This window comes from Porphyromonas catoniae ATCC 51270, from assembly GCF_000565015.1.
GTDB classification, from domain to species: domain Bacteria; phylum Bacteroidota; class Bacteroidia; order Bacteroidales; family Porphyromonadaceae; genus Porphyromonas; species Porphyromonas catoniae.
Genome location: NZ_JDFF01000018.1, coordinates 1 through 57671, shown reverse-complemented (window position 1 = coordinate 57671; position 57671 = coordinate 1). Strand labels below are relative to the sequence as shown.

Annotated in this window: 47 protein-coding genes, 1 tRNA gene, 1 pseudogene and 1 CRISPR repeat array (1 of these 50 running past the window's edge); of the genes and pseudogenes, 32 read left to right on the top strand and 17 right to left on the bottom strand. The window is 51.0% G+C overall.

The features are described from left to right. The 14 genes from cas9 to HMPREF0636_RS04940 form a co-directional block, all read left to right on the top strand. Positions 1–924: the final stretch of a type II CRISPR RNA-guided endonuclease Cas9 gene (gene cas9 / locus HMPREF0636_RS08340; protein WP_081748405.1), read on the top strand. Its footprint begins 2637 nt before the window's first position; the window shows 924 of its 3561 coding nt (coding positions 2638–3561); its start codon lies off the left edge, out of view; its stop codon occupies positions 922–924. 17 nt (positions 925–941) lie between these two features. Continuing rightward, a complete protein-coding gene (gene cas1 / locus HMPREF0636_RS05000) occupies positions 942–1850 on the top strand; it encodes a type II CRISPR-associated endonuclease Cas1 (protein WP_044168920.1) in 909 nt (302 codons plus the stop codon). After that, the gene (gene cas2 / locus HMPREF0636_RS04995) at positions 1847–2191 is read left to right on the top strand and encodes a CRISPR-associated endonuclease Cas2 (protein ID WP_044168919.1); all 345 of its coding nucleotides are present in this window, start codon (positions 1847–1849) and stop codon (positions 2189–2191) included. Before cas1 ends, cas2 begins: the two co-directional genes overlap by 4 nt. 106 nt (positions 2192–2297) lie before the next feature. Next, positions 2298–3036: a CRISPR direct-repeat array (repeat unit 48 nt; unit sequence AGTTGTACTAGCTATTACGAAGGTACTGAATTGAAAGCCAATCACAAC). Between the two features lie 264 nt (positions 3037–3300). Next, positions 3301–5838, top strand: a complete 2538-nt coding sequence (locus HMPREF0636_RS04990) for an alpha/beta hydrolase family protein (protein ID WP_044168917.1) — start codon at positions 3301–3303, stop codon at positions 5836–5838. Positions 5839–6053: 215 nt separating this feature from the next. Continuing rightward, the gene (locus HMPREF0636_RS04985; RefSeq protein ID WP_044168916.1) at positions 6054–6986 is read left to right on the top strand and encodes a dimethylarginine dimethylaminohydrolase family protein; all 933 of its coding nucleotides are present in this window, start codon (positions 6054–6056) and stop codon (positions 6984–6986) included. 129 nt (positions 6987–7115) lie between these two features. Further along, the gene (locus HMPREF0636_RS04980; RefSeq protein WP_044168914.1) at positions 7116–7709 is read left to right on the top strand and encodes a 7-carboxy-7-deazaguanine synthase QueE; all 594 of its coding nucleotides are present in this window, start codon (positions 7116–7118) and stop codon (positions 7707–7709) included. A gap of 6 nt (positions 7710–7715) precedes the next feature. Then, a complete protein-coding gene (locus tag HMPREF0636_RS04975) occupies positions 7716–9734 on the top strand; it encodes an OmpA family protein (protein ID WP_044168913.1) in 2019 nt (672 codons plus the stop codon). A gap of 319 nt (positions 9735–10053) precedes the next feature. After that, on the top strand, positions 10054–11880 hold the full coding sequence (gene sppA, locus HMPREF0636_RS04970; protein WP_044168935.1) for a signal peptide peptidase SppA: 1827 nt from the start codon (positions 10054–10056) through the stop codon (positions 11878–11880). 35 nt (positions 11881–11915) lie between these two features. Then, on the top strand, positions 11916–13049 hold the full coding sequence (lpxK, locus tag HMPREF0636_RS04965; RefSeq protein WP_044168912.1) for a tetraacyldisaccharide 4'-kinase: 1134 nt from the start codon (positions 11916–11918) through the stop codon (positions 13047–13049). A gap of 28 nt (positions 13050–13077) precedes the next feature. Beyond that, positions 13078–14121, top strand: a complete 1044-nt coding sequence (thiL, locus tag HMPREF0636_RS04960; RefSeq protein ID WP_044168911.1) for a thiamine-phosphate kinase — start codon at positions 13078–13080, stop codon at positions 14119–14121. Positions 14122–14330: 209 nt separating this feature from the next. Next, a complete protein-coding gene (locus HMPREF0636_RS04955; protein WP_044168909.1) occupies positions 14331–14930 on the top strand; it encodes an L-threonylcarbamoyladenylate synthase in 600 nt (199 codons plus the stop codon). 25 nt (positions 14931–14955) lie between these two features. Beyond that, a complete protein-coding gene (locus HMPREF0636_RS04950) occupies positions 14956–16755 on the top strand; it encodes a chloride channel protein (protein WP_155807294.1) in 1800 nt (599 codons plus the stop codon). Positions 16756–16779: 24 nt separating this feature from the next. After that, positions 16780–17574 (top strand): DNA alkylation repair protein, encoded by a 795-nt coding sequence (locus HMPREF0636_RS04945; protein ID WP_044168908.1) that lies wholly within the window; start codon positions 16780–16782, stop codon positions 17572–17574. Between the two features lie 9 nt (positions 17575–17583). Beyond that, on the top strand, positions 17584–18285 hold the full coding sequence (locus tag HMPREF0636_RS04940; protein ID WP_044168907.1) for an RluA family pseudouridine synthase: 702 nt from the start codon (positions 17584–17586) through the stop codon (positions 18283–18285). 93 nt (positions 18286–18378) lie between these two features. On the opposite strand, the gene HMPREF0636_RS04935 is transcribed toward HMPREF0636_RS04940, so the two are convergent. Continuing rightward, a complete protein-coding gene (locus tag HMPREF0636_RS04935; protein WP_155807293.1) occupies positions 18379–18894 on the bottom strand; it encodes a hypothetical protein in 516 nt (171 codons plus the stop codon). 462 nt (positions 18895–19356) lie between these two features. Here HMPREF0636_RS04935 and HMPREF0636_RS04930 point away from each other — a divergent pair, with 462 nt between their 5' ends. From HMPREF0636_RS04930 to HMPREF0636_RS04910, 5 genes are all read left to right on the top strand, one after another. Continuing rightward, positions 19357–19815 (top strand): peroxiredoxin, encoded by a 459-nt coding sequence (locus tag HMPREF0636_RS04930; RefSeq protein WP_005469016.1) that lies wholly within the window; start codon positions 19357–19359, stop codon positions 19813–19815. Positions 19816–19835: 20 nt separating this feature from the next. Then, positions 19836–20948, top strand: coding sequence for a recombinase RecA (gene recA, locus HMPREF0636_RS04925; RefSeq protein WP_044168904.1), 1113 nt, complete (start codon positions 19836–19838; stop codon positions 20946–20948). A gap of 22 nt (positions 20949–20970) precedes the next feature. Beyond that, complete coding sequence (gene gmk, locus HMPREF0636_RS04920) at positions 20971–21543, top strand: guanylate kinase (protein WP_044168903.1); 573 nt, start codon at positions 20971–20973, stop codon at positions 21541–21543. A gap of 531 nt (positions 21544–22074) precedes the next feature. Next, positions 22075–23352 carry a serine hydroxymethyltransferase gene (gene glyA / locus HMPREF0636_RS04915; protein WP_044168901.1) on the top strand — a complete coding sequence of 426 codons (1278 nt, stop codon included), beginning with the start codon at positions 22075–22077 and terminating at the stop codon, positions 23350–23352. Between the two features lie 144 nt (positions 23353–23496). Next, positions 23497–25848: a family 20 glycosylhydrolase gene (locus HMPREF0636_RS04910; RefSeq protein ID WP_052328757.1), complete on the top strand. Its 2352-nt coding sequence runs from the start codon at positions 23497–23499 to the stop codon at positions 25846–25848. Between the two features lie 625 nt (positions 25849–26473). On the opposite strand, the gene HMPREF0636_RS04905 is transcribed toward HMPREF0636_RS04910, so the two are convergent. From HMPREF0636_RS04905 to HMPREF0636_RS04890, 4 genes are read right to left on the bottom strand one after another with little or no spacing between them, the layout of a single operon-like run. Continuing rightward, positions 26474–26998 (bottom strand): NAD(P)H-dependent oxidoreductase, encoded by a 525-nt coding sequence (locus HMPREF0636_RS04905; RefSeq protein WP_044168899.1) that lies wholly within the window; start codon positions 26996–26998, stop codon positions 26474–26476. 58 nt (positions 26999–27056) lie between these two features. Further along, positions 27057–27620: a 16S rRNA (guanine(966)-N(2))-methyltransferase RsmD gene (gene rsmD, locus HMPREF0636_RS04900; RefSeq protein WP_044168897.1), complete on the bottom strand. Its 564-nt coding sequence runs from the start codon at positions 27618–27620 to the stop codon at positions 27057–27059. Between the two features lie 4 nt (positions 27621–27624). Next, a complete protein-coding gene (locus HMPREF0636_RS04895) occupies positions 27625–28482 on the bottom strand; it encodes a DUF3822 family protein (protein WP_044168896.1) in 858 nt (285 codons plus the stop codon). After that, a complete protein-coding gene (locus HMPREF0636_RS04890; RefSeq protein ID WP_052328756.1) occupies positions 28482–29120 on the bottom strand; it encodes a hypothetical protein in 639 nt (212 codons plus the stop codon). The genes HMPREF0636_RS04895 and HMPREF0636_RS04890 overlap by 1 nt, the downstream gene beginning before the upstream one ends. A 116-nt stretch (positions 29121–29236) precedes the next feature. Between HMPREF0636_RS04890 and HMPREF0636_RS04885 the strand changes: the two genes are divergently transcribed. The 7 genes from HMPREF0636_RS04885 to HMPREF0636_RS04855 all read left to right on the top strand — a co-directional run bounded on the left by HMPREF0636_RS04885 (position 29237) and on the right by HMPREF0636_RS04855 (position 35104). Next, on the top strand, positions 29237–30673 hold the full coding sequence (locus HMPREF0636_RS04885) for an ATP-dependent DNA helicase (protein ID WP_044168894.1): 1437 nt from the start codon (positions 29237–29239) through the stop codon (positions 30671–30673). Positions 30674–31109: 436 nt separating this feature from the next. Further along, positions 31110–31184, top strand: a tRNA-Val gene (locus HMPREF0636_RS04880). A gap of 175 nt (positions 31185–31359) precedes the next feature. Continuing rightward, complete coding sequence (gene proS, locus HMPREF0636_RS04875; protein WP_044168893.1) at positions 31360–32838, top strand: proline--tRNA ligase; 1479 nt, start codon at positions 31360–31362, stop codon at positions 32836–32838. Between the two features lie 28 nt (positions 32839–32866). Next, positions 32867–33337 carry a preQ(1) synthase gene (gene queF / locus HMPREF0636_RS04870; protein WP_044168892.1) on the top strand — a complete coding sequence of 157 codons (471 nt, stop codon included), beginning with the start codon at positions 32867–32869 and terminating at the stop codon, positions 33335–33337. Then, positions 33334–34218 (top strand): diacylglycerol/lipid kinase family protein, encoded by an 885-nt coding sequence (locus tag HMPREF0636_RS04865; protein WP_044168890.1) that lies wholly within the window; start codon positions 33334–33336, stop codon positions 34216–34218. The genes queF and HMPREF0636_RS04865 overlap by 4 nt, the downstream gene beginning before the upstream one ends. Positions 34219–34240: 22 nt before the next feature. Then, positions 34241–34468 carry a hypothetical protein gene (locus HMPREF0636_RS04860; RefSeq protein WP_005468994.1) on the top strand — a complete coding sequence of 76 codons (228 nt, stop codon included), beginning with the start codon at positions 34241–34243 and terminating at the stop codon, positions 34466–34468. Between the two features lie 183 nt (positions 34469–34651). Then, positions 34652–35104, top strand: a complete 453-nt coding sequence (locus tag HMPREF0636_RS04855; protein WP_044168889.1) for a nucleoside deaminase — start codon at positions 34652–34654, stop codon at positions 35102–35104. 186 nt (positions 35105–35290) lie between these two features. Here HMPREF0636_RS04855 and HMPREF0636_RS04850 read toward each other — a convergent pair whose 3' ends face one another. From HMPREF0636_RS04850 to pta, 10 genes and pseudogenes are all read right to left on the bottom strand, one after another. Next, positions 35291–36799 carry a bifunctional ADP-dependent NAD(P)H-hydrate dehydratase/NAD(P)H-hydrate epimerase gene (locus HMPREF0636_RS04850; protein WP_044168887.1) on the bottom strand — a complete coding sequence of 503 codons (1509 nt, stop codon included), beginning with the start codon at positions 36797–36799 and terminating at the stop codon, positions 35291–35293. A 314-nt stretch (positions 36800–37113) separates the two neighbouring features. Continuing rightward, on the bottom strand, positions 37114–37905 hold the full coding sequence (lpxA, locus tag HMPREF0636_RS04845; protein WP_005468990.1) for an acyl-ACP--UDP-N-acetylglucosamine O-acyltransferase: 792 nt from the start codon (positions 37903–37905) through the stop codon (positions 37114–37116). Positions 37906–37925: 20 nt separating this feature from the next. Beyond that, positions 37926–39311 carry a bifunctional UDP-3-O-[3-hydroxymyristoyl] N-acetylglucosamine deacetylase/3-hydroxyacyl-ACP dehydratase gene (locus HMPREF0636_RS04840; RefSeq protein ID WP_044168885.1) on the bottom strand — a complete coding sequence of 462 codons (1386 nt, stop codon included), beginning with the start codon at positions 39309–39311 and terminating at the stop codon, positions 37926–37928. 18 nt (positions 39312–39329) lie between these two features. Next, entirely contained in the window at positions 39330–40373 is a 1044-nt protein-coding gene (gene lpxD, locus HMPREF0636_RS04835) for a UDP-3-O-(3-hydroxymyristoyl)glucosamine N-acyltransferase (RefSeq protein ID WP_044168883.1), read from the bottom strand. A gap of 31 nt (positions 40374–40404) precedes the next feature. After that, a complete protein-coding gene (gene pyrF, locus HMPREF0636_RS04830) occupies positions 40405–41241 on the bottom strand; it encodes an orotidine-5'-phosphate decarboxylase (RefSeq protein ID WP_044168881.1) in 837 nt (278 codons plus the stop codon). A 161-nt stretch (positions 41242–41402) separates the two neighbouring features. Then, positions 41403–42491: a peptide chain release factor 1 gene (prfA, locus tag HMPREF0636_RS04825; RefSeq protein ID WP_044168880.1), complete on the bottom strand. Its 1089-nt coding sequence runs from the start codon at positions 42489–42491 to the stop codon at positions 41403–41405. A 52-nt stretch (positions 42492–42543) separates the two neighbouring features. Continuing rightward, entirely contained in the window at positions 42544–43710 is a 1167-nt protein-coding gene (locus tag HMPREF0636_RS04820) for an AIR synthase-related protein (RefSeq protein WP_044168879.1), read from the bottom strand. A gap of 15 nt (positions 43711–43725) precedes the next feature. Further along, on the bottom strand, positions 43726–44694 hold the full coding sequence (locus HMPREF0636_RS04815; protein WP_044168878.1) for a glucosaminidase domain-containing protein: 969 nt from the start codon (positions 44692–44694) through the stop codon (positions 43726–43728). 295 nt (positions 44695–44989) lie between these two features. After that, on the bottom strand, positions 44990–46243 hold the full coding sequence (locus tag HMPREF0636_RS04810) for an acetate/propionate family kinase (protein WP_044168877.1): 1254 nt from the start codon (positions 46241–46243) through the stop codon (positions 44990–44992). 32 nt (positions 46244–46275) lie between these two features. Then, positions 46276–47297: pseudogene (pta, locus tag HMPREF0636_RS04805) on the bottom strand (phosphate acetyltransferase). A gap of 34 nt (positions 47298–47331) precedes the next feature. On the opposite strand from pta, the gene HMPREF0636_RS08455 reads away from it, so the two are divergent. Then, positions 47332–47484, top strand: coding sequence for a hypothetical protein (locus HMPREF0636_RS08455; RefSeq protein ID WP_155807291.1), 153 nt, complete (start codon positions 47332–47334; stop codon positions 47482–47484). Between the two features lie 387 nt (positions 47485–47871). Here the strand turns inward: HMPREF0636_RS08455 and fumC are convergent, their stop codons facing one another. Further along, positions 47872–49269, bottom strand: coding sequence for a class II fumarate hydratase (gene fumC / locus HMPREF0636_RS04800; protein ID WP_005468979.1), 1398 nt, complete (start codon positions 49267–49269; stop codon positions 47872–47874). A 205-nt stretch (positions 49270–49474) separates the two neighbouring features. Continuing rightward, positions 49475–51160: an AMP-binding protein gene (locus HMPREF0636_RS04795; RefSeq protein WP_005468978.1), complete on the bottom strand. Its 1686-nt coding sequence runs from the start codon at positions 51158–51160 to the stop codon at positions 49475–49477. A gap of 935 nt (positions 51161–52095) precedes the next feature. On the opposite strand from HMPREF0636_RS04795, the gene HMPREF0636_RS04790 reads away from it, so the two are divergent. From HMPREF0636_RS04790 to HMPREF0636_RS04770, 5 genes are all read left to right on the top strand, one after another. Then, positions 52096–52860, top strand: a complete 765-nt coding sequence (locus tag HMPREF0636_RS04790) for a ParA family protein (protein WP_044168875.1) — start codon at positions 52096–52098, stop codon at positions 52858–52860. A gap of 3 nt (positions 52861–52863) precedes the next feature. Continuing rightward, positions 52864–53766 carry a ParB/RepB/Spo0J family partition protein gene (locus HMPREF0636_RS04785; protein WP_044168873.1) on the top strand — a complete coding sequence of 301 codons (903 nt, stop codon included), beginning with the start codon at positions 52864–52866 and terminating at the stop codon, positions 53764–53766. Positions 53767–53993: 227 nt separating this feature from the next. Beyond that, on the top strand, positions 53994–54584 hold the full coding sequence (locus tag HMPREF0636_RS04780) for a DUF5683 domain-containing protein (protein WP_248616877.1): 591 nt from the start codon (positions 53994–53996) through the stop codon (positions 54582–54584). An 11-nt stretch (positions 54585–54595) separates the two neighbouring features. Beyond that, entirely contained in the window at positions 54596–55990 is a 1395-nt protein-coding gene (locus HMPREF0636_RS04775) for a lytic transglycosylase domain-containing protein (protein WP_044168869.1), read from the top strand. Positions 55991–56017: 27 nt separating this feature from the next. Then, positions 56018–56926 (top strand): nucleotidyltransferase family protein, encoded by a 909-nt coding sequence (locus HMPREF0636_RS04770; protein WP_044168868.1) that lies wholly within the window; start codon positions 56018–56020, stop codon positions 56924–56926. Positions 56927–57671 lie beyond the last annotated feature (745 nt).

Below are 57671 nucleotides of genomic sequence, written 5' to 3'. Positions count from 1 at the left end.
GTTGAAGGTATCCTTGTCTCACTCCGCCCAGGTAAGCGTACCATATCCCGAGGTCGTAATATCTACAAGCGTTCGGGTAAGACCGATGTGCAGAGGGGGGTACTTATCCCACGAGGTGCACTCTCCGAGGAGACTATCTATGGGGTAATCAGTGTCGATGGGGTAGATAAGGTCGTATGCAAATATCCACTCCAGAGCCTGAAGCCAAAGGACGTTGGCTACATTGTAGACGAAGTACTACGCGAAAAGGTCAGAGAGCGTATCTCACAATATGGAGAGAAGCAAGCCTTTGCAGAGCCTCTTTATCTAGATGAGGCAAAGACGCAAGAGGTACGCAGTGTTCGGTGTTTTACGGGTAAGGATCAGTCTAAGCTCGTACCACTTAGATACAATATTGAGGGTGAAGCCGTGGGCTTTGTTGCGCCAGGGAACAATCATCACCTAGCCCTATATAAGGATGATGATGGAAATGTGGTTGAGTCGATTGTTACCTTCTGGCAGGCAGTCGAGCGAGCCCGTTACGGCCTACCTATTGTAGTTGTCAATCCACGAGAGGTGATGGAGAAAGCTCTTGCCATCCCAGAGCTCCCAGAATCGGTTCTTAGGGCTCTCCCAGCCTCTAATCTACGTCTGATGGAGGTGCTACGTATGAATGATATGTTCCTGATCGGGATGAAGGATGGGGAAATCCAAGCTGCGATAGAAGGAGAGGACTATCCTACGCTGAGTCGCCACCTGTATCGGGTACAGAAACTAGCGACACATGACTACGTATTTAGGTATCACTTGGAGACAACACTTGATGGTAAAGATAACGTGGGGGAAATCCCAAAATCTTATAGGGCTCAAAGCTTGAAAGCATATGTGAAGCTTAACCCTCGCAAGGTGAAGATAGACCTCCTAGGGAGAATATCACTTGTCTGAGTCAATAGGCTAGTATCATGATGAAGCATACCCTTTACTTCGGGAGCCCTGCCTACCTCGCCCTTAGGAATAAGCAGATAGAGGTGCGTCAGCCCTGTGAGGGGGAAGCTAAGCGTCTTGTACGGACGATCCCAATAGAAGATATTGGGGTCGTCCTACTCGACCATCAGCAGATCACCATCACCCATGGGCTCCTGCATGCACTCTTAGAGAATAACTGCGCCGTAGTAACGTGTTCTCCTAGTCACCTGCCTGCAGGACTTCTACTTCCCCTCGATGGGCACACGCTCCAGAATGAGCGCTTCCGTACGCAGCTGGAGGCCTCCCTTCCCCTACGGAAGCAACTCTGGCAACAAACCGTGCAGGCTAAGATCCTCAATCAAGCCACGCTCCTCGGGCAAGTCCTTGGGGAACCTGCGAAGAACCTACTTGCCTGGGCCAAGCAGGTGAAGAGTGGCGACTCGGAGAACCTAGAGGCTCGAGCGGCGGCCTTCTATTGGCGCAACCTCTTCATCTCTCTGCCTGGCTTCGTCCGAGAGCGTGAGGAGGCGGCTCCCAATGCCCTTCTCAACTACGGCTACGCAATCCTGAGGGCCATCGTCGCCCGTGCACTCGTCAGCTGCGGTCTACTCCCGACGCTGGGTATCCACCATCATAACAAGTACAATGCCTACTGCCTAGCGGATGATATCATGGAGCCCTACCGCCCCTATGTGGATCAGTTGGTCGTCGAGATCTGTGAGGAGGAGATTCCCATGGCACTTACAAAGGAGCTGAAGGTACAGCTCCTCTCCATCCCTACCCTAGATGTCGAGATAGATGGACAGCGCCATCCTTTGATGGTAGCTGTTTCTCTGACTGCTAGCTCTTTGCTCCGCTGCTTCCAAGGAGAAATTCGTAAGATATCTTATCCCCTACTTCGATGAAAGCAAGTCGACTAAGTGAATATCGTGTTATGTGGGTCTTCGTCTTCTTTGATCTTCCTACTTATACTGCACTAGAGCGTAAAGCTGCCTCAGGCTTTCGCCAAAGTCTTCTCAAGGATGGCTTTTCGATGTTTCAATACTCTATCTACATGCGCCATTGTGCGAGTGCGGAGAATGCAGCTGTGCATGTACGACGAGTGAAGAATATGCTCCCCGAAGAGGGAGATGTAGTGATTATGACAATCACGGACAAGCAGTTTGGGATGATGGAGCACTTCTCTTCGCATATTCCAACTAAGCCGCCAGTAGCTCCTCCCCCTCTTGATCTATTCGGATTTTAAGTAATTCTTTTCTCTGATATATACAAAAAGCCGATGGAACACCATCGGCTTTTTCTTTTCTATAAATCCTCGTAAGGAGCTAGTGCATAGCTGAATATCTATGGTCAGTTGTACTAGCTATTACGAAGGTACTGAATTGAAAGCCAATCACAACGGTAGTCCGTTCCCGTTTCTCCGTCGTGGAGTTGTACTAGCTATTACGAAGGTACTGAATTGAAAGCCAATCACAACTCAGCGCCCATCATATACCACCCGCAGGCAGTTGTACTAGCTATTACGAAGGTACTGAATTGAAAGCCAATCACAACAAGCTATAATCAATGACGTTATTGCTAAGAGTTGTACTAGCTATTACGAAGGTACTGAATTGAAAGCCAATCACAACGTGCTTGGCGCACTGCCTCCTTGTCTCGCTGTTGTACTAGCTATTACGAAGGTACTGAATTGAAAGCCAATCACAACCAGCTATGCGTAAGCGTATTACTCTCCAGCGTTGTACTAGCTATTACGAAGGTACTGAATTGAAAGCCAATCACAACCTTGCTGCTGCTTATTTACCTTGCCTTCAGGTTGTACTAGCTATTACGAAGGTACTGAATTGAAAGCCAATCACAACTCAAGTATCGTAACACCACACGCCTTGCTAGTTGTACTAGCTATTACGAAGGTACTGAATTGAAAGCTAATCACAACGGAGACAATATGCTCCACGCTGATGTTTAGTTGTACTAGCTATTACGAAGGTTCTGAATTGAAAGCTAATCACAACAGGGGAACAAAACGTTGTAATACGTGCCAGTTGTACTAGCTATTACGAAGGTACTGAGTTGAAGGTTAGTTATTAATGTTTAGTCTTGGGAATAGGGCTAGCGGGGAATATGGATTGGGGTAGGGTTGGTGAAGGTCTGTAAGAGAGAAGGGAATATCCCAGTTGGGAGGTGGATAGCAATGCGAGGCTTATGCTACTTTGTAGTGGGATAAAGTGTCCCTTACGCTATGGTTTTCACGGTAGGTCTTTGTACCTTTGCCTTGGGGGTACACTGGGGGTAGAGTGATTTGCCCTCTAGACTGCCCGGCAAAGTGATAACATATTACACTTCATTATCAGGATGAAAAGAACTACTATCTGCTTCACTCTCGCAGCCTTGTTTATGGGGAGCTTGTGTACCCAAGCACAAGTACTGACCCGAGGTAAAAGCTATGGAACGCACCCGCTTACTACTCCAGTCCTCATTGATTCCGTCAATCTAAGTAAGACGAGCTTTGACCTGACGAGCTTCATCAAACGTCCTTATGAGATTGAAGGAAGGCGCTCTACCTCCATTGCTGCTTCGTCAAAGGGGATATTTGCCGTACCTCAGGGAGCTAACCCCGGTGTAGCTTCACTCTCGGTGTACTCATTTAGTGCTGTTTCTCCTACATACACAAAGGGAAATCTGCGTCTCTATGGACGAGGTCGCTATGCGATCTATGCCGATGGTGCACTCCTTAGCTCGAATGAGAAGGCACCTGTGTCTAGCGATACTGTTCCGGCTGTTACAGCACCTCTTACGCTAGAGGCTACGTATAAGGAGCTGGTTGTAAAGGTGCTTCGTATGCCCAAGGATAGCGTGCAGGCGGACTTCAAACTTGTTTTTGTGCCAGAGGAGAAGTTTGCTTCGCTAGACTCAGTTGCCTCGATGAATGGTACTCACTTCATCGACTGGAAGTATATTACACATGGCAAGCGTATTTACTCAGTATCGGTATCTCCCTCTGGTAAGTATGCGTTCGTGGTATGGGCAGATCGTGTGCCGAAGAAGGGTGCGACCTATGTGGATATTCGTGATGCATCAGGCAAGGTACTTCGCTCGACACAAGGGCTATATGGTGCTCGCTGGATGCCAAAGCAGGATTATCTCATCCTAGAGCGAGGGAATGGGAACAAGCGTCAGCTTTTAAAGATCCATCCCGTGACGGGAGAGCAGAGTGTGTGGGTCGATAATCTGCCTGGCTCTAGCTATACGATTAGCCCTGATGAGAAGATGATTTACTTCTATGAGCAAGGTAAGGGTCCTGGGAAAAATCCACTTGCTATACGCCGTATTTCTCCTGATGATAGGCAGCCCGGCTGGCGTGATCGCACAGAGATTTATCAGTATGACATTGCCTCGGGGATATATACGCCTTTGACCTATGGTGTACGAAGCAATAATATCTATGATATTTCTGAGGATGGTTCGAAGCTCCTACTCGGTGTACACGGGATGGACTGGACCAAGACGCCCTATGGACACACCACCATCCTACTCTATAACCCTGCTACGTCTCGGGTAGACACGCTGATTAAGGATGAAATAGAGATAGCTGACGTTTCCTTTATCCCGGGGACGAAGGAGTTACTCATCACTGCTTCACCCAATAGCTTTAATTCCGCAGGTAGTACCTTGCCAGAAGGGGAGTGGGGAAATGGATATGAGCGAGAGCTTCTCCGCTTCAACATGGAGACCAAGCAAGTAGTACCTCTGACCAAGGACTTCGCCCCTAGCATTGCAGATGTGAAGGGATATGTCGCCAAGCAGAAGGCGTTCTACTTCTCTGCGGATAATGGGAGTCGTAAATCCCTTTATCGATTAGATATCGCTACGAATAAGATTACTCCGCTCAATGCTAGCGAAGAGGTTGTGCGAAGCTTTAGCCTCTCGAGTACTGGGAATGCACTCTGGTATGTAGGGCAGAGCCTCAACAATGCCGATCGTCTCTATCGACTAGAGGCTCCTGGTAAGAGTCGCCTTGTCTGGGATCTCTCTAGCGAGAAGCTCCGTGATGTACGTTTTACTCCAGCTAAGAGCTTTGTCTACCGTACTCCCGACGAAGTTAGTATCGATGGCTGGTACTACCTCCCCCCGAACTTTGATCCGAAGAAGAAGTATCCCATGATTGTCTATTACTATGGCGGTACGATTCCTCTGACTCGTGAGCTGGAGACAACCTACGATTTAGCGATGTTTGCCTCTCAGGGCTATGTGGCACTCTCTCTGAACCCAAGAGGCTGTACTGGCTATGGGCAGGCATTCGCCGCTGACCACCTGAATGCCTGGGGCACAAAGACTGCAGATGATATCATTGGAGCTGTGAAAGCCTTCACTGAGGAGCATGGCTTCGTTGATGAAAAGAAAATCGGGTGCTGTGGCGCAAGCTACGGGGGCTTCATGACGCAGTATCTGCAGACGAAGACCGATATTTTTGCTGCAGCCATCAGTCACGCTGGCATTAGTTCCATCTCGAGCTACTGGGCAGGAGGCTACTGGGGTATTGCATACAGCTCGGTAGCATCTGCTGGGAGCTATCCGTGGAATAACCCAGAGCTCTATACGAAGCATAGCCCGCTTTTCAATGCAGATAAGATCCACACACCTCTCCTGCTCTTGCATGGTACCTCCGATGTGAATGTACCGCCTAGTGAGAGTACGGCGCTCTATAACTCGCTGAAGATCCTCGGTCGTACCGTAGAGCTGGTCGAGTTTACAGGTGAAGACCACCATATCCTAGAGCCTGAGCGGAAAGACATTTGGATGAAGACCATGTTTGCGTGGTTCGCTAAGTACCTTCAGGATAAGCCCCAGTGGTGGGATGCCCTGTATCCCAAGACGGTGTACGAGCAGTAAATAGTCACTCGTTCCCCTAAATAAGCGGTGATAAGATGTCTAGTCCATCCGCCACAGGTGATGTGGCGGATGGACTAGACTCTTTTTCGTCTCTTATGGATATGTACTAGGTGCACTATCTCGCTGTTTGATAGTAGGCTACAAAGAACTTTACGTATATTTGTCGTACACTGTTCCCTTGACCTACCGAGGGGATAAGCAAAACAACAGACATTATGGAACCGATCATCCCACACGTCACCAACGAGACCGACCCTCTGAAGGTCGTGGTACTCGGTCTGCCTCACAGCCTCGGAGGAGTGCCCAAGCTCACCGAGACCTACGACGCCAAGAGCTACGAGGCAGTTAATAAAGGTTTTTATCCGAGAGAGAGCGACGTCATACATGAGATGAATGAGGTGCTTGCTATTCTCCAGCGCTATGGGGTAGAGGTGCTTCGCCCTGCACCCCTAGAGAACTATAACCAGATTTTTGCCCGTGATGTGGGCTTCACGATTGATAATACCTTCTTCATCTCTAACCTCATTCCCGACCGAGCCTTAGAGACGGATGCCTTTGCTACTTCGATCTTGCCTCGCATAGCACAAGACCATATAGAGCGTTTGCCCGAAGAGGTGCATACTGAGGGTGGGGATATCCTACTCTATGATGATGTGCTCTTCGTGGGGACCTATTTGGGGCCGGATTATCCTGACTTCAAGACTGCCCGCACCAATCGCTATGCTATTGACTACCTGCGTGAGCGGTTCCCCCGTAAGCATATTGTCCCACTAGAGCTGAGGAAACATGACCAAGATCCTCGTAAGTCGGTCTTGCATCTTGATTGTGCCTTCCAGCCTATATCGAAGGGAAGGGCTCTTATCTATAAGGAGGGATTCTTACACAAGAAGGATGTAGGTCTCTTGGAGGAAGTCTTTGGGCGTGATAACCTCTTTGCTGTTACCCCAGAGGAGGCCTATTACATGAATACGAATATCTTCTCTCTAGGCCCTGATGCGATTATTAGTGACCAACACTTCATCCGTCTGAACCAGTTCCTGCGCTCAGCCTGGGGAATGACCGTCGAGGAAGCTCCCTATCAAGAAATCTCAAAGATGGGGGGACTCCTACGCTGCTCTACTATGCCACTTGTGCGTGGGGCAAAGTAAGAGACTGTTCAGCTATTTGTGCGTAGCCCCTGCATCCTTCCCTAGCGAGTCTAGGGGGAGGTGTGGGGGCTTCTCCGTCTGTCCTTCTACGCTCTGCTGTATCTTTGTAGCCATATAAAGCGGAAAGAGATGCTAGTAAATGAGATATTCTATAGTCTACAGGGAGAGGGACTGAATATGGGGCGAGCCTCGATATTCATTCGCCTGAGTAAATGCAACTTGAGCTGTAGCTTCTGCGATACAGAGTTTGAGAGCGGCGTAGAGATGACGCTGGAGGAGGTGAGGGATCGGATAGCCCAGTGGCCCGGTAAGCGCATTATCTGGACGGGGGGAGAGCCTACCCTGCAGCTGACGGAGGAGATTGTGGCTTACTTCAAGGCTCTTGGCTACCATCAGTCCATTGAGACCAATGGCACACGTCGTCCCCCTCGTGGGCTAGACTATATCACGTGTAGCCCGAAGAGGGAAGCGATGCGCCTGCTCTCCCATAATTTCCCTGATGGTGTGAATGAGTTCCGCTTTCCTATAGGGAAGGATATTGACTTACCCCCAAACATTAGTGACCTTCCGCCTGCGGAGGCCTATCTGCTTAGCCCCATCTTCGTAGGGGAGACTCAGGGAGATGTAGATAGCTCTGCCGTAGAGCTCTGTGTGGATTATATCCTCAAGCATCCCGAATGGAGGCTCAGCATCCAGATGCACAAACTCATTCATATCCCCTAGGACCTCATGCGCTTCCCCCTGTCCCTTTACCTTGCTATCCTTACCCTGTCTTTCCTTCTCCCTGCCTGTACGTCTCGTCTCTTGAGGGAGGCAGAGACTGCGGAGGCTCGTGGGGAATATCACCAAGCTATGGGGCTGTATAAACAGCTCTACCAGCGTACACCTAGGGAGCAAAGGGCAGAGAAGGCACGCCTAGCGTTTCGCTCGGGGGAGAATGCTCGGTGTCTCAGGGCTTTTGCCTCTGCCCGCACGAGCTATCACTCAGCTCTAAAGTATCAATATCCCGATAGCCTGCTCCTCATTCGTCTTGCGGAGGTCGCTTTGGCTACGGGGGCATATCAGGAGGCTTTGACCTTCGCTCGGCGTTATCTTAGCTATGATTCTGCGAGCCGAGAGGCTCGTTTGCTAGAGGAGAGTGCTGACTTTGCCCTCCGTATGGCTCATCCCAGTTCCCCGTCTGCATTACGCTATAAGGTCACACGATCGGACCACCTGTCCTCCTCCCGAAGTGACTATGGTGTAGCCTATTCGCCTAAGGGGAAAACGATTTATTTCACTAGTCATAGGCGCCCCTCGGCAGGGGCTAGTACCCAGAGTCCGATCACGGGTGAAGGTCTAGGACGTATCTATGCCCTGCATCAGGGAGCGAATGCCTCTTGGTCGGGTAAGGTAGATACACTGGTAGGGCTGACTTCGCCCCAGAGTGACATAGGCACCCCTACCTTTACCCCCGATGGGCGAACGATGTACTATACACGCTCGGAGCAGGGGAAAGAGGGGATGCACACTGCTCAGATTTATATGGCATCACAGGGGGAAGATGGGGCTTGGAGCGAAGGAAAACCTTTTCCCATCTTTGAGGATAGTACGGTACTGGTTGCCCATCCTTCGTTGAGCCCCTCAGGGAAGATCCTTTTTTTTGTCTCTGATGTAGCGGGGGGTAGGGGAGGCAAGGATCTCTACCGCATGAGCCTAGAGCATGGAGAGAAAGGGGCCGTCTATAACCTCGGTGAGCAAGTGAATAGTCCACGGGATGAGCTTTTCCCTTATGCTATCTCCGATAGCGTGGTCTACTTCGCTTCAGAGGGCTGGATGGGCTATGGGGGGCTAGATGTCTACCGTGCTACGCTCCTGCCTGATGGAGGCTATGAACTCCACCATCTACCTTATCCCATCAACACCCATGCGGACGACTATGGCTTTGCCCCAGCTCCCATCGTGGACGAGCTGTCTGGAGGGAAGAGCCTCCGAGAGGTAGGTTTCCTAGCCTCCTCCCGTGATGACCTAAGGGGGGTACCGCATCTCTATCGCTTTGAGTTGGAGAAGGTCGAGACCATTATTGAGGGAATTGTCTCTGACCGAGAGGGGTACCCTCTCTCAGGGGTAACCCTAAGCCTCGTAGGCAATCGCCGTGAGGGGCAGATGCAAGTAGTGACAACAGACCAACAAGGGAGCTACCGCCTCCCAGCCTCCGCTGATACCGACTATGTGATGCTGGCCTCGGCGCAGGGTTACCTCAATCAGTATGTACGCCTACATACCGATCCCTCAGATAGCTCCGAGGTCTATACGGTGGACTTTTATCTAGCTCAGGAGGGAAGGCTTGAGCCTCTTCGCGAGGTGTATTATGCCTTTGACTCAGCAGAAATCCTACCTGAGAGTACTCCGAGTCTTGACAGCCTGCTCCAGCTCATGAGGGACAACCCTCAGGTGCAGCTTACGCTCTTGGCTCACGCAGACCGCCATGGTACAGATGCGTATAATGTAGCTCTATCACAGAGGCGTGCACATGCCCTCCTGCAGTGGCTTGTCTCCCGAGGTGTCGCAGAGAGTCGTCTGCGCTCTGAGGGCTACGGTAAGGCTCGTCCCTTCGTAGTAACCCGTCGAGTGGCAGAGGAACATCCCTTCCTCACAGAGGGGCAGGTGTTGGATGAAGCCTTTATTGCCACACTAACCGAAGACCAGCAAAGGCAATGCGATGCTTTGAATAGACGCACGGAGTTTCGTGCTGTCTCCTCGTGGTAATACATAGGCTCGCTATATAGCAGGCTAAATAAGCCCCACCTCATACCTATCGTCATCCCTATAAAAAGGTTCTCCCCGATAGCTCTCCGCAGGTATCGGGGATAACTGTACGGAGGTTACGGGGATACCCCTCTTGGGTTTACGGGGATACCTTCAGAGGGTTTTCCTCAATACCTATTTTACCCTCTGCGGTGTACTCCAGCTGGTTAGGTAGTATAAACTATTTAGTATATTTGTGGATAGCCTCAGGCAAGGAAGCCCGAGGCTGTCTACCCACTAATTGTCGAAGCTACAGCACAACTTTCAGTACATCATCCTCATGGAGAATAATTTACCCCCTAAGCAGCCTCTAGGCTTTTGGAAGACGGTTCTTGCTTCTTTCCTTGGTTTCCTTGGTGCGCATATCTTTTTCTTCTTAATCAGTATCTTCTTCTTCATTAGCCTCGTTATATCGGCGGTCTTCTCCTCTAATCGTGCGACGACTATCCGGGACAATACCATCCTGCGTATCGATGTGACGAGCCTTCAGGAGATCGTGACAACGGATGACTGGCAGAGTCTCTTCTCCTTTGGTAATCAGTCTGATCGTCCTGTTTCGCTGACCCAAGCACTGCAGGGTATACGTAAGGCGAAGGTGAATCCCAATATCAAAGGAATCTACCTCAATGTCGAAGGGCTCTCCGCAGGGCTGGCTTCGACGGAGGAGCTACGGGATGCACTGAGGGATTTCAAGAAAAGTGGTAAGTTCATCATTGCCTATGCCGACAGCTATTCACAAAAGGCGTATTACCTAGCCTCCGTGGCCGATCGCGTGGTACTTAACCCCGAGGGTACGATACCCCTTGTAGGGCTTGCCAGTGGAAGTCTCATGATGCATGAGGCGCTGGAGAAGCTCGGGATTAAGGCAGAGGTCTTTAAGGTCGGTACCTACAAGGGGGCTGTGGAGCCGTACATCCTCGACCGACTTAGTGAGCCGAATAGGGAGCAGATACAGGCTTACCTTGATGGGACTTGGCAGTATATTCTCGAGGGGATAGCAGGCGCACGTAAGGTGTCTGTGGATAGTCTCCGCCAGTTCGCCTCTGAGGGGCGTGCTTTCGGAGAGGCTAAGGTCTTCCTCGCTAGTGGCCTCGTAGATACCCTGGCCTATCGCCTGGATATGGAGGAAGTGATTGCTCGGAAGATGGGGCTAAGTTCTGCTCGAGATATTCGACAAGTGACGCTAGCAGACCTCGTAGATGTCCCCGATGATACAGCTGAGCCACAAGGGGAGAATAAGATCACAGTACTCTATGCAGAGGGCGAGATCATGGATAGTCCCTATGCGCAGGAGGGGATACAGAGTGCTCTGGCACGTGAACTGAAGCAGATCGGTGAGGATGAGGATACCAAGGCCGTAGTGCTACGTATCAATTCGCCTGGGGGTAGTGCTTTCCTCTCAGAGCAAATATGGCATCAGGTACGACAGCTGAAGGCAAAGGTCCCTGTCGTTGTCTCCATGGGTGATCTCGCAGCTTCGGGAGGATATTATATTGCTTCTGCCGCAGATGCAATCGTGGCTAGCCCCGTGACGCTGACGGGGTCGATTGGGATCTTTGGGATTGTTCCCGAGGCTTCCGCTCTGGCTAAGCGACTAGGCCTCAGTATGGATGTCGTCAAGACCTCTCCCTATGCAGACCTAGAGCTTGGGGGCATTTTAGGGATAGGCATCAACGGACTTTCCCCAGAGGAGAAGGCGGTCATCCAGGGGATGGTTGAGCGAGGCTACCGTACCTTCCTCTCTCGTGTCGCAGAGGGACGTAAGCTCTCAGTAGACTCGGTAGATCACATCGGGCAGGGACGTGTCTGGCTCGGAGCTAAGGCTAAAGAGCTTGGGCTAGTAGACGAGCTAGGTGGTCTAGAGACTGCTGTGAGGCTCGCAGCTAAACTGGCAGGAGTGTCAAACAATTACTACGTAAGCTATGGTGAGACTTCGCATAGCTTCTGGCAGCAGCTATTGAGCTCCTCTAGCTCAGGAGGCTTCGTAGCCCGCATGAAGGATCGCCTGATGACAGATCAGGAGCGTAAGCTCCAGCAGTTCCTACGTCAGAGCTTTACCTACACGGGCATTCAAGCACGCCTGCCCTACGGCCTCACTGCTTACTAGAGCCTAGTCTTCCCAAGAAAACGAAACACAGCACGATGCAGAAGCGAACAAACAATCCCCTGCTTCATCTCCTCTCGTGGCTGTATGGCTGTGGGGTAGGCTTCCGAAACTTCCTTTTCAACCAAGGCGTGCTGAAGGGGGAGACCTACCCCGTGCCCCTCATTTGTGTAGGTAATATCACCGTGGGGGGAACGGGCAAGACGCCTCACATAGAGCTCATCGTAAGCCTGCTAAGCCCTAGCTATAGGATCGCTATCATCTCACGAGGGTATAAGCGCAAGAGCCATGGGCAGAGAGTCGTCACCCGCACCTCTACCGTCTCTGAGGTGGGAGACGAGCCAAGGCAACTGGGGCTGAAGTACCCCCATGTACGTATTATCGTCGATGGCGATAGGAGACGTGCGATGAGACATTTGATGAGTTTGCCTGAGGGAGAGCGTCCAGATGTCGTGCTACTTGATGATGGGTTCCAGCATCGCTACGTGCATCCCTCCTTCTCTATCCTTCTGGTGGATGCTCAGAGGGAGCTTCATGAAGACACGCTCCTCCCAGTCGGGACACTGAGGGAGCCTGCATCGGCTCGCTACCGTGCAGATTGTATTGTCTTAACTAAATGTCCCTCAAACCTACAGCCCATCAACCTGCGTATCATGCAGCGTAACCTAGCGCTGTATCCCCATCAACGTATCTTCTTCTCTCGGGTTATCTACCGAGATCCTGCCCCTCTTGCGTCCCTTGTGAGAGACTCGAAGCATACGGCACATGACCCCCAGCACCAGACGCTACCCTCTGGGACATCTGTCATCGCATTAGCTGGGATTGCTTCTCCGAATCCCTTCTATGACTACCTCGAGCGACACTATAAGGTGGTCTCTAGGATTACCTTTCAGGATCACCATAACTTCCGTACCAAGGATTTGGAGCACATCCGCTCTGTGTGGCAGCGGGAGCAGGCTATTGTGGGGGTAGATGAGCCTGTCTACATCATCTCGACAGAGAAGGATGCGGTACGGCTTTTTGACCTCAAGCAGCAGCTAGGAGACGAGCTTATAACACGTATTTTCTACCTGCCGATTGCGACGGAGATCCTTTATAACCCCGAGGACTTTAAGAAGATGATCTTCCAAGCAGCTAAGGCGCTACCTTCTGGCCTTCGCCCTCATTTATAGTACAGAGGGAGGCTCTTCCATTTGATATATGCAACGAACAGAACTAGCAGAACTCGGCGAGTTTGCCCTAATTAAACATCTTACGCAGGCGCTGCCCAAGCACAACGATACAACCATCCTCGGCGTCGGTGATGATGCCGCCGTGGTAGCCTATCCACCCGAGATGCAGACCCTCCTCACCACAGACTTGCTTCTCGAGGGGATTCACTTTGACCTAACCTATACTCCCCTCAAGCACTTGGGCTACAAGGCTGCCATAGGCAGTTTCTCTGACATCTATGCTATGGGCGGGCATCCTCAGCAGCTGACCGCCTCTATCGGTGTCTCTGCTCGCTTCGCTCTCGAGGATCTGGAGGAGCTGTATGCTGGTCTCAGACTCGCCTGCGACCGCTACGGAGTAGACCTCGTAGGTGGCGATACCTCTGCGAGCCTAACGGGGCTGTGCATCAGCATCACCTGCCTAGGGATGGTGGAGAAGGGTCAAGCCATCCTACGCAGTGGTGCTAAGCCGACAGACCTGATTTGTGTTAGTGGGAGCCTAGGGGCGGCCTATATGGGTCTCCAGCTACTCGAGAGGGAGAAGCGCGTGTTCGCTGGGGAGAAGGAGGGGTTCAACCCCGACTTCGCCGAGCGTGAATACATCCTAGAGCGACAACTCAAGCCCGAGGCTAGGCAGGACATCCTCCTCGCACTACGCGGCGCAGGCATCCGCCCGACCTCAATGATAGATAGTTCGGACGGGCTTGCCTCAGAGCTCTTACACATCGCTACGGAGAGTGGTGTAGGGGTACGCATATATGAGGATCGCCTTCCCATAGACCACGAGACGGCACTTATGGCCGAAGAGCTTCACATGTCTACGACGACAGTGGCACTGAATGGAGGGGAGGACTTCGAACTTATTTTCACCGTCCCCCTAGCACAGCTAGACGAGCTACGTACGCTCGAGGGTATTCGCATCATCGGGCATATCACCGAGGCTAGTGCGGGCTGCTTCCTAGTCGCACCTGATGGTACTGAACTACGGCTCATCGCCCAGGGTTGGCCCCAAGAGCAGGCAGAGCAAGCCTAGCCTCCTAAGGATCCCCTTCCCCAAAGAGCCATTACCCCTCTCCCGCCATCCTCAAAATAGGTATCCCCATAACCCCTTCGGAGGTTACGAGGGAACCTCACGAGAGGTTACGGGCATACCTCCTGAGAGGTTACGAGGCTACCTCACGAGGGGTCACAAGCATACTGCTATGGAGGGCATAAAGAAACCTCCACCTAAGGAACGAAAGAATGAAGATAAAAGAGACCATACAGCCCTCCTACGATAAGGCCGACCTCGATGAGGCCGTCGCTACGCTACGTCAAGGGGGGATCATCCTCTATCCTACAGATACGGTCTGGGGGATAGGCTGTGACGCTACCAACGAAGAGGCCGTACAACGTATCTATGCACTCAAGCGTAGGCAGGACAGCAAGAGCATGCTCGTACTCGTCGCAGAGACCCATGAGGTAGAGCGTCTCATCAGTGACGTCCCCGAGATAGCCTATGACCTCATGGAGCTAGCAGTGCGACCGATCACCATCGTCTACACCTCGGGAGCTTCGGGGGTTGCCCCTAGCCTAATAGGCGAAGGAGGTAGCCTAGGGATACGTCAGACACAGGAGGCCTTCTCCTCCGCTCTGTGCCGACAGCTTCGCCGTCCGATCGTCTCCACCTCTGCCAACATCAGTGGCGAGCCTACCCCGCTCTTCTTCTCCGGCATTAGCGAGGAGATCCGCTCGGGGGTAGACTATATCGTCCGCTATCTTCAGGAGGATAATACCCCGAGGGAGCCTTCGCAGATTATCCAGCTGGGTACGGGGGGCGAAGTGAAGGTTTTACGTCCTTAGTCACCGACACCGCTACAACATATAGATGATGAATGCACGGCTCTTCGATAGGCGGAAGCTACAGGATCAGGTGATCCTCTGGCGAGAGAAACATATCAGCGAGCGTTACTTTATCCTCCTGCTCAGTCTCTCTATAGGGGTGACGATGGCTCTCTTGGCAGCTCTGCTGAAGTTCATCATACACCACATAGAGGGCTTCGTGCTCATGCATATTGAGCAGCGAAGCTACCTCTACCTAGTCTTCCCTGCACTGGGGATCTTGCTCTCCCTGCTCTTTGTGCGCTACATCGTGCGTGACGATATCAGCCATGGTGTCACTAAGGTCTTGAGCTCGATCTCGCAACGTAAGAGCAGGATCAAGCCCCACAATACTTGGTCTTCCCTGCTTGCCAGCGCGCTGACTATTAGCTTTGGTGGATCGGTGGGAGCGGAGTCACCTATTGTACTTACTGGGGCTGCCATTGGGTCGAACTTTGGGCGTCTCTTCCGCCTCGAGCAGCGTAACCTCATGCTCCTCATCGGTTGTGGTGTGGCGGGGGCTCTAGGGGGAATCTTCAAGGCTCCTATCACAGGCCTAGTCTTTGTTATCGAGGTACTCCTACTGGATCTTACGATGGCTTCTGTCCTGCCCCTGCTGGTGAGCTCCGTCTCGGCTGCTGCCGTAGCCTATGTGCTCTCAGGCAAGGAAAACCTCTTCCTCTTCATACAGACAGATCCCTACTATATCGAGCGTATCCCACTGATGATCCTACTTGGGATTGTGTGTGGGCTTATCTCGCTCTATTTCTCTAAGACTATGTTTCGTATCGAGGGGGAATTTAGGAAGCTCAAGAGCCAGCGCACCCGCTACCTCATCTCAGCAGCTATCCTATCCCTACTGATCTTCCTCTTCCCACCACTCTATGGGGAAGGGTACGACTCGGTCAATATCCTCCTTGATGGGCAGTACACGCAGCTACTGGATGGTAGTATCTTTGAGGCCTTCTCCTCCTCTTATTGGGTCGTCTTTGCCTTCTTCCTATTAACGGTACTATTTAAGGTCTTTGCCTCCGTAGCCACCAACTCAGGTGGTGGGTGTGGTGGTCTCTTCGCTCCTACGCTCTTTGTCGGGGGGCTAACGGGTTTCCTCTTCTCCTATCTCGTCAATTACTTCTCCTCAATGCGCGTCTTCATCTCCCCGAAGAACTATATCCTCCTCGGGATGGCTGGCCTCATGGCTGGTGTGATGCATGCCCCGCTAACAGGAGTATTCCTCATAGCAGAGCTCTCCGGAGGATACAATCTCTTCCTCCCGCTGATGCTGGTCTCCCTCACCTCCTTTGCTACCATACGTATCTTCATGCCTCACAGCATATATTCGCTACGTCTAGCGGAGCAGGGCAAGCTACTGACCCACAAAAAGGATACTGCCGTACTGACGCTAATGAATCTGGAGAATGTCCTAGAGCATGACTTCGAAGTAGTTCATCCTGAGATGACGCTTGGGGAGATGGTCAAGGTAATCTCCGTGAGCCACCGCAACTCCTTCCCTGTGGTAAATGCCTCGGGGATCCTAGTGGGCATCGTAGAGCTTGACAACGTACGCAACATCATGTTCCGCCCAGAGCTCTATGAGCGCTATCAGGTGCGCCGGATTATGGTTGCCCCCGAAGTGAAGATTCAGTCTTCAATGCCCATGACGGAGGTGATGCGCCTGTTTGATGAGACGAAGGAGTGGAAGATGCCCGTCGTAGATGACGAGGGACGTTACCTAGGGTTTATCAGCAAGAGTGCCATCTTCAACAACTACCGAGAGGTACTCAATGCTACCTTCATCGGGGACTAAGTGCCCATTATCCAAGTAAGATATATGACCCAAGAAAAGCGTGTAGGCGCACGTTCTATATCCCAGATCCCACCCGAGGTTCTTGAGCGAATTAACCGAGGGGAGCTCGAAACAGCAAACCTCACAGAGTGGCTAGCAGTAGACCAAGTAGCACTACTACAGCATCAGTTCCACCTCCTAGGACGTGACGAGTATCTTCCTACGCTCTTAGCTCAGATACGTGACCAAAAGAAACCCTCTACCAACAGCACGTGTAGAGTGATAGGTCGTACCCTCGGACAACTCATCCTCCAGCATGATGACGAAGCTCTGCTCCAGCAGTTGGGCTCACATAGGTCTGATATGCTCCGGTGCTGGGCTGCCTATGCTCATCCCTATACTAGCCTAGAGGATGAGCTGAGGTACATATACCCTTTCGCTCAAGACGCACACTTCGGCGTACGGGAGGTTGCTTGGTTTTCCCTTCGTCAGCATATCATAGATGAGCTAGATGAGGCGCTGCAGTCTCTAGCACATTGGGCTATGGATCAGAACGAATATATTCGTCGCTTTGCCTGCGAAGCTACCCGCCCCTGTGGGGTATGGTGTGAGCATATCACTCGGCTCAAGGATACCCCAGAGCTGGGGTTACCTATCCTGACTCCCCTCAGTAGAGACACCTCACGATACGTACAGAATAGTGTGGGGAACTGGCTCAACGATGCCTCCAAGACCCAGCCGAAGTTTGTCAAGACGCTATGCGAGACTTGGCTTAGGGAGCATGACTGCCCTGAGACAAGATACATCACCAAGCGTGCCCTACGTAGCCTAAATAAATAACTCACTCCTATGGCTCATCCATATACGCCTAATATCATCTACGAGGACAACCATCTGCTCTGTGTCGCTAAGCGGCCTGGGGAGATCGTCCAGGGTGATAAGACGGGAGACATACCTATGAGTGAGACGCTGAAGCTATGGCTGAAGGAGAAGTACCAGAAGCCCGGTAACGTCTTCCTCGGTGTGATCCATCGCCTAGATCGTCCTGTCGGGGGGCTGGTGGTCTTCGCCAAGACCAGCAAGGCACTGACGAGGATGAATGACCTCTTTCGTCACGGAGAGGTGCAGAAGAAGTATTGGGCAATCGTCACTGCTGCCCCACCTCAACCTGCCGGGACATTAGAGGACTACCTCATCCGCAACGAGCAACAAAATAAGAGCTATGTCACCCGAGACCCGATGAGGGAGGGTGCCAAGCTCGCACGCCTCTCCTATCGGCTACTTGCCTCGGGAGAGCGTTACCACCTAGTGGAGGTAGAGCTCCATACGGGACGCCACCACCAGATACGCTGTCAGTTGGCGCATCTCGGCTGTCCTATCCGTGGTGATCTGAAGTACGGAGCACCGAGAAGTAATCCCGATGGCAGTATCAGCCTGCTCTCACGAAGCATCGCCTTCACTCATCCGGTGAGCAAGCTACCAGTATCCCTTATTGCCCCACTGCCCAGCGATCGTCTCTGGCAGGAGCTCGCAGCACAGGTCGAGGCATAAATAACTAGCCTCAAGGGTGAGATAAAAAGAGAGCATCGGGTGGACTCGACCCGATGCTCTCTTTATTGTTTAGACTTGTTGGTGGGGGAGGGGCTATTTGCCCTTCTTCATGGTGAAGATTAGAGGTGCGTTGCTAGCCTTGTTGATGGTGATGGTGTTCTTCGTTTCATCTACCTCGGCTGGCTTTTTCAGCAATGCTTCGATTTCTTTAATCTGATCTGCTGGGAAAGCCTCCCCTTGTCCATTCTGATACTTCAGGTCGGTGAGAGTGAGGACAGGCTTCTTGTAGCTATACTTGAGGGTATAGGGCATGGTGCCTACCTTCTTAGCATCTTTCGTAGAGGTCTGGGTGATGATGAACGTCACGGTACCGTCCTTGGCGAAAGTTGCAGCGGCGGAGTATTTCAGTTCCTTAGCTGATGTGGGTAGGGTCTCTGCTGTCCAGCTCGTACCTTCGAGGGTGAAGGTCTTTGGGTCTGGCTTGCCTGGCTTCTTAGGGTCAGGCTTCTGTGGGTTAGGCCTGGGCTTAGGTTCATTCTTGTCTTTCTTGCATGATGCTACTCCGAGGGTTAGCCCTGCAATGAGTAGCATGGGAAGGAATTTCTTCATGTTCTTATTCGTGTTAAATTAGACTTGGTGTGAGTCCTTTCACTCAAAATAACGGCCTCTGGTCCGAGTCTTGTATATGGGGTAGTCAATTTTCTATCGAAAGAAGGGGCGGAGATGCCGAGAGGAAGAGGAAATCAACAGGGTAGAGGGGATGATTATATTTATGGGTAGGGTGGGGCATCCCTCGGTGTAGGGAGGATAAAGCTAATAGGGTTATCGTTGAGGAGGTACCCTCGTAACCTCAAAATAGTTATCCCCGTAACCTCCTCTGAGGTTACGGGGATAACTATTTTGAGGTTACGAGGGAAACCCTAGGGCCTTGCTGAAAGAGCCTTCATGGCGGGGATGGGGAAGGGGGAGAGGTGGTAGATCGGAGAGCGTGCAGGGGCAGGGCAGAGTGTAGTCCTTGTCTTATTGATTATATTTGTAGATAACTAGAGACTGTAAGTAAACAAGAGATACATGGCATTGCAAATAGGAGATAGCGTACCCGACCTTCTGGGGCTTGACCAAGATGGTCGGGAGGTGCGCCTCAGTGATTATCCCGAGCGTCGGGTAGTGCTTTATTTTTATCCCAAGGACAATACGTCAGGTTGCACTGCTGAGGCTTGTAGCCTCAGAGATGGGTATGCTGAGCTCAGGAAGGCAGGCTACGAGATTATCGGCGTTAGCAGAGATTCGGCTAAGAGTCATCAGGGATTTCGGGAGAAGTATCAGTTGCCCTTCCGCCTGATTGCAGATACGGATGTTCGTCTAAACGAACTGTTTGGTACCTGGATCGAGAAGAGTATGTACGGACGGAAGTACATGGGTACGGAGCGTACGACCTTCGTGATTAGTGCCTCGGGGAAGATTGAGCACATCATCCGTGGCAAGGAGGTCAATACCAAGGAGCATGCCCGCCAAATATTGGAGCAATAACACCATATACAATAAGAAGAATGAGCGAAGAAGTAAAGGAAAAGGCCCTCAAGGCTAAGGACAAGGATAAAGCATCAGTCGTAGACGAGGCTAGGCGTAAGTCGCTGAGCATCGCACTGGCAAACATCGAGAAGGTACACGGCAAGGGCTCGGTGCTCAACATGGCAGAGCGCCCTACCATCGATGTGGCTGCCATCCCCACGGGATCGATAGGCCTTGATGCTGCTCTCGGAGTGGGAGGGTATCCACGTGGCCGTATCGTCGAGATCTACGGACCAGAGTCTTCGGGTAAGACGACACTAGCTATCCATGCCATAGCTGAGGTGCAGAAGCAGGATGGTTTCGCCGCCATCATCGACGCCGAGCATGCCTTTGACCCTGTGTATGCAGAGGCGCTAGGGGTAGATATGTCTCACCTCTACATCTCCCAGCCTGACAATGGGGAGCAGGCGCTGGATATAGCGGAGCAACTTATCCGCTCTGGGGCTATGGATCTAGTCATTATCGACTCTGTCGCCGCACTCGTACCGAAGAGTGAGATCGAGGGTGATATGGGAGAGGCCAAGGTCGGTCTTCAGGCACGTCTGATGTCTCAAGCTCTGCGTAAGATCACGGGTGCTATCAGTAAGTCCAACACGACCTGCATCTTCATTAACCAGCTTCGCGAGAAGATCGGGGGGAACTCCTACGGGCCATCTGAGACTACGACTGGGGGAAACGCTCTGAAGTATTACTCGTCTGTCCGACTAGACATACGTCGTATCGGTCAGCTCAAGGACGGGGATGAAGTCTTTGGGAATGCTACGAGGGTTAAGGTGGTGAAGAACAAGGTCGCTCCTCCCTTCCGTATGGCACTTTTCGACATCCTCTACGGGGAAGGTATCTCACGTACAGGCGAAATCATTGATCTGGCTGAGGCTGCAGATATCATCAAGAAGAGCGGCTCCTGGTTTAGCTACGGTGATACGAAACTTGGGCAAGGAAAGGAAAACGCCAAGAAGACCATCGAGGATAACCCTGAGCTGATGGAGGAGCTAACCCAACGTCTCTTCGCCCTGATGAAGGAGGGGCCGATTACCAAGGATAAGAAGCGCAAGAAGCTAGGTAAAGATGAGGATGAAGATGATGAATAGTCCTCTAAATCTTCACTGATATATGGGGAAACTTGTCATCATCTCTGCCCCTTCGGGCACGGGGAAAAGTACCCTCATCAATCGCCTAAGAGCGGAGCATCCCGACCTGCGTCTACGCTTCTCGGTGTCGGCGACAAGTCGCCCCCCTCGTGGGGAGGAGCGTGATGGGGTGGAGTACTACTTCTTCTCTCAAGCAGACTTTGAGGCTAAGATCAAGCAGGGCGAGTTCCTCGAGTACGAAGAAGTGTATAGCGGTAGATACTATGGTACACTACGCTCAGAGGTGGAGCGATGCTTCCAGGCTGGGGATAACGTCATCTTTGATGTGGACTATGTCGGGGCGCAGAATATCAAGCGTGCCTATGGCCCTTCCGCCCTCAGCATCTTCATCAAGCCCCCGAGTATAGAGGAGCTTCGTCGCCGCCTACTCGGACGATCGACCGATAGCCCAGAGGTAATCGAGGAGCGCGTGGCTAAGGCAGCAGAGGAACTCCTCCATGCAGATCGCTTCGATCGTGTCCTCATCAACGATGACCTCGAGACCTGCTATCAGGATTTGTATCAGCTCGTCAGCTCCTTCCTATCTGGTTCGTAGATCTCCCACCACTTAGTCTTTGTGCCTTGCCTAGGGGAGGCTCATTGCTTCCTATGTAAGCTTGAGCCTACCCATTATTAGGTAGAGTGGGGGATTTGGTGTACCTTTGCACTACGAAACAATACCTCCAACCCTAGAGATTAGGGAAGGAGAGACACAAATCTCTTGCTCCTGTCCCTCGTGCAGATCGTTATGCCCTAAGTGTGTAACACGGCACAATCTTCGGGATGCCAAGCAAGCTCTTAAACGGTAGAGGCCTGATCGGATATGTAGCAATACACCGATCAGGCTTCCTTTATTTTATCTTCGTCTCATCGATGGCTTCTTCTACACCTTCTCCCCTCTTTTGCCTTGTTCTTGCCCTCCCTTTTTGTACGCTCATGGCGATGGTGATGTTCCTTACCATACCTCTAGAGTATCCTCTTGCTTAGACTGCTAGTAAATTCACGATACTATTACTATCTTTGCCTTGGTGGTCTCAGCAAAGCAAGCGGAGCTACCCCACAACAAACAAATAACATCACACAAACTATGAACGATTCCGCGATCTTTAACCTCATCGAGGAAGAACGCCAACGTCAGCTCAAGGGCATCGAACTCATCGCCTCTGAGAACTTCGTTAGCGAAGAGGTCATGAAGGCTATGGGTAGCTGTATGACCAACAAGTACGCCGAAGGCTATCCGGGTAAGAGATACTACGGCGGTTGCGAGGTCGTCGATCAGTCCGAGCAACTGGCAATCGACCGTATCAAGCAGCTATTCGGCGCTGAATGGGCTAACGTACAGCCACACTCAGGTGCACAGGCAAACATGGCTGTGCTCCTAGCATGCCTTAATCCAGGTGATACCTTCATGGGGCTAAACCTTGCCCACGGAGGTCACCTCTCCCATGGGTCGCCCGTCAACAGCTCTGGCCTGCTATACCACCCCGTGGAGTACAATGTACGTGAGGACAACGGTCGTGTAGACTACGATCAGATGGAGCAGCGTGCGCTCGAGCACAAGCCCAAGCTCATCATCGCTGGGGGATCAGCATACTCTCGTGAATGGGACTATGCACGTATCCGTGCGATTGCCGATAAAATTGGGGCAATCTTCCTCGTGGATATGGCACACCCTGCTGGGCTTATCGCTGCTGGGCTGCTAGAGAACCCCGTGAAATACGCCCACATCGTTACCTCAACGACACACAAGACACTCCGTGGCCCACGTGGAGGAATCATCCTCATGGGGAAAGACTTCGATAACCCATGGGGGAAGACAACTCCAAAGGGTGAAATCAAGAAGATGTCAGCCCTCCTTGACTCTGCTGTATTCCCAGGGGTGCAGGGTGGTCCACTAGAGCATGTCATCGCAGCAAAGGCTGTAGCTTTCTACGAAGCCCTTCAGCCTTCCTTTAAGGAATATGGGAAGCAGGTCAAGCAGAACGCTCAAGCAATGGCTGAGGCTTTCTTACGCAGGGGCTATGGTGTCGTTTCCGGTGGGACAGACAACCACTGTATGCTCATTGACCTGAGAAGTAAGTTCCCAGAGCTAACAGGGAAGGTAGCAGAGAAGGCACTCGTCTCTGCCGATATCACGGTCAATAAGAATATGGTACCTTTCGATAGTCGCTCTGCCTTCCAGACCTCGGGGATCCGTGTGGGTACACCTGCCATCACTACTCGTGGTGTGAAGGAAGATAAGATGGAGTACATCGTCTCGCTCATCGATCGTGTGCTCTCTGCGCCTGAAGACGAGGCTGTGATAGCAGCTGTGCGTAAGGAGGTCAACGAGCTGATGCTTCAGTACCCTATCTTCGCCTACTAGATCCTAATGGCTATTCCTGAGATTGCCAGTCTTCATCTACTGACCTACTCAGACAATACCTAGTAATAATCTGTCCGAAGCGTCCGATCGCTCAACGTGAGGATGCTTCGGACTTTTTCATATAGATTTATCCCAACGAACAGCATGAGAAAGTCCTTATTTCGTCTGATGTGCCTCATGGGGTTGGCTTGTAGCTCAATGGCATCTGCCCTTGCTTTAACTATACGCCCGACCTCATCCATCTCTATTATTCCCCAGCCTAAGGAGCTAGTAGAGGGGCAGGGAAGTTTTACCCTTACAGCTCGCACCCCACTGCTCGCACAAGGGGATTCAGCCCTTACGATTGCTCGCTTCTTCGCCGATAAGCTCAACGCTTCTACGGGCTTTAATCTGCGGGCAATAGCTAGTAAGGCTCCTCGTCGTGGTGCAATCACCCTACGAATAGACCCTAAGCTCCCTCTGGGTGTAGAAGGCTATACGCTGAGTGCAAGTTCTCAGGGGATCACTGTCACAGGTCGTACGGGGCAAGGATTGTACTATGGGATGCAGACGCTCCTGCAGCTCCTCCCTCCTACGATTGAGTCTTCGACTAAGATATCAGGGGTGACGTGGCGTATCCCTGCGGTGAGCATTAAGGATGAGCCCACCTTTGAATATAGAGGGGCTCTAGTCGATGTATGCCGTCACTTCCTCACTGTAGATGAGGTTAAGAAGCACATTGACCTGCTCTCCATGTTCAAGATCAATCGCATGCACTGGCACCTCACTGAGGATCAAGGTTGGCGTATAGAGATAAAGAAGTACCCACGGCTAACGATCGTAGGCTCGAAGCGTATCGAAGGTGATGGCTCGGTCTATGGTGGCTTCTACACTCAGGAGCAAGTACGAGACATTGTGAAATATGCCTCTGATCGCTTCGTCACTGTTATCCCTGAGATCGAGCTACCGGGTCACGCAATGGGGGCAATAGCTTCCTATCCCGAACTCACATGCTTCCCCCAACGACGTGTGTATGAGGTACGTAACCTGTGGGGGATAGAACAAGATGTTTATTGCCCGGGGAAGGAAACAACCTTCAAGTTCATCCAAGACGTCCTAGACGAAGTCCTTCCGCTCTTCCCCAGCGAATATGTGCACATCGGTGGTGATGAATGCCCCAAGATACGATGGAAAGAATGCCCAGATTGCCAGCGTCGTATCAAGGAAGAGGGACTAAAGAACGAGGAAGAGCTACAGAGCTACACCATTCGCCGTGCGCAGAAGATGCTCGCCAAGCATGGTAAGAAACTCATCGGTTGGGACGAAATCCTAGAGGGTGGACTTGCTCCTTCTGCAACCGTCATGAGCTGGCGAGGTGAAGATGGAGGAATCAAGGCGGCTAACATGGGACATGATGTTATTATGACCCCAGGTAGTGGAGGTCTCTATATTGATCATTATCAAGGAGACTCGAAGATAGAGCCTGTGGCTATTTGCTGTTATGCCTCCCTAGAGAAGGTGTATTCCTATAACCCAATTCCAGCTGCTATCGCTCCAGACAAGCGTCATCATATCAAGGGAGCTCAAGCTAACCTGTGGGCTGAGTATCTCTATACGACGGACATCATGCAGTATCGTGCCTTCCCCCGAGTGATTGCGCTTGCGGAGGCAACTTGGACACCACAGGATCGTAAGGACTACAAGAGCTTTGAGCGTCGTCTGAACGGTGCTTATATCCGTCTGGATCAGCATAAGGTAAATTACCACATCCCGCTACCAGAGCAGCCTCTACCAGGGAGCAAGGCGAGTGCCTCACTGAACTTCGTGGCCTTCACTGACACTACATCGCTTACTCTGCAGACCTCACGCCCCATCACAATTGTCTATACAACCGATGGGAGTGAACCAACGGCAGAGTCTAGTCGCTACACTGCGCCTATCAAGGTGAGCGAAAGTCAGGTCATTAAGGTGGCGTCTGTGCTTCCCTCTGGTCGCCTCAGCCGTGTACGTGCCATTACCTTCGACAAGCAGAGTTATAGCCCAGCTGTTTCACTCTCTAGTCCTACTCCAGGGCTGTGTACGCAGACCTCTATCGGTGACTACTACCGAGCATCAGAGCTCTCTGCTGTGACCAATTGGGTAGAGGGTGTCGCTAAGACTACGCAAGAGTTGCGCCCCGATCGTGTGACAAACCACATGGATGAGATTAAGCGCAAGGCGGTCATTGGTGAAGGCTACATTAAGATCCCCGAAGATGGATGCTACGTCTTCTCTACTAATCTAGATCAGATGTACCTTGATGGCGAGCTCTTCATCGACAATACAGATGAGGTGCCGAAGTTTAGCCGTCATGACAAGAGCCGTGCTCTCAGTGCAGGCTGGCACAAGGTGAAGTTCATCTTCATCGGTGCTGTGCGTGGTGGATTCCCTACCTACTGGGATGATGCCAAGGTCGAATACCGCAATCTCAAGGATGGTAAGTTTACTGAAGTGACCGCAGAGATGCTAGCTCACTAAACGAAAGAGACCAAGCTCGTCCCCTAACAGCAGAGGGGGATAATGGTATCAAATTATTCCAGCATTAGATCAAGGGTGGCCTTAGGGCTTGATAGTTCCTTGATCTAATGCTGGAATAGTTTTTAGCGTATTGTACAATTATCTAGATTAGGTCTATACTGATGCCTTGGCTGTGTAGATCATCCTTGCGGTTGTGGGCCTAGTCCGTAGGGATAGCAGGATGCTCCTCTCTGTAGAGTGGAGAAAGGATGCTTCTGATATATCATTCTCCATGTGCTTAAATTCCCCTACGGATAATGAGCACTTAGGATATACAAGCACCGTATGCTGGGGCACAAACTCCCATGCTTATTTAGAGGGAGCTTACTACCAAGTTTACGCTGAATAAAACAACGAGGGATACAACAAGGGGTGACGAGTTGCCATAAGTCGTTATCCAAGAGTTGTGGTAACTCGTTCCTACGAGTTATGGTAAGTCGTTGAAGAGAGTTATAGTAACTCTTTATAAGGAGTTATGGTAAGTCTTTGTGACCCTTTCACAAGCCCTGTATTATTGATAAATAACAAAGGCGTTATGCTGAGTTGTGACTCAGCGCAACGCCTTTTGTTGTACCAGAGAATGAAACTACAGGGACTGAACGAAGGCAACGAGTTTCTCAGCGTGTGCCTTAGCTTCCTGTGCTACATTGGGTTTTGTCAAGGCAAGCTGTCCGTAGAGAGGGAAGGTCTTGACATACTCCATGCCACAGCAATTAGCAGTGGCAAGTATAGGAGCAGAGAGAACCTGACCTAATTCGCCTGCATAAGTGTCTTCCTCAAAGCCTGTGGTAAAGGAATGAATGAACTTCTTGCCACGAAGCTTATTCCCTTCAGCACCCCCGTAGGCAAATCCATACTGAAGGACCTCATCCATCCATCGCTTGAGGCTGTGAGGGACATTGAACCAGAAGATGGGGTGCTGGAAGATAATGACATCGGCCTCTATGAGTGCCTTCTGCTCGGCTGCAACATCGATTTTGTTTAGGTCGGGGTAGAGTGCATCGATGTTGCGGACTTCGAAGTTTGGTGTAGCCTTAAGCACTTCGAGGATGGCATTACCTGCTTTGCTTGTCTCGGGGTAGGTGTGAGAGTAAATTACGAGAGCTTTCATCAGCTTACAAATATGTTTAGGTTTATCAGTACGAGGCTCTGAGGGGAAGAATGGTTATCTATTCAGATGATTCCTCGCCTAGGAAGAAGAGCGAGAAGTTCACAGAGCCATATACACGACGCTCAGCAAAGTGAGGGAGCGAAGAGAAGTCATACTGCTGTGGATGCTCTACAACAAGTAACCCATCAGGCTTCAGTAGGCCTGAACTGAGGATTAGCTCTGGGAGTACAGCTATTTCACTGAGCTTGTATGGTGGATCAGCGAAGATAAAGTCATAAAGCGATGACTGAGACTTCGCCCCACGAATGAAGCGGAAGACATCAGCTTGTAGTACTTGGAGGTGCTTCTCTTCTCCTAATTCCTTGGCAACAGAGTGAATAAATGTAGCATGCTCCCTTCTCTGCTCTAAGGCTACCACACGAGAGGCACCACGAGAGAGAAGCTCTACGGAAATGCTTCCTGTGCCACTGAAGAGATCGAGAGCCGTGATGCCCTCAAGATCGATGTAGTGCTGGAGTACGTTGAAGAGATTTTCCTTGGCAAAGTCTGTCGTTGGGCGAGCGTTGAAGCTCTTGGGGACATCGAAGCGACGACGCTTATACTTCCCTCCGATGATGCGCATAGGGCTACTGGTGCGTTAGAGTTTGGTATGGCTCGACTTGGACGGAGATGACATGCTCCTCAAGTAGATCATGTAAGCATTCGGCACTGGCTTTAAGTAGTGAGGTAACTTGCTCTGCCCCCTCGCATGGATAACTTACATGGATATGATCCGTGTCGGGTGATAAAGAGAAGTGCCGCCAGAGTGCTACGATATAGTACATTACCTCGCCTGCAATCTCCCTAGCCTCTAGGCTCCGTACAATAGCGTAGGTATTGAAGGCAACGAGCTCTCCCTCACGAAGGAGAAAGCAATCTACGTGCTTCTCTCTCAGCTGGACAAGGAGTTCGTAGCCTCGTGTCCGTCGCGTATAGGCTCTACGAGTCTCTAGTGTAGGAGCAAAATAAGGGCGAGGCTCGAGTAGGAGGAGTGTACGCCTAAGGAAATGATAAGCCTCTTGATCCCATGCAAGGACGAAGCTTTTCGTCTCATCTGGGAGGCGGTAGCTTAGTGCAAGAGTGGATGTAGTTTTTCGTTGTACGCTCTCCGCTTCCTCTGTTTCTCTCTGAGGAGTGAGCCAAAGGGCTTCTTGTCCTGAGACTAGTAATTCTTCGGGGACGAGTGTGGCCTGACTAGGCTCATAGTAAAGGTAGGTCGCTGCGTAGGGCAGACTAAGGAGTTCGTCTTGATAATAGAGCTCCTCAATCATTTTGTATAGTGGAGCTTCAGACGAAGAGTAGGGTAGGAACGTAGAGAAGTTCTCCCCATCCCGTGTGATGGGACAGATACAAAAAGCAAGTCCACCCGACGTAGGTCGGATGGACAGACTATATGAAGCGGCTTCCTCAGCCGTGAGGGTAGGGCGTAGTGCCTGATCAGCCATTACTCCCAGTTCCCATTTGTCTTCACCTCAGAGAGGGAGCCAACACGTAGACCAGCGAAGGCATTGGTCTTTGCATTAGCGGCTTCTACCTTCTCCTTGATGCGGCGTTCGTTGCCTAGAGGAAGGAGGTAGCTGTAGTAAGAAGCGGAAGCTTGGAAAACAGGGACTTCAATCTCTGTATCTCCTACCTCTTGCTTGATGAAGCTAGCTACGACCTGGATGGATGAGTCTGGGTTGTTGGGGATGGTGAAGAGCTTTGCGATGTCCGTGCCATCCTTCAGGAGTGAATCTTTAGCAGACACCCAGATGGTATCACGACGGATGAGTCCTTGGCGAGCTGCATCCTCTTCGCTTAGTCCCTTGTCTCGCATGTCGCTGGTGTAGTCCCCTTCTGCTCGGATGTAGAAGATGCGACCATTGGTAAGGAAAGCGGTGAGCTCTTCCTTGTTTGCATACTTGTTATAGACACTCTTGTAAGCATCTTCGTAGGTAGCGATCTTCTTAAGTTGCTTCTGTAGCACTGCCTCGATCTCTTTTTGCTTCTTGTCGAAGCTAACAGGTGCCAGCACGCTTTGTATCGTGACATAGGCTAGTGCAACCACAGCGAGCGCTACCACGAGGAGAATAACTTTCTTCATTGCTATTATGTAGTATTTTAATTAGTCGTCTTCATTAAGTCCGCCAGCCCTCCCGTGAGACATATATGCCACGAAAACACTAACTTCACAGCAACAAAGATAGAAATTATTATTACATGCCGTACAACGAGCTTACTCGTGTTCTCCTTGAGACTCGGTCAGAGACGCTTACAGAAGATCAAACCTTAGCTATACATACCCTTGTCGACTATCTTGAGGAGCCCTCTCCCTATGCTCTTTTTTTGCTTCGTGGCTATGCGGGGACGGGGAAGACCTATCTCCTTCGTTCCATTACCGAGGCAGCTCTTCGTACAGGGCTTCGGGTAGAGCTGATGGCCTCTACGGGAAGGGCGGCCAAGGTACTGACGGCAACGGTAGGCTATCAAGCTACGACGATCCACCGAACAATCTATCGTGCAACGCGTGCAATGCAAGAGGAGGGAGGGAACTTCCAGCTGGCTACATCGTCCTCTAAATCCCCCACACTCTTTATCGTGGATGAAGCCTCTATGATTACGGGGGAGAGTGGTGAGATGACTCCGTTTGGGTCGGGGAATCTCCTCGATGACCTCCTAGCCTATGTCTGGTCTACTGAGGAGCCAAAACTCATCCTCGTAGGGGATACAGCTCAGCTCCCCCCTGTGGGCTCGCCCCTAAGTGATGCGCTCAATCCCGAAGTCCTCTCCTCTAGCTACGGTATGACCATTTATGAGACTACCCTAAAACAGATTGTACGACAGAGGAAGGGGGGTATCTTGCACAACGCTACGGCTCTACGCGAACTCATCGATGAAACCGATGAGGAGGATAGTGACGAAGAGCTCCCAATACACCTCGAGGTTGAGGACTGGCGAGGTATATTTTGTGTCGAATCAGGTCTACTCATGGAGACCATTGAAGAGGCCTATCGAAAGTACGGCGAGGAGGAATGTCTCCTTATCTGTCCATCTAACAAGCGGGCCCTAGAGCTGAATCAGGCTGTACGAAGCAATATCTTCTACTATGAAGACGTCATTGTACGAGGTGAACGGCTGATTGTCGCTCGAAACAACTACCACTATACCAAGCGCACTGACCACTCAGACTTCATAGCTAATGGAGAACTCATAGAGGTTGTCCGCCTGCATAGTTATTATCATGAGTATGGGCTTGACTTCGTTGATGCCACGATTTACCTGCCTGATCGAGATGATGAGCTTGAGGTGTGTCTTCTCCTTAGTTCGCTCACAGAGCCTGAGACACAGCGTAGCGGAGAGAAGCGGCAGGAGCTCTTCAATGCTATTGCTGAGAGCTATGCAGACATTACCTCTGTCCAAGAGCGTCGCAAGGCCATCCGCCGAGACCGGTTTTGGGGGGCACTGGAGGTGAAGTATGGCTATGCCACAACGGCGCATAAGGCACAAGGCGGACAATGGTCATGTGTCTTCATTGACCTCGGGCTGATAGGTTATCTACCATTGGATCGTAATATGGCCCGCTGGCTTTACACGTCTCTTACCCGAGCGACTAAACGGGTCTACCTCCTTAACTACCCAGATACCCTCATTGATTAGATTGGATACTTACCTTCTCTAGTTTTAATATCCCTTTTTATGCTCTAGAAAGAACCTATCTAAAGGGATTTGCGAAGGGCATTAATGAGTTACCATAAGTCGCTATGACGAGTTGTGGTAACTCGTTACGACGACTTACTATAACTCTTCGAAGCGACTTACCACAACTCGTTGCAACGAGTTACTATAACTAGTTGATGCCACTTGTTTTCGTCGTTGTAAATAGCTTGTTTTAAGGGTGTTGCGTTTGGTTGTGCGAGCCTCGTTATTTGCTCACGCATGGGAGGGTAGAGCCTTGGAATCTTTGGATGGGGGTACCTCTAGGATGAAGGAATAGGCAAAGCGAACAAGCCAAATCAGCGTTTGGAGTGAAAGGATTTTCTTTGTACCTTTGCCGAGCAAATCACAAAAAGGAGTGTTTGTAAAGCCAATCTCAGGGCCTATAGCTCAGCTGGTTTAGAGCACCTGCCTTACAAGCAGGGGGTCATAGGTTCGAATCCTATTGGGCCCACAATCATTCACTTATTTAGAGACGTCAGTTACCATCGTGTGACTGACGTCTTTTCTTTTTCGGGAAGTGGCACCATATGGCCAGAGAAGTTAATCGCTTCTCTCCTCCCTTTATCCCCTTTTCTTTTTGTACCTTTGTGCCTCAAAGTAACATAGATAAGACACCTAAAACAATAATGGCAAAGGAACTCAAGGAGCTTACACCTCGCAGTGTGGACTACTCGCAGTGGTATCAAGACCTAGTGATTAAGGCTGATCTAGCCGAGAGCTCAGCGGTGCGTGGCTGTATGGTCATCAAGCCCTATGGCTATGCTATATGGGAGAAGATGCAGCGTCAGCTGGATGATATGTTTAAGGAGACGGGACACTCTAACGCTTACTTCCCGCTCTTTATCCCTAAGAGCTTCCTAAGCCGTGAAGCCGACCACGTCGAGGGCTTCGCCAAGGAGTGCGCTGTCGTGACCCACTACCGCCTGAAGACCAGCCCCGATGGGGGTGTCGTCGTCGATCCCGAGGCTCGACTAGAGGAGGAGCTCATCGTGCGTCCTACCTCGGAGACCATCATCTGGAATACCTACAAGGGCTGGATCCAGTCCTGGCGTGACCTCCCTATCCTATGTAATCAGTGGGCGAACGTCGTACGCTGGGAGATGCGTACCCGTCTCTTCCTACGCACAGCAGAGTTCCTCTGGCAGGAGGGGCATACGGCACATGCTACCCAGGCCGAGGCTGAGGAGGAAGCGATGCGTATGGTGAATGTCTATGCGGACTTCGCTCGCAACTATATGGCGGTACCCGTGCACGTCGGGGTAAAGAGCGCCAACGAACGCTTCGCCGGAGCCGTAGAGACCTATACCATCGAGGCCCTGATGCAGGATGGCAAGGCACTACAGAGTGGGACGTCACACTTCCTCGGGCAGAACTTCGCCAAGGCCTTTGATGTCACCTTCACCAACAAGGAGGGACAGCAGGAACTCGTCTGGGCTACCTCCTGGGGGGTATCTACCCGCCTCATGGGTGCGCTCATCATGAGCCACTCGGATGACAACGGTCTAGTCCTACCTCCTAAGCTCGCTCCCTATCAGGTCGTCATTATCCCCATCTACAAGAGCCTAGAGCAGCGTGATGAGATCACCCGCTATATCCAGCCTCTGCTCAGTGAGCTCAAGAGCCGTGGTATCAGCGTGCGCTACGACGATGCCGATAATAAGAAGCCCGGCTGGAAGTTCTCCGAATATGAACTCAAGGGGGTACCCGTACGTCTCGCCCTCGGTGGACGTGACATGGAGCAGGGTACGATCGAGGTCGCCCGCCGTGATACCCTCACCAAGGAGACCCTTCCCTACGAAGGGATTGCAGACCATGTCGCTCAGCTCCTAGAGGACATCCAAGCCAATATCTACCAGAAGGCGCTCGACTATAGAGAGCAGCATACGATCACGGTAGACAGCTACGAGGAGTTCAAGGAGAAGATCGAGGAGGGTGGCTTCATCCTCGCCCATTGGGATGGTACGCCCGAGACGGAGGAGAAGATCAAGGCAGAGACCAAGGCCACCATCCGCTGTATCCCTCTCCTCGGCGACAAGACCCCAGGCAAGTGTATGGTCACTGGACGTCCCTCTGCCCAGCGTGTCCTCTTCGCCCGTGCTTACTAATCACCTCCCTAGACCTATTTAGATCACTATGGCAAGTATCAGAGACGGCGAGAACGAACTCTCCATCCTCGGGCGCAAGACCGAGTACCGACAGGACTATGCCCCCGAGGTGCTCGAGGCCTTCACCAACAAGCATCAGGGCAATGACTACTGGGTGCGCTTCCACTGCCCTGAGTTCACCAGCCTCTGCCCCATCACCGGACAGCCCGACTATGCGACCATACACATCAGCTACATCCCCGATGTGAAGATGGTCGAGAGCAAGAGCCTCAAGCTCTACCTCTTCAGCTTCCGCAATCACGGTGCCTTCCACGAGGACTGTGTGAATATCATCATGAAGGACCTCATCGAGCTGATGAACCCTCGCTACATCGAGGTCCTTGGGGACTTCACCCCACGAGGAGGCATCAGCATCCTTCCCTTCTGCAACTATGGTCGCCCCGGCACTAAGTACGAGGAGCTCGCAAGCCAACGCCTAGCCTCCTACCCCGTACGATGAAGAAGGCACTGGCCATCATCAACCCTATCTCGGGCACAGGCTCCAAGAAGAGCCTGCCCGAGCTCCTCGGACGTGCCTACTCCGACCTCCCCTATGAGCTCTTCCTCACCTACACCAAGGAGGCTGGACATGGCTACGAGCTCGCTCGTCGAGCAGCTAGCGAGGGCTATGATCACGTCATAGCCGTAGGTGGTGATGGTACAGTGAACGAGGTCGCACGTGCGTTGCGCTGTACTCAGACAGCACTAGCTATTATACCGAAGGGCTCAGGCAATGGACTTGCTCGTGCTGTGGGTATGCCCGTGTCTACCGAGAAGGCGATCAAGGCTCTTGCCACGGGGCGTCGTATCTCGATCGACAGTTGTGAGGTGAATGATATCCCCTTCTTCTGTACCTGTGGGATGGGGTTTGATGCAGCGGTAAGCAAGCACTTTGCAGAGGCTGGTACGCGAGGCCCTATGACCTATCTGAAGACGATGATCGAGCAGTACCGAGTCTTTCAGCCTAATACCTACCACGTATCCTTTGGAGAGTCAGATTTGGAGCCCTTTGATACGGAGGCTTTCGTCATCGTTGTGGCTAATGCCTCGCAGTATGGGAATAATGCCTACATTGCTCCTGAGGCCGACCTCTCCGATGGCTTATTGGATCTTGCGCTTATCCGCCCATTCGGTACGCTGGATGCCCCCCTTGTACTTGGAGACTTGATGCGTAAGCGTCTTGGTGGAAATAAATACTACGAGACGCTGCAAGCCACGGAGATAATTATTGAGCGAGGACATTCAGGTCCTGTGCACATTGATGGTGAGCCTTTGGATCTTGGCACCAAGGTGCATGTCCGTCTTCTGCCCAAGTCTCTGCAGGTTATTGTCCCAGCCTAATCGCTCTTCGCTTCATACGTTTATGGCTAAGAAGCTACCCTCCTTACGCTCCGTCTCCACCACAAATAAGCGGACACATAGCCTAAACATCTTGCTCAACGATCGTGAGTATAAGGCGATCCTTGATCACTGCGAAGGGCAACACATCCATAATCGCTCCAGTTGGATACGCTCGGTAATCATGGCCGAGGTGCTACGTGAGAATGAGCGCAATAGCCCCATGCTCTTTGAGGAAGACGAGATGCGCTAAGAGGCAATACCCATTGTAGATAAGTAAAAACACGCTCTATACCAAAGTAGGAATACTCTCCATAAAGGTCATGCCATCACACTGCTGGGGGAGCTAGCCCAAATCCAAGGAGCATGCATGCCTATCCCTACTGATGCTTAAAGCCAAGCCAATTTAATAACTAATCCCCATCCTTTGGTCCCTATGAGTGGAGTTTTCACACGAGATGATGAGTACTTCATGCGAGCTGCTTTGGCGGAGGCCCGTGTAGCCTTCGATGAAGGAGAGATACCTATCGGAGCGGTGATTGTATGCGAAGGTCGTATCATCGCCCGAGCGCATAACGAGGTAGAGCGACTACTTGATCCGACAGCACATGCTGAAGTCCTAGCCATCACATCTGCCACACAGTCCCTCGGAGGGAAGTTTCTCTCTAGTGGCTGTACGCTCTATGTCACGGTAGAGCCCTGTACGATGTGTGCTGGGGCTCTCTTTTGGTCTCGTGTTGGGCGGATCGTCTATGGAGCGAAGGAGGAGAAGTTTGGCTACTCATGTCATGCTCCTTCACTCTTCCCTAAAGCCATCCGTGTAGAGGGTGGACTACTCGAGGTAGAGGCTCGTGAGCTGATGCAGAGCTTTTTTGCATCCCGACGGTAAGAGGGGCATGGCTCAAAGGTGAAATACACTTTAAGGGCAGAGTCTCTGGAGCAGAGGATAAATATGTGTATTAGGCTTATGGATATCTTCTGTAAGGAGAAGCTAAGAGAGGCATTACCCAAGGTAATGCCTCTCTTTATATTTCCCTCGTAGGGGATGTAGATGGAGTGTCGAATGAGGGTGAGGCTAATGGGCCTCGAGCTGGCGGTAGGCACTGCTCAGCTGATCAATGAGCTCTGTGGCCGTGAGGCTACGCTCTGAGTAACGCCCAGCGTAGAGCTCTGCCGCCAGCGCACAGAGATGCACCCCAAGTGTGGCCGCTGTAACAGACTTATAGCCATCACCCAAGAGTCCAGCGATGACCCCAAGGAGGACTTCTGTACAGCCCGTAGAGCGTAGTCCACTATTGCCTGCCACGTCGAAGAAGGTCACTCCACTAGGGAGGCAGATCGCTGTGTATGCACCCCTGAGTACGATGTATATATCGAGTCGCTCAGCCAGCTCTAGCGCACGATCTAGCCGCTCGGCATCACTACGGTGTGCCGTGGTGAGTGAGTCAAATTCGCTGGGGCTCAAGAGGAGTATACTATCTACGGGAATACGCTCTAGGAGAGACCGCTCCCTGCTCAGTATCTGGAGTCCATCGCCTGAGAGGAGCAAAGGGCGTGATGAGGTAATGAGTAGCTCTCTGAGGGTAGCAGCTGCTTCCTCACTACGGCCAAAACCTGCTCCTATGACGATTGTCTGGTATGTATTGAGATTGGCTAGTACGGAGGCCTTTGGTGCAGAGGGAAGTGTCAGTTCGGGCAGAGCGAGTTGCAGTGCTAGAGCCTCTTCGCTGGGTACTAGTGCATGTACCTCGGAGCAACCCGTGTGGAGGGCAGCCTTGGTAGCAAGGAGGGTCTTACCGGCACTGCCTGTCTGGTTGGTGAGGAAAAGTACCTTGCCTGGCTCGTGGTTGAGGCTAAAGCGTGTGTGCCTCTTGAGTACACCCTCTAGAGCGGTATCCGTTACTTGGTAATGGCTTACCTCTAGGCTATCCTGTGTGCGAGGGCTAATACCCTGAGGGAGGTAGATCCATTCACCTACGTAAGGTTCATTCTCCTCGAAGTAGAAGGCGAGGTATGGGCTGTCGAAGGCGATGGTGTACTTGGCTTTGATGACATGCTCGAGGTCATTGCCAGAGTTGTCCTCTGCAAAGAGTCCACTAGGGAGCTCAATGCTCACGATGGAGGCACCAGAGGCGTTGAGGAAGTCTACCAAGCCTAGGTATCCACCGAAGAGAGGAGTGGAGAGCTCTGCCCCAAAGAGACCATCTATCAGCACATCTGCTGTTTGGATACGGGGTGGAGTGAAGTCGGTGTAAATCTCCTCCAGCCGAAGGTCTTCCTCGGCAATGCTCTTTCGTACAGCCTCGCATTCCTCAGAGAGCTTCCCTTCACGATAGAATAGGTACGAACATACGGTGTATCCACGCTGTGCGAGATAGCGGGCTATACCTAGGGCATAGGCTCCAGAGCGTCCTGCCCCTGCGAAGACATATATGGTATGCCCTGTAGGGGGATAGAGACGACGAAACTCCTGCTCGAAGGATCGGGCTGCTCGCTCTATACGATCCTCGGGTGAAAGGTGATCATGCTGCTGGGCAAGTCGGTATAGGTCATCTCGTTGCTTACCCGTATAGATCTTTTGCATAAATACTAAGTGGTCGTGCTGGGTGAAGGAAGGGGCGCTCTACGCCACACATACCTACCTTGGTTCGTGAATGCCTTTATGCGGCGGTAGGGAAATCCTTATAGGGGTTTGTGGCAGAGCCATGCAAGGACTTCGAGGGAAACCCTTGCATGGGTCTCAAAATACCCCATGCAAGGGTAGGAAAGAGGCTTGTTAGAGGGATAGAATGACTCCCTTTGGAGCAGGGAAGTCACAAGCTATAAAGGAAAAGAAAAGAGACTCATCGTAGGAGCATCCTTGCACCCGTGATAGGTCTCTTCTCTTATGGATAGAGGTTAGTCCATGGTCCCTCGGACGATCCCTCGCTCTGAGGAGCGAATGAAGTCAAGGATGAGCTGTCGCTCATAGCTCTCGGGGATCTCCTCTTCGATGGCCTTGAATGCCTCCGTATTGTTCAGCCCACGCTGATAGAGGGTACGGTAAATATCGTTGATGCGGAAGATCTGCTCGTTCGTAAAGCCTCGGCGACGAAGCCCAACGATGTTAATCCCGCAATAGACAATCGGGTCTCGCCCGATGAGCGTGTAGGGAGGAATGTCCTTATTCACCCTAGATCCACCCTGTAGCATGACATGCTGTGAGATGCGGACGAACTGATGAATGAGCGACCCACCACTGAGGATAGCGTAGTCGTCAATCTCTACCTCTCCAGCTACCTGGGTAGCATTCCCTAGGATGACGTGGTCCCCAAGGACGCAGTCGTGCGCCACGTGTGAGTAGGCCATCAAGAGACAATGGCTACCAACGATCGTGCGCCCACGGGAGGCTGTCCCACGGTTAATAGTAGCACATTCACGAACCATCGTGTGGTCCCCTACGATGGCGATACTCTCTTCTCCGGCGAACTTTAGGTCCTGTGGGATGCCAGCTATCACAGCTCCTGAGTGGATATGACAGTACTTCCCTAGTCGTGCCCCGCTCTTAATTACAGCGTGGCTCTCGATGATACAGCCTTCACCGATTTCGGTATTCTCCTCGATGAGGGCAAAGGGGTGTACTACGACACCCTCAGCAATCTTAGCCTCTGGGTGTACGGAGGCCAGTGGGCTAATATTTGTATGCGACATTGCAAATAGCTTGATGGATACTACTTATTCTTGACCACTTGTGCCATGAATTCGGCTTCACACACAAGCTTCTCACCTACGAATGCTAGCCCACGCATGTTGGCCACACCTCGGCGTACCTCTGTCAGTAGACGTAGCTTGAAGACAAGTGTATCACCTGGGACGACCTTCTGGCGGAACTTCACGTTGTCAATCTTCATGAAGTACGTCGAGTAGTTCTCTGGGTCATCAATGGTATTGAGTACAAGTAGTCCGCCGACCTGTGCCATGGCCTCAATCTGAAGCACACCAGGCATCACAGGCTCAGTAGGGAAATGCCCCTGGAAGAAGGGCTCATTACCCGAAACGCTCTTCACCCCTACGATGTAGTCAGAGCCAATCTCAATGATCTTATCGACCATGAGGAAAGGATAGCGGTGGGGCAGGAGCTCACGGATGCGATTGACATCTAGCAGTGGCGTTTGATTCGGATCATAGAGAGGTGCCTGGGCTTCGTTTAGCTTAATGTCTTTACGAATCTTGGCCCCCATCTCGTTGTTGATCTTATGACCTGGGCAGAAGGCTATGATGCGCCCACGGATAGGACGTCCAATGAGAGCGAGGTCACCTAGTACATCGAGTAGCTTGTGACGAGCAGGCTCATTGGGGAAGAGGATAGGAGCGTTATTGATATAGCCCAAGGATAGATCCTTCTTGTGAGGTACACCCACGAGGTCACAGATGCTATCAAGCTTCTCCTGAGACATCGGTTCGTCATAAATGACCAAAGCGTTATCTAGGTCTCCACCCTTAATCAAGTTGTGCTGGAGGAGCATCTCTACCTCCCTTACGAAGACGAAGGTACGGCTAGAGGCAATCTCTGTATCAAAGTCTTGCAGGCGCTCTAGTGAAGCGAACTGGTTATCCAGCACGGGAGAGTCGAATGAGACATGCACGTCAATGCCGAAGTGACTATCTGGGAGGAGAATGATGCGAGACTTGCCATCCTCCGAGATTACCTCATGACGCTGCTTGACGATGTAGGGCTCTGCAGCCTGCTCCTGCTCTACGATACCCACTTCGTTGATCGCATCTATATAGGCTTTTGCGCTACCATCTAGGATGGGGAACTCAGGCGCATTTACCTCAATGATGCAGTTCTCTATCCCCTTTGCGTAGAGTGCTGCCATGGCATGCTCAATCGTGCTTACAGAAGCAGCCCCCTTGATGAGTACGGTGCCTCGCTCTGTACCCTTGACATACTCAGAGAGGGCAGGTATCTCGGGTGATCCCTCGAGGTCTACACGGCGAATAATGCGCCCCGTACCAGCAGGAGCGGGGAGGAAAGTAATATCAATGTCCAGACCTGTATGCAGACCCTTGCCGTGAAGGGTAAAGCTCGTCTGAAGCGTCTTTTGCTTATCCATATCTACGTTGGTGTATATCTACTTTGATTGTTGTTGCTTTAGTTCTGCAAGCTCTTTCTCTAGAGCCTGTAGGCGGCGATACATATCGGGGAGCTTTGGCTGGATGACAAAGTTGCGCATTGCTTCCCTTAGAGGCATACCTGGTGAACCCATTAGGACGCTTCCCTCTGGGATATTACTGATGACGCCCGTCTGCCCCCCCATCTCTACTCGGTCACCGATGGTTATATGTCCGCCGATACCCACCTGTCCGCCGAACTTACACCATTTACCAATTTGAGACGAACCAGCTAGACCTACTTGAGAAGCCATCACCGTATGTTCGTCCACGCTACAATTATGGGCAATCTGTACCAGGTTATCTAGCTTCACGCCTCGACGGATGATGGTACTACCCATCACCGCACGGTCAATACATGTATTTGCCCCTATCTCTACATCCTCCTCAAGGATAACGTTCCCTAGCTGAGGTATCTTGTGATAGCCATCTGACTGCGGTGCAAAGCCAAAGCCATCGGCCCCTATGACTGCTCCTGCGTGGATAATGCACCTTGCCCCAATCTTGACATCATGGTAGAGGGTGACATGTGGGTAGATTGTTGCCCCTTCGCCTATGGTTACTCCTTTACCCACATAGGCATGAGGATAGATACGGACCCCACGACCTACCTTCACACCTTGCTCTAGGACGGCATAGGCTCCCACATATACATCCTCACCTAGCTCTACATCCTCTGCTATCAGAGCTGTAGGTGAGATGCCCTCGGGGTGTGAAGCCTGCTGCTGCTCAACCAGCTGCATAAGCTGGGCAAGTGCTGCATAAGGGTCTTTGACACGAATGAGAGTGGGGGAGAGGGGCTGACGAGGAGTAAATTCATCGCTGACGAGGAGTATAGAAGCCTCCGTAGAGTAAGCGTAGGACTCGTATTTGGGGTTCGCAAGGAAGGCTAAATCACCCTCTTTGGCTGTCTCAATCTTACCGAACCCAGATACTGAGACCGAGGCATTACCTTCGATCCGTCCATCGATAAGAGGTGCTATCTGTGCGGCACTAAACTGCATCTATCTAGTGTATATCAATTGGTGAGACTCTCTAGGCCTCTACGAGTTTATTCTTAATAAGGATATCTGCCATCTGGTGACGTAGCTTCTCAGCTTCGGCTGCAGCACCGCTGGCGAAAGCCTCAGTGTTGTCTGCATAGATGATGCTTCGAGAGGCATTGACGAGTAGCCCACACTGGCTATTTAGCCCATGTAAGGCAACTTCCTCCAGACTGCCATTTTGGCTCCCAACGCCTGGAACGAGGAGGAAGGACTCGGGGACAATCGCACGTACTCGCTCTAGCATTGAGGCCTTCGTTGCCCCCACGACATACATGAGCTGGTCACTACCACCCCAAGCTAGGCTCTTCTTGAGTACAAGCTCGAAGAGTGCATCCCCATCCTCAGTCTTGGTGAGTTGGAAGTCCTCTGCCCCCTCGTTGGAGGTAAGGGCGAGTAAGACAACCCAATGGTGGGTATACTTTAGGAAGGGAAGTACGCTGTCGCTTCCCATATAGGGGGCTACGGTGAGTGCATCCACCTTGAGGTGCTCAAAGAAGCTACGGGCATACATATCACTCGTATTCCCGATGTCACCTCGCTTGGCATCAGCGATGATGAACTGATCTGGGTACTGCTGACGCAGGTACTCTATAGTCTTCTCGAAAGCTAGGATGCCAAAGGACCCCATGCTCTCATAGAAGGCGAGGTTGGGCTTATACGCCACACAGAGGTGGGCTGTGGCATCAATGATTCGCTTGTTGAACGCAAAGATGGGGTCATCCTCACTCAATAGGAATTGCGGAATCTTGCGTACATCGGTATCTAACCCAATGCAAAGGAAGGACTTCTTCCTCCGTATATTATCAAATAGTTCTTCTTTTGTCATGGATTGCTATGCTACTAAAGAGGGTGACTGACCAGATGTATATCATACCTTCTAGAAAGAATCTCTAGTGTTTTTTGAAAAGATGTCTAGTCCCTTTCGGAACAATCTCTAGAGCTTTGGGAAAAATATAGGATTCCTTTTTCTGAAGCGAGTATGTGATACTAGAGAGCAGCTTCCTTCATTCGTTCAATATTCTCTGCGATGATTAGTTCGTCAATGATGGGCTGTATCTCACCAGACATAATCGCAGACAGATTATACAACGTGAGGTTGATACGGTGATCAGTTACGCGCCCCTGGGGATAGTTGTAGGTGCGTATCTTAGCCGAGCGGTCTCCTGTGGAAACCATAGTCTTACGGCGTGCGGCAATCTCTTCATTGTGCTTGGTGAGCTCGATATCGTAGAGCTTCGTGCGGAGCATCTGCATGGCGAGCTCACGGTTTGCCAACTGGGTACGAGCCTGTTGGCAGACGACCACGATGCCTGTAGGCTTGTGGGTGAGCTGGACCTTTGTTTCTACTTTGTTTACATTCTGTCCACCAGCCCCGCCAGAGCGTGCGGTCTGCATCTCTATATCGGCAGGGTTTAGGACAACGTCTACCTCCTCTGCCTCTGGGAGCACGGCGACAGAGGCAGCTGATGTATGGACACGACCTTGGGTCTCTGTCTCAGGTACTCGCTGCACTCGGTGGACACCACTCTCATACTTGAGTACCCCATAGACACCATCCCCAGAGACGGTGAAGACAATTTCCTTATAGCCACCAGCAGTACCCTCGCTAACGCTTGTGACTTCTGTTGTCCATCCTCGCCCTTCACAATAGCGTACGTACATGCGGTAGAGATCTCCAGCAAAGAGTGCTGCCTCATCCCCACCTGTGCCGCCACGGATCTCCATGACGACATTCTTTGCATCCTCAGGATCTGCAGGGATGAGTAGGAGCTTGATCTCCTCCTCTAGTGAAGGGATACGATCCTCGGCCTCCTGCACCATCTCACGAGCCATAGTACGCAGCTCTGGGTCACTCTCTGTCTCTAGTGTATCCTTCCCCTCTTGGATATTCCCAAGAAGGTTTCGGTACTCCTTCCCCTTATCCAATATGCGCTCTAGATCTCGATACTCCTTGCTGAGTTTCATAAATCGCCTTTGGTCAGCGATAACATCGGGTGCAGTGATGAGGGTGGTGATCTCTTGGAAGCGTACCTCCAAGCTCTCTATACGACTAAGCAGGTCGTTCTCTATGGCCATGAATGGGATGTGGGGTAAAGGAAAAAATCAATGAGTAAAGGACACCTACCGACTATTCATAGGTCAGTGTGCCATGTGGACTATAAATTGTAAGCTTGTTCTTGGGTGCATCCTCAACGCGCCCAATAATGCGAGCCTGGACACCGAAGCTCTCTGATATTTCAATAATGCGTGCTGCATCCTCTGCAGCAACATATAGCTCCATGCGATGCCCCATATTAAAGACCTTGTACATCTCCTGCCAGGGTGTCTTACTTTCTCTCTGGATAAGGTCAAAGAGTGGAGGTATGGGGAACATGTTATCCTTAATTACATGCTTTCCTTCAACGAAGTGAAGCACCTTCGTCTGTGCCCCACCAGAGCAGTGTACCATGCCATGGATTTTTGGACGAAGTTCGTCTAGTACTTGCTTGATGATTGGGGCATAAGTACGTGTGGGGGATAGAATGAGTTTACCAGCGTCTAGCGGTGTCCCTTCGATTGGGGTCGTGAGGCTACACGTACCACTATATACTAGTTCCTCAGGTGTAGCAGCATCATAGCTCTCGGGGTAACGCTGTGCCAGCCTATGCTCTAGCACGTCATGGCGGGCTGATGTAAGGCCGTTGCTACCCATACCACCATTATATTCCTTCTCGTAGGTTGCTTTTCCGAAAGAAGATAGTCCTACGATGACGTCTCCAGCTTGGATATGTGCGTTGTCAATCACGTCACTGCGCTTCATTCGGCATGTGACTGTGCTATCGACGATGATGGTTCGTACCAAGTCTCCGACATCAGCTGTCTCACCACCTGTAGCATATACGCCGATGCCCTGCTCTCGTAGCTCGGAGAGAAGCTCCTCGGTGCCATTGATGATTGCGGCTATTACTTCTCCTGGGATTAGGTGTTTATTTCGACCAATCGTGGAGGAGACGAGGATGCCATCGACAGCTCCTACACAGAGAAGGTCATCAATATTCATGATTAGTGCATCCTGGGCAATCCCTTTCCATACAGATAAATCCCCAGTTTCTCGCCAATAAAGGTAGGCTAAGGAGGACTTGGTCCCTGCGCCATCGGCATGCATAATGTTGCAGTATGCCTCATCACGGCCAAGGATGTCGGGGATAATCTTGCAAAAGGCCTTTGGATAAAGTCCCTTGTCTACGTTGCGAATGGCATTGTGGACGTCTTCCTTGGAGGCTGAGACCCCTCGTTGCATATAACGCTCGTTCATACCTTATATATGCTGCTACCTAAGACGAAGGACATCACCTTCCTCGGGGACGTAATCTCCGTCCTTATTATTGAGTTTATAAAGACGCTCTAGGCGTATGCCATAGCGCTGAGAAATCTCGTGCATGGAATCTCCAATACGCACCGTGTAGGTGGAGTAGCGGAGGGATGCTTCCTTATTTTTAGGCTCTAGGTACACGATGTCACCTTCACTCAGAGGGTAGTCTTCAGGTGTATCGTTGTACTTAGCTAGTTTCTTGGCTGGGATACCCATGTCCTCAGCTATCCGCTCGTAGGTATCGTTCTGATCAGCTAGCACGTACAGGAGTCCGTAGCTGATATAGGATGGGCGCATGGGACGATCATACTTGGTTGCATGTGTAGGCTTTGAGTGAGTGGGGGTAAAGGAGCGGTCTCCCTTATACCAAGATGGATATTCACCATGATCGAAGGTGTAGAGTTCGTAGTCTTCGATAGTCTTAATCAGCATGTTGGCATAGCCCTTATTTGTAGCGTATCCAGAGAGCTGAAGCCCCTTTGCCCAACCTCGGTAATCGTCATAGCGAAGGGCAAAAAGTCGCTGGTAGCGTTTCCCCTTGAGGAATAGTGAATGATCTTCGTATGAATCTCGTGCTGAAGGGTAGCTTCGGAAGCAATCATTGGGGTTATCATCCCTCTTATAAGTACGCTTACCTTGCCAAGTGGAGTGACACTTGATGCCGAAGTGATTGTTGTGTACTTGGGCGAGAGTACTAGTCCCAGCTCCAGTCTCGATAATCCCTTGAGCCAAAGTAATGCTGGCGGGTATTGCATATCGATCCATCTGCCTCTTAGCCTCAGAGCTATAGGTGCGGATATAGTCCATATGCCCTGCTTTGCGGGTGGTCTGGGCAGACAAAGCTCCTATATGTAATAGGAGTAGAGACACGAGAAGTCCCCAGGTGAAACCTAAATGACCTCGACTATACCGATGATTTATTCCCATTAATCTACACATCAATCTACCAAACGTACTTAAACTCACATAGCTATGCACGGGCGCAAAGATACAAATTAAATGAGGAATGCCCCGAGACGAGGGATACAGGAGCATGGATAGAGGTTAGGGGGAAGTAGAGAATGAAACTAACTTAGGATTGGGAGCTGGATAGAATCACTGGAGGAAGTTTATATCACAGATGAAAAACATGAAGAAGAAGTCGTCATTATATAGCTCAAAGGGCTATACTCCGATATAGAGTATAGCCCTTTGACTTGTGGTTTGATATTGTGCGTGACAACTACTTTGTGAGGATTTCGTATGTGTCTTTGGCAATCATGTACTCTTCGTCTGTAGCGACGACGACTACCTTGACCCTGCTATCTGTAGCACTGATGACCATGCTCTTGCCACCGACAGCCTGAGCGTTAAGCGTCTCATCGAGCTTGATGCCTAGGAACTCCAGCCCACTACATACATCCGTACGCATAGGAGGGCGGTTCTCCCCTACACCCGCCGTGAAGACGAGGAGGTCAATCCCCCCAAGGGCAGCGGCATAGGCACCGACATACTTCTTGATCCTATAGGCATGCATAGCGATGGCGAGTGCATCACGATGGCTACCCTCACCTGCCGCCTTAGCGATGTCACGCATGTCAGAGCCCTGTGTACCGATACCGGAGATACCGCTCTTCTTGGTCAGGAGGTGGGTTAGGTCGGCTTGATCGAGGTGCGTCTTGCCTGGCTCAGCCTTCTTGAGGTAGGGAGCGATGAACTCAGGGTCGAAGTCATTCTTGGTAAGCAGGAAGTCCAGCACACCACTATCTATATCCCCAGCACGAGTCCCCATGATGAGGCCTTCGCTCGGGGTAAGGCCCATCGAGGTATCGATGCTCTTACCATTGAGGATCGCTGCCATGGAAGCTCCACTGCCAATATGTGCCGTGACGATACGGCTGTTCCCTAGGTCGATACCTGCGATCTCTGCTCCACGGTGGCTGACGAAGTCGTGGCTTGTACCATGGAAGCCATAGCGCCGGATGCGGTACTTCTCATAGAAAGCATAGGGGAGTGCATACATATAGGCATGCTCGGGCATCGTCTGGTGGAAGGCCGTATCGAAGATCCCTACCTGAGGAGTATTGGGGAGCACCTTCGTCACAGCCTCGATACCCAGGATGTTCGCAGGGTTGTGCAGCGGAGCTAGCTGGGCACACTCGTGGAGCTTAGCGATGACCTCGGGGGTGATACGTACGCTCTCGGCGAAGCGCTCAGCACCATGTACCAGGCGGTGCCCAATGGCATCAATCTCATCAAAAGAGTGGACGAATTTCTCCTCCTTGAGGATGTCAAGGATGATCTCTACGCCACGGGTGTGATTGGGGATGTCGAGGTGACGCTCCTCCTTCTTGCCGTCTGGCTTACGGAAGGTGATGAAGGGGTCGGCGATGCCCACACGCTCTTCGTTGCCCGAGGTGAGTACCTTGTAGGTGGGGAGCTCAATGAGGGCAAACTTCAGAGAGGAGCTACCGCAGTTTAGGACTAGTATCTTCATAATATAAGTATCTATGCAGAGATTGGTGAGGACTAACCCTTCTTGGCCTTGAGGGCTATGGACTGATTAGCGGTGATAGCAGCCATCTTGTAGATATCCTCTACGGAGGCTCCACGGCTTAGGTCATTGACAGGAGCAGCCATACCCTGTAGGACTGGACCTACAGCCTCGGCACCTGCTAGACGCTGGACGAGCTTGTAGCCGATATTACCTGCCTCGAGTGTGGGGAAGATTAGGACGTTGGCCTTACCTGCCACAGGGCTACCGGGAGCCTTGAGCGAGGCAACCTAACCTTGCCTACGAGGGCTGCATCGAGCTGGAGCTCACCATCGAGCTGAAGGTCGGGAGCCTGCTCCTTAGCTAGGCGGGTAGCCTCGACAACCTTATCGACCATCTCGTGGTGTGCACTTCCCTTGGTGGAGAAGCTAAGCATAGCGATACGTGGCTCTATATTTGCGATAGCACGAGCGGACTCCGCAGAGGAGATAGCTATCTGTGCTAGCTCAGTGGCTGTAGGATTAGGCATCACGGCGCAGTCAGCGAAGAGGAGTAGGCCATTGTCGCCATAATCACCATGGGGGAGGAACATCATGAAGATACCACTCACACAGCTAATCCCTGGGGTAGTCTTGATGATTTGTAGGGCGGGACGCAGGACGTCACCAGTAGCGTTGATAGCTCCTGCGAGCTCTCCGTCAGCATCGCCAGCCTTAATCATGAGGCAGCCAAGGTAGAGAGGATCCTCAACGAGAATAGCAGCTTGCTCCTCCGTCAAGCCCTTTGCTTTGCGGAGCTGAAGGAGTAGGTCAATGTAGTCTTGCTTCTTAGCGTGCTTCTTGGGGTCTAGCAGCGTAGCCTTCTCTATGTTGCGTAGGCCAAGGTCATGCGCACGAGAGCGGATGGAGTAGGGATCACCGATGAGCGTGATGCGGACGATGCCATCCCGGAGGAGTCGGTCTGCTGCTTTGAGTGTACGTTCTTCTGTGCCTTCAGGGAAAACGATGTGTTGAGGGTTAGCTTTAGCCCTGTCAATAATGTCTTGAATCAAGTCCATAGCGACGATAAAGTTGATATTTAATGATTTCTTTATGCCCAAAGGTACGCATTCTAAGGAATATGGAAGAGTGAAGGATGTCAGAAAGAAACGTTGGATCAACTACGGAAATCAAGAAAGTGACTGGGAAAAGGAAGAAAGAGAAGAGATCAAGAAGGAGGTAAAGAAATCAAATAAAGAAAACTAGTCTAAACTTAGATTATGGCCCTCTCTAGTGTATCAGCATATATCAGTGAATAGAGTAGCGAGCATCGAGTTATATCCTTGATACCAGTATGTGGCACTCTCGGGGCTGTCTTGCTTGTTGATTTTGCTTGGCTGTGTGTATCCTCTTGAGGAGGGAAAGATTGCTTCGTTGGGCAGATGACTGATGTGACTTTATATCTGACTTGGGGTGAGGTTGCTCCAGTATATCCAGCTTGCCCTCCCCAGTTGGATGAGGAACTAGCTGAACCAATAGAAAAGACAGAGACGCCGAGGAGCCAATGCTTCCTCAGCGTCTCTCTTGCTGTTGGTGGGTAGGAGGGTGAAGTGCTATTTCACCTACTCCCCCCTAAGAAGAGCACTATAGTCTTTAGTCCAGAGGATGAACCATATCTTCGGGACGTACCCACTTGTCGAAATCTTCTGCGCTGACGTAGCCTAGGCGAAGAGCCTCCTCCTTGAGCGTCGTGCCGTTGCGGTGAGCGGCATTAGCGATTTCAGCAGCCTTGTAATAGCCAATGTGGGTATTGAGTGCCGTGACGAGCATGAGGGAGTTGTTTAGGAGCTCCTTGATGCGTGGGTGGTTTGGCTCGATGCCTGACACACAATGGATGTCGAAGGAGACAGCTGCATCACCGAGGAGCTGTGCGCTCTGCAGGAAGTTTGCTGCCATCACGGGCTTGAAGACATTCAGCTCAAAGTGTCCTTGCATCCCTGCCACAGAGATCGTGGTATCGTTCCCCGCTACTTGAGCGCAGACCATGGTCATAGCTTCGCACTGCGTGGGGTTTACTTTGCCTGGCATGATTGAGGATCCTGGCTCATTGGCTGGGATTATAATTTCACCGATACCGCTACGAGGGCCGGAGGCAAGAAGACGGATGTCGTTAGCGATCTTGTTGAGGGAAACAGCGACCTGCTTCAGTGCGCCATGGCTCTCGACAATGGCGTCATGGGCAGCGAGTGCCTCAAACTTGTTTTGTGCTGTGACAAAGGGTAGTCCCGTAAACTCTGCGATGTGACGTGCAACCACGACATCGTAGCCCTTAGGTGTGTTGAGCCCCGTACCTACGGCTGTACCGCCGAGGGCAAGTTCTGCTAGGTGGGGGAGGGTGTTCTCTATGGCCTTAATGCCATGCTCTAGTTGAGCAGCATAGCCACTGAACTCCTGGCCTAAGGTAAGTGGGGTGGCATCCATCAGGTGTGTACGTCCGATCTTCACCACGTCAGCCATCTCCTTGGCCTTACGGTCAAGTGCCTTCTGTAGCTGGCGAAGACCTGGGAGGGTTACTTCGACGACCTTCTTGTAGCAGGCGATGTGCATGCCCGTGGGGAACGTGTCGTTGGAGGACTGGGATTTATTGACGTCGTCATTAGGGAGCAGGGTCTTCTCTCCTTCTCCGATTGTCTTCCCTGCGAGCTGATGTGCGCGGTTAGCAATGACTTCGTTTACGTTCATATTGCTCTGCGTCCCCGAGCCTGTCTGCCAGATGACGAGCGGGAATTGATCGTCGAGCTTCCCTGCGAGTATTTCATCACAGACTGCTGCGATGAGATCACGCTTCTCTAGGGGAAGTACTCCGAGCTCATGGTTAGCAAAGGCTGCACCCTTCTTGAGGTAAGCGAAGCCTCGGATTATATCCAAGGGCATCGAGGCAGGCTGACCAATCTTGAAGTTGTTGCGGGAGCGTTCGGTCTGAGCTCCCCAGAGCTTGTCGGCAGGCACCTTGACTTCTCCAAGGGTATCCTTTTCGATTCTGTAGTCCATTACTATATATCTTAAAATTGTACGTAAGGCTTACTTATGTACCGCAAAAGTACCAAGAGAAAACGAATTACACAGCAACGACAGGGTGTATGTAGGAGGAAGGCAAAGAGGAATGACATGAAAAGGGCTTCGTTTCCCCAGCAGCTTAGCACGCTGACCCAAGGAAACGAAGCCCTCATAGTCGCTCTCGAGGAGCTCCTAAATACTACTTATATAGATAGCGACGGATGCTCTGCTTGGGGGTCTTCTCGAAAGGCTCCGTGCGTAGCTCGAAGCGCTGTACCTTCTCGTAGCTCCCGACTTGCTCGTTGAGGCTTGCTCGCTGTGCTTGGATGAGCTTCCATCCCTCCTCGAGGCTAAGCCCATGCTCCTCGAGCAGTTGCTGATTAGGGACAATTACCGCCTCTAGCTTCCCCTCTCGCATGAGTACGAGGCTCTCTTGTACGTAGGGAATAAGCCCAATCTTCGCCTCTATCTCCTCTGGGTAAATGTTCTGTCCATTTCCCCCTAGGAGCATTGCCTTCGAGCGACCACGGATATAAAGGAAGTGATCGCTGTCCATCGTCCCTAGGTCACCTGTACGTAGCCATCCATCTTCGGTGAAGAGGGCGGCGGTCTGCTCGGGATTCTTGTAGTAGCCCATACATACATTCTCTCCTCGTACTTGGATTTCGCCTATGGCATCTTTGTCCTGTCCGTTGCTCGTGTGTTCACTCTCCTCGAGGGGGGCGATACGAGCCTCCATGTAGGGGTGTAGCACCTGACCGCAGGAGCGTAGACGCCACTGTCGAGCATCCACATAGGAGATTAGGGGGGCACACTCCGTCATGCCATAGCCGACTGTGATGGGGAAGCCTATCCGCTTGAGGAACTCTCCTACCTCGGGATTTAACGCTGCACCCCCTACAATCACCTGTCGAAAGGCTCCACCTAGTCCCTCGGTGAGCTGCTTCCTGATCTTGCTGTAAACGATCCCCCGCAAGATGGGCAGGGAAAGCATGAAGCGTACCTTCCGACTCTTAAGCACAGGCTGCAGCGTGTTTTGGTAGATCTTCTCCAGCACCAGCGGTACAGAGATGACGATGGTGGGTCGAACCTTCTTAAATGCTACCCCGAGGATCTTGGGTGAGGGTACCTTGCCGAGGATGACCACGTGTGTACCAGAGGCGATGGCAAGGAATAAGTTAATCATACAGCTGTAGACGTGGGCCATCGGGAGGAAGCATAAGAGTACCTCCTCGGAGCGAATGATATCTCGCTCCATACAGAAGACGAGGTTCCCAGCGAAGTTGTTTCCTGAGAGCATCACCCCCTTGCTAAAGCCAGTCGTCCCAGAGGTATAGTTCAGTACAACGAGCTCGCTATTTGGGGTGTGGTAATAATGTATATCCTCGGGCTTCATTCCGTTAGGATAGCGACCTGCGAAGTCTTCCTTCGCTTTCTTCTGCTCTTGCTCTACCGCAGCTTGATCTACAGCCCAGAGGACGCGCCCTCCCTCTTGGAAGTCCAAGACGGCAGATATCGCAGGTACTTCCTCAGGACTCATTGCACTCCAAAGGCTCTCATTGATACCGAGTAGCTTGGCCTCCGAATGGCTGATGATCTGCATCGCATCACGAGGGGGAAAGTCCTGAAGGATGGGTACAATCACACCCCCGAAGGTGATGACGGCGAGGAAGAATGTCGCCCATTCAGCCGAATCCTTTCCCATCAAGGCGACCTTGTCACCTCGCTGTAGACCATGGTGAGCGAAGAAGAGATGCCATTTCTCTATTTCCTCGGCCATCTGAGCGTAGGTATAGGATCGCCCCTCGTAGTTAGACATCGCAGGTTGCTGCCAATGTTTCTTGAAGCTATCCTCTATGAGTGAGATGAGGTTCTTATCAATCATCCTTATAAAGCTAAGTTATGCTGTCTTGTCAAGCTGAGTAAACCTGTGTGCTTTGTGCTTATTGCGCCACGAAGGAGACTAATCCTGCACACAATTCAAAATCTGTGCAAATATACTCCTTTTCCCCTTACCTCGTAGTCTTGCACCCCTTCCTCTGGGGGAAACTACGACCCTCTTGACCCTCTTTTCACACCTTGCTAATAAGACGAAGGGATACCTTGGGAGAGGTATCCCCGTAACCTCCCCATAGCTTTCCCCGTAACCTCTCTAGAGGTATCGGGGATACCTCCGATGAGGTTTCCTTGGTACTCCTAGAGGGTGGTTGCTGGGGCTACTTTAGGGTGAGGCTAAGAAAGGTCAGAGAGCTAGATATTGTACTTTGGCTCTATTGTCGGGAGGATTTCTCTGAGTCGATCAAGGTAAGGCCACCAAGGTTTGTCGGACTCATCCTCATGAAATTCCCCTTCAATCTTTGCGACTTTGTGCTCAAAGTGTGGGTCGTTGCATAGTTTAGAGATGATAAGCCCTCTAAAGTCCACGAGTGCACCATCGAGAGGAATTCCATGATTGAGATACTGCTAGGTCATACTCTAAGCCTGAGGTTCATTTAGCCTAAGAGATAGACATAGTTTGCATTCGGGGCTATGGGGAGAAACTTCTAGATCCCCTCTAAGTGTATCTGTGAGTTTGTGCGTTCTGCCGTTGCTAGGCTAGAGCTGTTATGTTTTTTCGTTTCTGGGTATGGTTCTTGAAGTCTGGAGCGGAAGTTTCTCTTTGGGGTTAGAGGGCTTTACCAGTGATGAATAGCCAATCAAGGATAAATATATCAGTAAGAAATAGTAGCTTTGGAAACCGATTGACTTGGCTGTATGATCCCCATAAATGAACTACAGCTGAGGGAAGATGCGTTTTGATGATACGAGCTATTATATATAATGGGTAAGATTATTGCCTTGGCCAACCAAAAGGGAGGCGTGGGTAAAACAACAACAGCGATAAATCTCGCAGCCTCTTTGGCTTCGCTGGAGAAGCGTGTACTCTTGGTCGATGTGGATCCTCAGGCCAATGCCTCCTCTGGACTTGGCGTTGAGGGTAGTGAGATTGGCAAGACCATCTATGAATGTCTGTGCTCTGGCCTTCCAGCAAAAGAGGTCATCATCCCTTCGATGGTTGAAGGGCTAGATATTCTCCCCTCACACATAGATCTTGCAGGGGCTGATTTAGAGCTATTGGAGCGAGATCGAAGAGAATTTGTCCTCAAGGAGGTACTGGCACCCATCGTGGATCAGTACGACTATATCCTGATCGATTGCTCTCCATCGCTGGGAATCATTACGGTTAATGCCCTTGTTGCCTCAGACTCGGTACTAATCCCTGTGCAATGTGAGTATTTTGCCCTAGAGGGTATCTCTAAGCTCCTAAATACAGTGCGTATCGTACGCCAGCGCCTGAACCCTAGGCTAGAGATAGAGGGCTTCCTTATGACGATGTATGATAGCCGTACGAGACTAAATAATCAGATCTATGAGGAGGTCAAGAGCCACTTTAAGACTCTTGTTTTCGAGACGGTGATTCAGCGTAATGTCAAGCTGGGAGAGGCGCCTAGCCATGGCCTGCCTGCGCTACTCTATGATGCCGATAGCCGTGGGGCGGTAAACCACTTGCAGTTAGCCACAGAGCTAATTAATAAGAATAAGTAGTAGATGACAAAAGCAAAGCATAAGAGTGTCCTTGGTCGTGGGCTGGGTGATCTGCTTGGTGGCGGAGAGCCTGAGCCAATAGCAGGAGCCTCATCAATTCAAGAGCTCTTAATAGGGAAGATTCTACCCAACAGTAATCAGCCTCGTCGAGAGTTTGATGAGGAGAAGCTTGCAGAGTTAGCTGCATCCCTGCGTTCCATAGGGCTCGTGCAGCCTATCACGGTGCAGCAGATCGACTCTGACCAATACATGATTATATCAGGGGAGCGACGCTGGAGAGCGGCACAGATGGCTGGGCTGGCAACGCTACCTGCATATGTGCGTCCTACTCGTCCAGAGGAGGTGATGGAGCTGGCACTTGTAGAGAACATCCAACGGGAAGATCTGAATGCAATAGAAATTGCTCTGGCCTATCAGCAGATTATTGAGACACATCATCTCAAACACGAAGAGCTAGCAGAGCGCGTAGGAAAGAAGCGTGCGACTGTCACCAATTACCTCCGTCTCCTCCGCCTCCCAGCCGAACTTCAACTAGGCTTAACGCAGCGCCTCATTGATATGGGGCATGCCCGTGCCCTCCTACAGGTAGAGGACACAGAGCGTCAGATAGAGCTCTATAATCTCATCCTACAGGAGCATCTCAGTGTGCGAGCCGTAGAAGAGCTGGCTCGTGCCATTAAAGAGGAGGGTGCCAAGGAAGAGTATCCAACTGCACCACAGACCAAGAAGCCTAAAGCTACTAAGCGAGAAGATTACCGTCTGCTAGAGCAGCATTTAAATCAAGTCCTCTCCTCCAAGGTCTCCCTGAAGTGCAATGCGCAGGGTAAGGGGAAGCTCACCATACCCTTTGATAATGATGAGGAGCTAGAGCGAATCATGCAGCTCTTTGAGCGAATACAGCACTGAGGGCTTACTTAGACGATTCATTGGTTTTGCTTGTGCGGATTGATTCATTTCTTCTCGTAGTGCTACTTGCTCTTACCTGTAGGTGTTGGGCTGTGGCATCGCCTGTAGATTCTATTTTTATGAGCGAGGGAGATTATCCCGCACTTGTAAAGCAGGTTGATGGACGAATGTATGCATCGAAGCAGAAGACCTCGTCTCCTTATCTAAGAGACTTGTGGAGTGATAGTTTGAGTAGACATGTAGATAGCATTCAGACGCAGGCTTATTCACAAGATACCCTTACAACAAAAGCTCTCTCTCGCTCGATTGAGGCGAGTCTCTGGAAGCCTCATTCGGGAAAGGCTATGCTATGGGCTCTACTCCCAGGCGGTGGTCAGATCTATAATCGTAAGTATTGGAAGCTCCCAATTGTATGGGGGGCATTCATGGCTTGTTTCTACTCCGTATCTTGGAATAGTCGGCAGTACCAAGATTATCATGCCGCCTATCGGGATATCATGAGTGAGAATCCAGCACAGAATACTGCTTGGCTTGTCTTTGCTCCAGCTGGGGCGAAGGCAGAGGATTATGCCCAATACTCCTCACTCAAACAGACGCTTAAAAGAGGAAATGACTTCTATCGGCGCTACCGTGACCTGAGTATCGTGGTGAGTGTCCTTGTATATGGTCTGTCTATCCTTGATGCGTATGTAGATGCTGAGCTATATACCTTTGATATTAGTCCTGATTTGTCTCTCAAGGTAGTCCCCGAGGTTGGAATGCCTAAGCTCGGTAACCCTTCGTTTCAGCTGGGGGTAAACTGCAGCCTCACCTTCTAAATGGATCTTATATGAAATCCTATATCAAGGTAATCACCACCATTCTACTCTTTCTCTCTACACTCTCGCTCCGTGCGCAAACGGATAGTGTACGAGGACGTACTACTTCTAGCTTAACACTAGCCTCTGCGCTCCTAGACCCTATTACACTACCTGCTTCCCTTGATCAGGATGTAGAGCGATTACTTGAGCGCTGGTATAGTGGGTATGGCCAGCACAAGGGTGTGCGAGGGAGTACGCGTTATACTCCCTCATCTGTTTCCATCCCTTATACTCCTGATAGCGTGTACATACGCATGCTGAATAAGATGCCTTCAGCAATGCGATTTAGCTACAACCCTCTCGTGAGAGAGGCCATTGAGCTCTACCTTTTCCGCCGAAGAGGGTTGCTGAGCTCTATGCTTTCCTTGGCAGATCTCTACTTCCCAGAGATCGAAGTTACTCTAGATAAGAACGCTCTCCCCATGGAGCTTCGTTACCTAGTTATTGTAGAGTCGGCACTTAATCCAAAAGCAATCTCTCCAGCTGGTGCTGCTGGTCTCTGGCAGCTGATGCTCCCTACTGGTAAGATCTATGGTCTGTCAGTGAATAGTCTTGTAGATGAACGTATGGATCCAGTGAAGAGCACCGAGGCTGCTTGCCGCTTTCTGAAGGATCTTTACCGTATCTATGGCGACTGGTGGCTTGTCCTAGCTGCTTACAACTGTGGCCCGGGGAATGTTAATCGTGCCCTACGAAGGACTGGCATAGAGAAACCTAACTTCTGGGAAATCTATCGCTATCTACCTAACGAAACGCGTCGCTATATACCACTTTTTATAGGTGCTTACTTTGCGATGCACTACCATCGGGAGTACGGCATCGTGCCACGAGAACTGGGGCGTCCTTTAGCGACTGAGTACTATACAGCCTCTCATCGTGTGACCTTTGATCGTATCTCTGAGCTTACTGGGGTAGATACTGAGACCATCTCAGCCTTCAACCCTCAGTTCCGTCGTGGGATTATACCTGGCAATAACCAACCTTATCCTGTGCGCCTCCCTCTCTCTGCAATTATTAAGTTAGATAGCTTGAGTGAAGAGGTCTCTTCTCCAGAGCTTCGAGTCAACCTTGAAGGTCCAAGTAGTAGTACGGTAGGCAAGAAAAGTCAAAAAGAATCTACAGAAGGAGTAGAAGAGGCTACCTCGACCACGAAGACAAAGAAGAGGGATAGGGCATCTAAACGTGATAGGCAATCTAGAAAGGCCAAAGCAAATAGCCACTCAACGCATAAGGTTCGCTCTGGTGAAACCCTTTATTCCATTGCTCACAAGTACGGGGTTTCTGTATCTGAGCTCAAGAGAGCTAATGGTCTGAAGTCTGATCGCCTCAGTGTCGGGCAGAGTATCTCGGTACATAAGAAGTAATCATCAATAATAACAAGCTATAAAACAATGAAACAGCCAACTCTTGTCGTACTCGCTGCTGGTATGGGCAGTCGCTACGGAGGTCTTAAGCAGCTGGATGGACTTGGTCCTTCGGGGGAAACAATCATGGACTATTCAATCTATGATGCCATCCGTGCTGGCTTTGGTAAGGTCGTATTTGTCATTCGTCACACTTTTGAGCAGGAGTTCCGTGAGAAGATTATCTCAAAGTATGAACACAAAATCCCTGTTGAAGTGGTTTTCCAAGACCTGGATAAGCTCCCTGCTGGCTATACTGTCCCCGAGGGCCGTGAGAAACCCTGGGGAACAAACCATGCTGTGATGATGGCCGAAGCTGTTGTCAAGGAGCCTTTTGCTGTAATTAACGCTGATGACTTCTATGGTCGCCATGGTTTTGCCACATTAGCGGATAAGCTACGTAGCTTCTCTGACACAAGGGATAAATACTGCATGATTGGGTATCGTGTCGGTAATACGTTAAGCGAAAGCGGAACAGTCGCTCGCGGTGTCTGTCAGGTGGATGAGCGAGGCTTCCTAACAGAGGTAGTTGAGCGAACGGCTATTGCTCGAGGAGAGGATGGGCGCATCTCTTTCACCGATGAGAATGGAGAGGTGCAGTATCTCGATGATAACACTCCTGTGTCAATGAATATGTGGGGCTTTACTCCAGATTACTTTGACTACTCGAATGAACTCTTCTGCCATTTCCTGAAGGCTCTGGATACAAACCCCAAGTTTGAATACTATATCCCGCTTCCAGTTAATCTCCTTGTCGCAGAGAAGAAGGTGACAGTTGAAGTGTTGGATACTCCAGACCAGTGGTTTGGTGTTACTTATGCTGCCGATCGCCCAGATGTGGTTGCTAAGATTCAATCTCTTGTCGACGCAGGCGAGTACCCAAGCAAACTTTTCTAGTATCTCCATCTAACCTCAAACTTACTGCGTAAGGGTAGGGCTACAAATCCCAGTAGCCCTACCCTTGCGCTTTTATGTATATCCCTTGTGCTCCTTCATCTCATTCTGTAGAGTGCAACCATACAACAGATGTCGTCTTATGATTCCTCATGCCCCCTTTGTGCATCTTCTTGTGTGGGAGAGGCTATTTGATGACCACTTTTTGCCTTATCTGGTGTTTTTTGCAATGCACTGAAAACCAAAATGTTATTTTCATTCTTGGAAGCATTGCCAATGAGTTACCATAACTCGTCGCAACAAGTTATGGTAACTCGCTCAAACGAGTTATGGTAAGTCGTTGTAGAGAGTTATGGTAAGTCTCTGAAGCGACTTATGGCAACTCGTTGTCCCTCTCCACAAACTCCCTAAAAAGGATGTTGTCACCGAACTTGGTCTGGATTATAATTGCTCCCTACATATAATATAGTGTAGCATATATAAATACTTATCTAGGGCAATTGAGGTGTAAGATATCGGAGATTCAGCTACGAGGTAGTCACTCTACGTCTGAAAAATGCCCCCTTGTCGGCCTTGGGTTATGGGGAGTGCATCTTGGGTTGTATGGGTGGATCCAAATTTTCTTACGAATTTTCCTCATCCTAAGTTATTGAATTTAAGTCTGATGATATCGTGTGTAGCTTTAATCTGATCAATAAATTTGGAATTATATTTGGAATTGAAGAATAAAAAGCATTACCTTTGCAAC

Excerpts from the sequence above, each read along its gene's own strand:
- cas1 (WP_044168920.1), top strand. The coding sequence starts at position 942 with ATGATGAAGCATACCCTTTACTTCGGGAGCCCTGCCTACCTCGCCCTT.
- cas2 (WP_044168919.1), top strand. The coding sequence starts at position 1,847 with ATGAAAGCAAGTCGACTAAGTGAATATCGTGTTATGTGGGTCTTCGTC.
- HMPREF0636_RS04990 (WP_044168917.1), top strand. The coding sequence starts at position 3,301 with ATGAAAAGAACTACTATCTGCTTCACTCTCGCAGCCTTGTTTATGGGG.
- HMPREF0636_RS04985 (WP_044168916.1), top strand. The coding sequence starts at position 6,054 with ATGGAACCGATCATCCCACACGTCACCAACGAGACCGACCCTCTGAAG.
- HMPREF0636_RS04980 (WP_044168914.1), top strand. The coding sequence starts at position 7,116 with ATGCTAGTAAATGAGATATTCTATAGTCTACAGGGAGAGGGACTGAAT.
- HMPREF0636_RS04975 (WP_044168913.1), top strand. The coding sequence starts at position 7,716 with ATGCGCTTCCCCCTGTCCCTTTACCTTGCTATCCTTACCCTGTCTTTC.
- sppA (WP_044168935.1), top strand. The coding sequence starts at position 10,054 with ATGGAGAATAATTTACCCCCTAAGCAGCCTCTAGGCTTTTGGAAGACG.
- lpxK (WP_044168912.1), top strand. The coding sequence starts at position 11,916 with ATGCAGAAGCGAACAAACAATCCCCTGCTTCATCTCCTCTCGTGGCTG.
- thiL (WP_044168911.1), top strand. The coding sequence starts at position 13,078 with ATGCAACGAACAGAACTAGCAGAACTCGGCGAGTTTGCCCTAATTAAA.
- HMPREF0636_RS04955 (WP_044168909.1), top strand. The coding sequence starts at position 14,331 with ATGAAGATAAAAGAGACCATACAGCCCTCCTACGATAAGGCCGACCTC.
- HMPREF0636_RS04950 (WP_155807294.1), top strand. The coding sequence starts at position 14,956 with ATGATGAATGCACGGCTCTTCGATAGGCGGAAGCTACAGGATCAGGTG.
- HMPREF0636_RS04945 (WP_044168908.1), top strand. The coding sequence starts at position 16,780 with ATGACCCAAGAAAAGCGTGTAGGCGCACGTTCTATATCCCAGATCCCA.
- HMPREF0636_RS04940 (WP_044168907.1), top strand. The coding sequence starts at position 17,584 with ATGGCTCATCCATATACGCCTAATATCATCTACGAGGACAACCATCTG.
- HMPREF0636_RS04935 (WP_155807293.1), bottom strand. The coding sequence starts at position 18,894 with ATGAAGAAATTCCTTCCCATGCTACTCATTGCAGGGCTAACCCTCGGA.
- HMPREF0636_RS04930 (WP_005469016.1), top strand. The coding sequence starts at position 19,357 with ATGGCATTGCAAATAGGAGATAGCGTACCCGACCTTCTGGGGCTTGAC.
- recA (WP_044168904.1), top strand. The coding sequence starts at position 19,836 with ATGAGCGAAGAAGTAAAGGAAAAGGCCCTCAAGGCTAAGGACAAGGAT.
- gmk (WP_044168903.1), top strand. The coding sequence starts at position 20,971 with ATGGGGAAACTTGTCATCATCTCTGCCCCTTCGGGCACGGGGAAAAGT.
- glyA (WP_044168901.1), top strand. The coding sequence starts at position 22,075 with ATGAACGATTCCGCGATCTTTAACCTCATCGAGGAAGAACGCCAACGT.
- HMPREF0636_RS04910 (WP_052328757.1), top strand. The coding sequence starts at position 23,497 with ATGAGAAAGTCCTTATTTCGTCTGATGTGCCTCATGGGGTTGGCTTGT.
- HMPREF0636_RS04905 (WP_044168899.1), bottom strand. The coding sequence starts at position 26,998 with ATGAAAGCTCTCGTAATTTACTCTCACACCTACCCCGAGACAAGCAAA.
- rsmD (WP_044168897.1), bottom strand. The coding sequence starts at position 27,620 with ATGCGCATCATCGGAGGGAAGTATAAGCGTCGTCGCTTCGATGTCCCC.
- HMPREF0636_RS04895 (WP_044168896.1), bottom strand. The coding sequence starts at position 28,482 with ATGGCTGATCAGGCACTACGCCCTACCCTCACGGCTGAGGAAGCCGCT.
- HMPREF0636_RS04890 (WP_052328756.1), bottom strand. The coding sequence starts at position 29,120 with ATGAAGAAAGTTATTCTCCTCGTGGTAGCGCTCGCTGTGGTTGCACTA.
- HMPREF0636_RS04885 (WP_044168894.1), top strand. The coding sequence starts at position 29,237 with ATGCCGTACAACGAGCTTACTCGTGTTCTCCTTGAGACTCGGTCAGAG.
- proS (WP_044168893.1), top strand. The coding sequence starts at position 31,360 with ATGGCAAAGGAACTCAAGGAGCTTACACCTCGCAGTGTGGACTACTCG.
- queF (WP_044168892.1), top strand. The coding sequence starts at position 32,867 with ATGGCAAGTATCAGAGACGGCGAGAACGAACTCTCCATCCTCGGGCGC.
- HMPREF0636_RS04865 (WP_044168890.1), top strand. The coding sequence starts at position 33,334 with ATGAAGAAGGCACTGGCCATCATCAACCCTATCTCGGGCACAGGCTCC.
- HMPREF0636_RS04860 (WP_005468994.1), top strand. The coding sequence starts at position 34,241 with ATGGCTAAGAAGCTACCCTCCTTACGCTCCGTCTCCACCACAAATAAG.
- HMPREF0636_RS04855 (WP_044168889.1), top strand. The coding sequence starts at position 34,652 with ATGAGTGGAGTTTTCACACGAGATGATGAGTACTTCATGCGAGCTGCT.
- HMPREF0636_RS04850 (WP_044168887.1), bottom strand. The coding sequence starts at position 36,799 with ATGCAAAAGATCTATACGGGTAAGCAACGAGATGACCTATACCGACTT.
- lpxA (WP_005468990.1), bottom strand. The coding sequence starts at position 37,905 with ATGTCGCATACAAATATTAGCCCACTGGCCTCCGTACACCCAGAGGCT.
- HMPREF0636_RS04840 (WP_044168885.1), bottom strand. The coding sequence starts at position 39,311 with ATGGATAAGCAAAAGACGCTTCAGACGAGCTTTACCCTTCACGGCAAG.
- lpxD (WP_044168883.1), bottom strand. The coding sequence starts at position 40,373 with ATGCAGTTTAGTGCCGCACAGATAGCACCTCTTATCGATGGACGGATC.
- pyrF (WP_044168881.1), bottom strand. The coding sequence starts at position 41,241 with ATGACAAAAGAAGAACTATTTGATAATATACGGAGGAAGAAGTCCTTC.
- prfA (WP_044168880.1), bottom strand. The coding sequence starts at position 42,491 with ATGGCCATAGAGAACGACCTGCTTAGTCGTATAGAGAGCTTGGAGGTA.
- HMPREF0636_RS04820 (WP_044168879.1), bottom strand. The coding sequence starts at position 43,710 with ATGAACGAGCGTTATATGCAACGAGGGGTCTCAGCCTCCAAGGAAGAC.
- HMPREF0636_RS04815 (WP_044168878.1), bottom strand. The coding sequence starts at position 44,694 with ATGGGAATAAATCATCGGTATAGTCGAGGTCATTTAGGTTTCACCTGG.
- HMPREF0636_RS04810 (WP_044168877.1), bottom strand. The coding sequence starts at position 46,243 with ATGAAGATACTAGTCCTAAACTGCGGTAGCTCCTCTCTGAAGTTTGCC.
- HMPREF0636_RS08455 (WP_155807291.1), top strand. The coding sequence starts at position 47,332 with ATGCCCAAAGGTACGCATTCTAAGGAATATGGAAGAGTGAAGGATGTC.
- fumC (WP_005468979.1), bottom strand. The coding sequence starts at position 49,269 with ATGGACTACAGAATCGAAAAGGATACCCTTGGAGAAGTCAAGGTGCCT.
- HMPREF0636_RS04795 (WP_005468978.1), bottom strand. The coding sequence starts at position 51,160 with ATGATTGATAAGAACCTCATCTCACTCATAGAGGATAGCTTCAAGAAA.
- HMPREF0636_RS04790 (WP_044168875.1), top strand. The coding sequence starts at position 52,096 with ATGGGTAAGATTATTGCCTTGGCCAACCAAAAGGGAGGCGTGGGTAAA.
- HMPREF0636_RS04785 (WP_044168873.1), top strand. The coding sequence starts at position 52,864 with ATGACAAAAGCAAAGCATAAGAGTGTCCTTGGTCGTGGGCTGGGTGAT.
- HMPREF0636_RS04775 (WP_044168869.1), top strand. The coding sequence starts at position 54,596 with ATGAAATCCTATATCAAGGTAATCACCACCATTCTACTCTTTCTCTCT.
- HMPREF0636_RS04770 (WP_044168868.1), top strand. The coding sequence starts at position 56,018 with ATGAAACAGCCAACTCTTGTCGTACTCGCTGCTGGTATGGGCAGTCGC.